This is a genomic window from Streptomyces sp. NPDC031670 (assembly GCF_055580545.1).
Map to the genome: position 1 here is coordinate 147,985 of NZ_JBVILC010000011.1, position 56,895 is coordinate 204,879.

The 56,895-nt window shown below is 72.6% G+C and carries 52 protein-coding genes and 1 tRNA gene (2 of these 53 cut by a window edge); 22 read left to right on the top strand and 31 right to left on the bottom strand.

The genetic code is table 11. From position 1 onward, the window contains the following. Positions 1-32: 32 nt before the first annotated feature. The 13 genes from galK to rsmI all read right to left on the bottom strand — a co-directional run bounded on the left by galK (position 33) and on the right by rsmI (position 16,026). The gene (gene galK / locus ACZ5ID_RS21660) at positions 33-1,178 is read right to left on the bottom strand and encodes a galactokinase (protein ID WP_468900297.1); all 1,146 of its coding nucleotides are present in this window, start codon (positions 1,176-1,178) and stop codon (positions 33-35) included. Next, a complete protein-coding gene (gene galE, locus ACZ5ID_RS21665) occupies positions 1,171-2,151 on the bottom strand; it encodes a UDP-glucose 4-epimerase GalE (protein ID WP_468900300.1) in 981 nt (326 codons plus the stop codon). The genes galK and galE overlap by 8 nt, the downstream gene beginning before the upstream one ends. Then, entirely contained in the window at positions 2,148-3,197 is a 1,050-nt protein-coding gene (gene galT / locus ACZ5ID_RS21670; protein ID WP_468900303.1) for a galactose-1-phosphate uridylyltransferase, read from the bottom strand. The genes galE and galT overlap by 4 nt, the downstream gene beginning before the upstream one ends. A 215-nt stretch (positions 3,198-3,412) precedes the next feature. Next, on the bottom strand, positions 3,413-4,087 hold the full coding sequence (locus tag ACZ5ID_RS21675) for a helix-turn-helix transcriptional regulator (RefSeq protein ID WP_406556140.1): 675 nt from the start codon (positions 4,085-4,087) through the stop codon (positions 3,413-3,415). A 263-nt stretch (positions 4,088-4,350) separates the two neighbouring features. Next, positions 4,351-6,192, bottom strand: coding sequence for an outer membrane protein assembly factor BamB family protein (locus ACZ5ID_RS21680; protein ID WP_468900308.1), 1,842 nt, complete (start codon positions 6,190-6,192; stop codon positions 4,351-4,353). Between the two features lie 49 nt (positions 6,193-6,241). Continuing rightward, entirely contained in the window at positions 6,242-8,035 is a 1,794-nt protein-coding gene (locus tag ACZ5ID_RS21685) for an outer membrane protein assembly factor BamB family protein (RefSeq protein WP_468900311.1), read from the bottom strand. A gap of 257 nt (positions 8,036-8,292) precedes the next feature. Then, positions 8,293-10,098: an ABC-F family ATP-binding cassette domain-containing protein gene (locus ACZ5ID_RS21690; protein ID WP_468900314.1), complete on the bottom strand. Its 1,806-nt coding sequence runs from the start codon at positions 10,096-10,098 to the stop codon at positions 8,293-8,295. Positions 10,099-10,386: 288 nt separating this feature from the next. Further along, positions 10,387-11,307, bottom strand: a complete 921-nt coding sequence (locus ACZ5ID_RS21695) for a 4-(cytidine 5'-diphospho)-2-C-methyl-D-erythritol kinase (RefSeq protein WP_468900317.1) — start codon at positions 11,305-11,307, stop codon at positions 10,387-10,389. Then, positions 11,304-12,164, bottom strand: coding sequence for a 16S rRNA (adenine(1518)-N(6)/adenine(1519)-N(6))-dimethyltransferase RsmA (gene rsmA / locus ACZ5ID_RS21700; protein ID WP_468900320.1), 861 nt, complete (start codon positions 12,162-12,164; stop codon positions 11,304-11,306). Before rsmA ends, ACZ5ID_RS21695 begins: the two co-directional genes overlap by 4 nt. Beyond that, complete coding sequence (locus ACZ5ID_RS21705; RefSeq protein ID WP_468900323.1) at positions 12,161-13,495, bottom strand: ubiquitin-like domain-containing protein; 1,335 nt, start codon at positions 13,493-13,495, stop codon at positions 12,161-12,163. Before ACZ5ID_RS21705 ends, rsmA begins: the two co-directional genes overlap by 4 nt. 139 nt (positions 13,496-13,634) lie before the next feature. After that, complete coding sequence (locus tag ACZ5ID_RS21710; RefSeq protein WP_468900326.1) at positions 13,635-14,507, bottom strand: TatD family hydrolase; 873 nt, start codon at positions 14,505-14,507, stop codon at positions 13,635-13,637. A 30-nt stretch (positions 14,508-14,537) separates the two neighbouring features. Further along, positions 14,538-14,966: a hypothetical protein gene (locus ACZ5ID_RS21715; protein WP_468900329.1), complete on the bottom strand. Its 429-nt coding sequence runs from the start codon at positions 14,964-14,966 to the stop codon at positions 14,538-14,540. Between the two features lie 181 nt (positions 14,967-15,147). Continuing rightward, a complete protein-coding gene (gene rsmI / locus ACZ5ID_RS21720) occupies positions 15,148-16,026 on the bottom strand; it encodes a 16S rRNA (cytidine(1402)-2'-O)-methyltransferase (protein ID WP_406553923.1) in 879 nt (292 codons plus the stop codon). Positions 16,027-16,122: 96 nt separating this feature from the next. Here rsmI and ACZ5ID_RS21725 point away from each other — a divergent pair, with 96 nt between their 5' ends. The 5 genes from ACZ5ID_RS21725 (at position 16,123) to ACZ5ID_RS21745 (ending at position 22,573) form a co-directional block, all read left to right on the top strand. Beyond that, on the top strand, positions 16,123-17,895 hold the full coding sequence (locus tag ACZ5ID_RS21725; protein WP_468900333.1) for a dolichyl-phosphate-mannose--protein mannosyltransferase: 1,773 nt from the start codon (positions 16,123-16,125) through the stop codon (positions 17,893-17,895). A 119-nt stretch (positions 17,896-18,014) separates the two neighbouring features. Continuing rightward, entirely contained in the window at positions 18,015-19,655 is a 1,641-nt protein-coding gene (locus tag ACZ5ID_RS21730; protein ID WP_468900336.1) for a penicillin-binding transpeptidase domain-containing protein, read from the top strand. 98 nt (positions 19,656-19,753) lie between these two features. Further along, a complete protein-coding gene (locus ACZ5ID_RS21735; RefSeq protein ID WP_468900339.1) occupies positions 19,754-20,242 on the top strand; it encodes a YbaK/EbsC family protein in 489 nt (162 codons plus the stop codon). A gap of 59 nt (positions 20,243-20,301) precedes the next feature. Beyond that, positions 20,302-21,090 (top strand): EamA family transporter, encoded by a 789-nt coding sequence (locus ACZ5ID_RS21740; RefSeq protein ID WP_468900563.1) that lies wholly within the window; start codon positions 20,302-20,304, stop codon positions 21,088-21,090. A gap of 271 nt (positions 21,091-21,361) precedes the next feature. Then, entirely contained in the window at positions 21,362-22,573 is a 1,212-nt protein-coding gene (locus ACZ5ID_RS21745; RefSeq protein ID WP_468900342.1) for a serine hydrolase domain-containing protein, read from the top strand. Positions 22,574-22,576: 3 nt separating this feature from the next. On the opposite strand, the gene ACZ5ID_RS21750 is transcribed toward ACZ5ID_RS21745, so the two are convergent. The 3 genes from ACZ5ID_RS21750 to ACZ5ID_RS21760 are packed head-to-tail and all read right to left on the bottom strand — an operon-like array spanning position 22,577 to position 25,183. Next, positions 22,577-23,383, bottom strand: a complete 807-nt coding sequence (locus ACZ5ID_RS21750; protein ID WP_468900566.1) for an energy-coupling factor ABC transporter ATP-binding protein — start codon at positions 23,381-23,383, stop codon at positions 22,577-22,579. Beyond that, positions 23,359-24,120 carry a cobalt ECF transporter T component CbiQ gene (gene cbiQ / locus ACZ5ID_RS21755; protein WP_406553313.1) on the bottom strand — a complete coding sequence of 254 codons (762 nt, stop codon included), beginning with the start codon at positions 24,118-24,120 and terminating at the stop codon, positions 23,359-23,361. The genes ACZ5ID_RS21750 and cbiQ overlap by 25 nt, the downstream gene beginning before the upstream one ends. Position 24,121: 1 nt before the next feature. After that, complete coding sequence (locus tag ACZ5ID_RS21760) at positions 24,122-25,183, bottom strand: energy-coupling factor ABC transporter permease (RefSeq protein WP_468900347.1); 1,062 nt, start codon at positions 25,181-25,183, stop codon at positions 24,122-24,124. A gap of 200 nt (positions 25,184-25,383) precedes the next feature. On the opposite strand from ACZ5ID_RS21760, the gene ACZ5ID_RS21765 reads away from it, so the two are divergent. Next, positions 25,384-25,734 (top strand): SsgA family sporulation/cell division regulator, encoded by a 351-nt coding sequence (locus tag ACZ5ID_RS21765; protein WP_468900350.1) that lies wholly within the window; start codon positions 25,384-25,386, stop codon positions 25,732-25,734. A gap of 95 nt (positions 25,735-25,829) precedes the next feature. Here the strand turns inward: ACZ5ID_RS21765 and ACZ5ID_RS21770 are convergent, their stop codons facing one another. Both ACZ5ID_RS21770 and ACZ5ID_RS21775 read right to left on the bottom strand, forming a co-directional pair. Further along, on the bottom strand, positions 25,830-28,052 hold the full coding sequence (locus ACZ5ID_RS21770) for an MMPL family transporter (protein WP_468900353.1): 2,223 nt from the start codon (positions 28,050-28,052) through the stop codon (positions 25,830-25,832). Between the two features lie 97 nt (positions 28,053-28,149). Next, positions 28,150-28,725, bottom strand: coding sequence for a TetR/AcrR family transcriptional regulator (locus tag ACZ5ID_RS21775; protein ID WP_468900356.1), 576 nt, complete (start codon positions 28,723-28,725; stop codon positions 28,150-28,152). A 154-nt stretch (positions 28,726-28,879) separates the two neighbouring features. Here ACZ5ID_RS21775 and ACZ5ID_RS21780 point away from each other — a divergent pair, with 154 nt between their 5' ends. After that, complete coding sequence (locus tag ACZ5ID_RS21780) at positions 28,880-32,167, top strand: S41 family peptidase (RefSeq protein WP_468900359.1); 3,288 nt, start codon at positions 28,880-28,882, stop codon at positions 32,165-32,167. Between the two features lie 126 nt (positions 32,168-32,293). On the opposite strand, the gene ACZ5ID_RS21785 is transcribed toward ACZ5ID_RS21780, so the two are convergent. After that, positions 32,294-32,914, bottom strand: coding sequence for a MerR family transcriptional regulator (locus ACZ5ID_RS21785; protein WP_468900569.1), 621 nt, complete (start codon positions 32,912-32,914; stop codon positions 32,294-32,296). Between the two features lie 223 nt (positions 32,915-33,137). On the opposite strand from ACZ5ID_RS21785, the gene ACZ5ID_RS21790 reads away from it, so the two are divergent. The 4 genes from ACZ5ID_RS21790 to ACZ5ID_RS21805 all read left to right on the top strand — a co-directional run bounded on the left by ACZ5ID_RS21790 (position 33,138) and on the right by ACZ5ID_RS21805 (position 36,812). Beyond that, the gene (locus tag ACZ5ID_RS21790) at positions 33,138-34,706 is read left to right on the top strand and encodes a flavin-containing monooxygenase (RefSeq protein ID WP_468900362.1); all 1,569 of its coding nucleotides are present in this window, start codon (positions 33,138-33,140) and stop codon (positions 34,704-34,706) included. Further along, a complete protein-coding gene (locus ACZ5ID_RS21795) occupies positions 34,703-35,623 on the top strand; it encodes an alpha/beta fold hydrolase (RefSeq protein WP_468900365.1) in 921 nt (306 codons plus the stop codon). The genes ACZ5ID_RS21790 and ACZ5ID_RS21795 overlap by 4 nt, the downstream gene beginning before the upstream one ends. Continuing rightward, positions 35,620-36,507 carry an SDR family oxidoreductase gene (locus tag ACZ5ID_RS21800; protein ID WP_468900368.1) on the top strand — a complete coding sequence of 296 codons (888 nt, stop codon included), beginning with the start codon at positions 35,620-35,622 and terminating at the stop codon, positions 36,505-36,507. The genes ACZ5ID_RS21795 and ACZ5ID_RS21800 overlap by 4 nt, the downstream gene beginning before the upstream one ends. 110 nt (positions 36,508-36,617) lie before the next feature. Further along, positions 36,618-36,812, top strand: a complete 195-nt coding sequence (locus ACZ5ID_RS21805; RefSeq protein ID WP_468900371.1) for a hypothetical protein — start codon at positions 36,618-36,620, stop codon at positions 36,810-36,812. A gap of 74 nt (positions 36,813-36,886) precedes the next feature. Here ACZ5ID_RS21805 and xth read toward each other — a convergent pair whose 3' ends face one another. Further along, a complete protein-coding gene (gene xth / locus ACZ5ID_RS21810) occupies positions 36,887-37,690 on the bottom strand; it encodes an exodeoxyribonuclease III (protein ID WP_468900374.1) in 804 nt (267 codons plus the stop codon). 58 nt (positions 37,691-37,748) lie between these two features. Here xth and ACZ5ID_RS21815 point away from each other — a divergent pair, with 58 nt between their 5' ends. The 4 genes from ACZ5ID_RS21815 to ACZ5ID_RS21830 all read left to right on the top strand — a co-directional run bounded on the left by ACZ5ID_RS21815 (position 37,749) and on the right by ACZ5ID_RS21830 (position 40,581). Further along, positions 37,749-38,231 carry a GNAT family N-acetyltransferase gene (locus tag ACZ5ID_RS21815; RefSeq protein ID WP_468900377.1) on the top strand — a complete coding sequence of 161 codons (483 nt, stop codon included), beginning with the start codon at positions 37,749-37,751 and terminating at the stop codon, positions 38,229-38,231. Between the two features lie 123 nt (positions 38,232-38,354). Further along, positions 38,355-38,963, top strand: coding sequence for a WXG100 family type VII secretion target (locus tag ACZ5ID_RS21820; protein ID WP_468900380.1), 609 nt, complete (start codon positions 38,355-38,357; stop codon positions 38,961-38,963). Beyond that, on the top strand, positions 38,963-40,102 hold the full coding sequence (locus ACZ5ID_RS21825) for a hypothetical protein (RefSeq protein WP_468900383.1): 1,140 nt from the start codon (positions 38,963-38,965) through the stop codon (positions 40,100-40,102). Before ACZ5ID_RS21820 ends, ACZ5ID_RS21825 begins: the two co-directional genes overlap by 1 nt. A gap of 5 nt (positions 40,103-40,107) precedes the next feature. Continuing rightward, complete coding sequence (locus ACZ5ID_RS21830) at positions 40,108-40,581, top strand: hypothetical protein (RefSeq protein WP_468900386.1); 474 nt, start codon at positions 40,108-40,110, stop codon at positions 40,579-40,581. 151 nt (positions 40,582-40,732) lie between these two features. Here ACZ5ID_RS21830 and ACZ5ID_RS21835 read toward each other — a convergent pair. The 7 genes from ACZ5ID_RS21835 to galU form a co-directional block, all read right to left on the bottom strand. Continuing rightward, positions 40,733-40,806, bottom strand: a tRNA-Ala gene (locus tag ACZ5ID_RS21835). Positions 40,807-40,881: 75 nt separating this feature from the next. Next, the gene (sepX, locus tag ACZ5ID_RS21840) at positions 40,882-42,072 is read right to left on the bottom strand and encodes a divisome protein SepX/GlpR (protein ID WP_468900389.1); all 1,191 of its coding nucleotides are present in this window, start codon (positions 42,070-42,072) and stop codon (positions 40,882-40,884) included. Positions 42,073-42,214: 142 nt separating this feature from the next. Then, entirely contained in the window at positions 42,215-42,841 is a 627-nt protein-coding gene (locus tag ACZ5ID_RS21845; protein WP_406553470.1) for a GNAT family N-acetyltransferase, read from the bottom strand. Beyond that, positions 42,838-43,344, bottom strand: coding sequence for a MogA/MoaB family molybdenum cofactor biosynthesis protein (locus ACZ5ID_RS21850; RefSeq protein WP_468900573.1), 507 nt, complete (start codon positions 43,342-43,344; stop codon positions 42,838-42,840). Before ACZ5ID_RS21850 ends, ACZ5ID_RS21845 begins: the two co-directional genes overlap by 4 nt. 116 nt (positions 43,345-43,460) lie before the next feature. Next, entirely contained in the window at positions 43,461-43,961 is a 501-nt protein-coding gene (gene moaC / locus ACZ5ID_RS21855; protein WP_468900392.1) for a cyclic pyranopterin monophosphate synthase MoaC, read from the bottom strand. A 59-nt stretch (positions 43,962-44,020) separates the two neighbouring features. Continuing rightward, the gene (gene glp / locus ACZ5ID_RS21860; RefSeq protein WP_468900395.1) at positions 44,021-45,322 is read right to left on the bottom strand and encodes a molybdotransferase-like divisome protein Glp; all 1,302 of its coding nucleotides are present in this window, start codon (positions 45,320-45,322) and stop codon (positions 44,021-44,023) included. Beyond that, positions 45,319-46,230 (bottom strand): UTP--glucose-1-phosphate uridylyltransferase GalU, encoded by a 912-nt coding sequence (gene galU, locus ACZ5ID_RS21865; RefSeq protein WP_468900398.1) that lies wholly within the window; start codon positions 46,228-46,230, stop codon positions 45,319-45,321. Before galU ends, glp begins: the two co-directional genes overlap by 4 nt. Before the next feature lie 93 nt (positions 46,231-46,323). Here galU and ACZ5ID_RS21870 point away from each other — a divergent pair, with 93 nt between their 5' ends. After that, positions 46,324-46,917, top strand: coding sequence for a 5-formyltetrahydrofolate cyclo-ligase (locus ACZ5ID_RS21870; RefSeq protein WP_468900401.1), 594 nt, complete (start codon positions 46,324-46,326; stop codon positions 46,915-46,917). A 30-nt stretch (positions 46,918-46,947) separates the two neighbouring features. Here ACZ5ID_RS21870 and ACZ5ID_RS21875 read toward each other — a convergent pair whose 3' ends face one another. Continuing rightward, entirely contained in the window at positions 46,948-49,467 is a 2,520-nt protein-coding gene (locus ACZ5ID_RS21875) for a penicillin acylase family protein (protein WP_468900404.1), read from the bottom strand. 460 nt (positions 49,468-49,927) lie between these two features. Here ACZ5ID_RS21875 and ACZ5ID_RS21880 point away from each other — a divergent pair, with 460 nt between their 5' ends. The 6 genes from ACZ5ID_RS21880 (at position 49,928) to mscL (ending at position 56,143) form a co-directional block, all read left to right on the top strand. After that, positions 49,928-51,490 carry a potassium/proton antiporter gene (locus ACZ5ID_RS21880; RefSeq protein WP_468900576.1) on the top strand — a complete coding sequence of 521 codons (1,563 nt, stop codon included), beginning with the start codon at positions 49,928-49,930 and terminating at the stop codon, positions 51,488-51,490. 366 nt (positions 51,491-51,856) lie between these two features. Next, entirely contained in the window at positions 51,857-53,134 is a 1,278-nt protein-coding gene (locus tag ACZ5ID_RS21885) for an MFS transporter (protein ID WP_468900407.1), read from the top strand. Between the two features lie 68 nt (positions 53,135-53,202). Beyond that, the gene (locus tag ACZ5ID_RS21890) at positions 53,203-53,520 is read left to right on the top strand and encodes an FmdB family zinc ribbon protein (RefSeq protein ID WP_468900410.1); all 318 of its coding nucleotides are present in this window, start codon (positions 53,203-53,205) and stop codon (positions 53,518-53,520) included. A gap of 112 nt (positions 53,521-53,632) precedes the next feature. Further along, positions 53,633-54,607 carry an S-methyl-5'-thioadenosine phosphorylase gene (locus tag ACZ5ID_RS21895; RefSeq protein ID WP_468900413.1) on the top strand — a complete coding sequence of 325 codons (975 nt, stop codon included), beginning with the start codon at positions 53,633-53,635 and terminating at the stop codon, positions 54,605-54,607. A 270-nt stretch (positions 54,608-54,877) separates the two neighbouring features. Beyond that, complete coding sequence (locus tag ACZ5ID_RS21900; RefSeq protein ID WP_468900416.1) at positions 54,878-55,537, top strand: hypothetical protein; 660 nt, start codon at positions 54,878-54,880, stop codon at positions 55,535-55,537. Positions 55,538-55,660: 123 nt separating this feature from the next. Beyond that, the gene (gene mscL, locus ACZ5ID_RS21905; protein WP_468900418.1) at positions 55,661-56,143 is read left to right on the top strand and encodes a large conductance mechanosensitive channel protein MscL; all 483 of its coding nucleotides are present in this window, start codon (positions 55,661-55,663) and stop codon (positions 56,141-56,143) included. A gap of 30 nt (positions 56,144-56,173) precedes the next feature. Here the strand turns inward: mscL and ACZ5ID_RS21910 are convergent, their stop codons facing one another. Beyond that, positions 56,174-56,377, bottom strand: a complete 204-nt coding sequence (locus ACZ5ID_RS21910) for a hypothetical protein (RefSeq protein ID WP_468900421.1) — start codon at positions 56,375-56,377, stop codon at positions 56,174-56,176. Between the two features lie 123 nt (positions 56,378-56,500). Further along, positions 56,501-56,895 carry the 3' portion of a hypothetical protein gene (locus tag ACZ5ID_RS21915; protein ID WP_468900424.1) on the bottom strand. The gene runs 1 nt beyond the window's last position, so the window shows 395 of its 396 coding nt (coding positions 2-396); the start codon is cut by the window's right edge — 2 of its three bases fall inside, at positions 56,894-56,895; its stop codon occupies positions 56,501-56,503. Then, positions 56,893-56,895, bottom strand: the 3' end of a protein-coding gene (locus tag ACZ5ID_RS21920; protein WP_468900427.1) for a QcrA and Rieske domain-containing protein. Its footprint extends 666 nt past the window's final position; only the last 3 of its 669 coding nucleotides appear in the window; its start codon lies off the right edge, out of view — the gene reads right to left on this strand; it ends in the stop codon at positions 56,893-56,895. Before ACZ5ID_RS21920 ends, ACZ5ID_RS21915 begins: the two co-directional genes overlap by 4 nt.

Here is a 56,895-nt window from a genome sequence, read left to right on the forward strand (position 1 = left end):
ACGACTGTGACCCGGGCCGCGCCCCCGCCCCCTCAGCTCCTGCGGCGCGCCCCCGCCGACGGGAGCGCCTCGAAGACCCGGGGCGCGGTGTACCCGGCCGCCGCGAAGGCCTCCTGGACCGACTTGGTGACCGTGTCGGCCGACGCCGCCTCGACCAGGACGACCGCGGAACCGCCGAAGCCGCCGCCCGTCATCCGCGCGCCCAGCGCCCCGGCCGCCACCGACGCGGTCACCACCAGGTCCAACTCCGCGCAGGAGACCCGCAGATCGTCGCGGAGCGAGGCATGCCCCTCGGTGAGGACCGGGCCGGCCGCGCGCGGATCGCCCGCCGCGAGATGCGCCGCGACCCGCTCCACGCGCTCGTTGTCGCTCACCACATGGCGTACGCACCGGCGGACGGTTTCGGAGTCGATCCTGGCCAGCGCCGTCGGCAGATGCGCGGGGGAGATCTCGCGCAGGGTCCGTACGCCGAGCGCCCGCGCACCCGCTTCGCAGGAGGCGCGCCGGTCGGCGTACGCGCCGTCCCCGAGCGCGTGCTTCACCCGGGTGTCCACGACGAGGAGCGCCAGTCCGTGTGCGGCGAGGTCGAAGGGGACCTGGCGCAGCGAGAGGTCCCTGGTGTCCAGGTGGAGCACATGGCCCTCGACGCAGCAGGCGGACGCGGTCTGGTCCATGATGCCGCAGGGCACCCCGACGAAGGCGTTCTCCGCGCGCTGGGCGATCCGCGCCAGGCCGGCCCGGTCGAGCCCCAGGTCGTACAGGTCGTTCAGGGCGAGGGCGGTGACGACCTCCAGGGCCGCCGAGGAGGAGAGCCCCGCTCCGGTCGGGACCGCCGAGGAGAGGTGGATGTCGGCGCCGGTGACCCGGTGGCCCGCCTCGCGCAGCGCCCAGACCACGCCCGCCGGGTACGCGGCCCAACCGCCGCCCCCCAGGGGCTCCAGGGCGTCCGTGTCGAGCCGGACGACCCCGCCGTCCACATCGGCCGAGTGCAGCCTGAGCACCCCGTCGGTGCGCCGCGAGACCGCCGCGACGGCCGTGTGCGGCAGCGCCAGCGGCATCACGAAGCCGTCGTTGAAGTCCGTGTACTCCCCGATCAGGTTGACCCGCCCGGGCGCCTCCCAGACCCCCTCGGGCTCCGTCCCGTACAGCGCGCGGAACTGCTCCGCCACATCAGTCATCGACGCTCTCCACTCCCTTGAGCCGCCGGGCGAAGTCCCAGGCGTCCGCGACGATTCCGGCCAGGTCCGCGCGGGAGGGCTGCCAGCCCAGCCGCTCGTGGGCGCGGGCGGCGGAGGCCACCAGGACCGCCGGGTCGCCCGGCCGGCGACCGGCCGTGACCTCGGGCACCGGGTGCCCGGTGACCTTCCGTACGGTCTCGATGACCTCGCGGACGGAGAAGCCGTTGCCGTTGCCGAGGTTGCAGATCAGGTGCTCGCCCGGGGCCGCCGCCGCCAGCGCGAGCAGATGCGCCTCGGCGAGGTCGGCGACGTGGATGTAGTCGCGCACGCAGGTGCCGTCCGGCGTCGGGTAGTCGTCCCCGAACACCGAGATCGACTCCCGCTCACCGAGGGCGACCTGGAGCAGCAGCGGGATCAGATGCGACTCGGGGTCGTGGCGCTCGCCCGAGCCGCCGTGGGCCCCGGCCACGTTGAAGTACCGCAGCGAGACGGCCGCGAGGCCGTGGGCGGCGGCCTCCCCGCCGATCATGTGGTCGACGGCGAGCTTGGAGGCGCCGTACGGGCTGGTGGGGGCGGTGGGGTCGGCCTCGGTGAGCGGGGCCGAGGCCGGTTCGCCGTAGGTGGCGGCGGTGGAGGAGAACACCAGCGTGCGCACGCCCGCCGTCCGCATGGCGTCCAGCAGGGCCATGGTGCCGCCCACGTTGTTCGACCAGTACTTCTCGGGGTGCGTCACCGACTCCCCGACCTGGGAGAACGCCGCGAAGTGCAGCACGGCGTCATAGGAGGCGTCGAGCCACCGGGACGCCTCCTGGACGCGCCCCTCGACGAACTCCGCGCCCGCCGGGACGGCCTCCCGGAAGCCCGTGGAGAGGTCGTCCAGGACGGTCACCGTGTGGCCGACCTCCACCAGGTGGCGCGCCACCACGCTGCCGACATAGCCGGCGCCACCGGTGACCAGGTACTTCCCGCTCATGTGCTCGCTACCTCTCGCAGTCGCCGGGCCGCGGCCTCCGGCGGCACGTCGTTGATGAACACGCTCATGCCCGACTCCGAACCCGCGAGGAACTTCAGCTTGCCGGAAGTACGGCGGACGGTGAAAAGCTCCAGGTGCAGCGCGAATTCCCGCCGGTCGGCGCTGTCGGAGAAGGGCGCCTGGTGCCAGGCCGAGATGTACGGGGTGGGCGGTTCCGCCTCTCCGAAGATCCGGTCGAAGCGCCTCAGCAGTTCCAGATAGACCTGGGGGAACTCGGTGCGGGCCGCCTCCCCCAGCGCCCGCAGATCGGGAACGCGGGCACGCGGATAGAGGTGCACCTCGTACGGCCAGTGCGCGGCGTACGGCACGAAGGCGACCCAGTGCTCGCCCTCCAGGACCACCCGGACGCCTTCGGCGAGCTCGCGCGCGACGACGTCGTCGAAGAGGTTGCGCCCGCCGGTGCGCTCGCGGTGCTCGGCCAGCGAGCGGAGCATCAGGGCGGTGCGGGGGGTGGTGAAGGGGTAGCCGTAGATCTGGCCGTGCGGGTGGCCGAGGGTGACGCCGATCTCGGCGCCCCGGTTCTCGAAGCAGAACACCTGCTCCACCTGGGGGAGTTCGGCGAGCTCCGCGGTCCGGTCGGTCCAGGCCTCCAGGACGAGCGCGGCCTGCTCCTCGGTGAGGTCGGCGAAGGAGGCGTCGTGGTCGGGGGTGAAGCAGACGACCTCGCAGCGGCCGGAGTCCCCGGCGAGGGAGGGGAAGCGGTTCTCGAAGACGGCCACGTCGTAGCCGGCGGCCGGGATCTCGCTGTGCCGTCCGTCGCGCGAGGGGCACAGCGGGCAGTCGTCGGCGGGCGGATGGTAGGTGCGGCCCTGGCGGTGGGAGGCGATGGCCACCGAGTCGCCGAGCAGGGGGTCGCGGCGGATCTCGGAGGCCGTGGAGACCGGATCGAGCGGCCGGGTGTCGGTCTCGTCCCGTACGACGTCGTCCCGCAAGTCGTAGTAGAGCAGCTCGCGGCCGTCGGCGAGCCGGGTCGACGTCTTCTTCACCTGCACCTCCACCTTCAAACAGAACCAAACATAAAGAACCACGAGCCAACACCATCAGTCAATGGGCGCGACAAAGACGGACCCGCCCGGCGCGGCGCGGGGCCCGGACGGACCGGCCCGGACGGACCGGCCCGGACACGGCTGTGGGCGCGACCGCCACGCGGTCGCGCCCACAGCGCCTACAGATGCCTCCGGATGCCCGCGAGAGCCCCGGCTCAGCCCGCCGGGGGCACCGCCCGGTCGAGCAGCCCGGTGCGGGCGGCCAGCGCCGCCGCCTCCAGCCGGGAGCCCACGCCCAGCTTCATCAGGACCCGCTGGACATGGGTGCGCGCGGTGGAGGGGGCGATGCCCATGCCCGCCGCGATCAGCCGGGTGTCCTCCCCGTCCGCGACCCTGACCAGCACCTCGACCTCGCGCGGGGTGAGCATCTGGAGCAGCCGCTGCCCCTCGTCGTCCGGCTGGGCGGCCGGGTTGAGCAGCTCCGCGAAGGCCCCCTGGAGCAGTTGCGGCGCCACCGCGGCCTCGCCCGCGCGCGCCTTGACCATGGCGCGCTCCACGCCCTCGATGCGCTCGTCGTGCCGTACGTAACCGGAGGCGCCCGCGGCGAACGCGGCGGCGATCCCCCGCGGGCTCGGGACCGGCCCGAGCACCACCACGGCCACCTGCGGACGCTCGCGCTTGATCCGCACGATCGGGTCGAACACCCCCGGCTCGGCCGGTGCGGCCGTGCCGAGCAGACACACCTCCGGCGCCCGCGCCACCACCAGCTCGGCCGCCCCGGCGACGGGTGCGGCGGCGGCGAGCACCCGGTGCCCGCGGAGCTTGAGTGCCGAGGCGAGCGCCTCCGCGAGCAGGCGGTGGTCGTCGACCACCATGAGCCGCACGCCCATCGAGCAACCCCCCATCCCCCGGGGCACGTTGCCAACTCCCCTGGCCCGGCCCTCCCTGCCCCGGCAAGCTACACGCTTGTTCGACGTCGCGCCCCCCTACCGGCGATAAGACGCCCGGATTGCCGAAATCCCCGGCATTCGGGACTACTTGGCGGACGAGTGTGTCCGCGCAGGTGAAAGCGGCGGCCCCGGCCGCGGAGGGTGCTCCGCGGCCGGGGCCGCCGTGGTGGAGAAGTTGACGCCGCGAGGACGGCGCCGCCGGCTCAGCCGGTACCGAGGCCGATCAGCAGGAACCTCTTCTCGTCGGTCACCGAGCTCGGCTTCATGACCGAGGTGGCCGACATGAAGAGCTTGCCCTGGTTGTAGCGGATCTCGCCGTACTCGGGGCCGAACTGCGAGAGCGCGTCGCGCACCGAGGTGTCCGCCGGGTTCTGGAGCAGGACGGTCTGCTTGAAGTCGCCGCCGTCGACGCTCACGATCTGGCTGCCCTTGTCGTACGGGGGCTTCTTGAACGCGATGACGTTGTTGCCGTCCATCCGCAGCGGGTACAGCGAGGAGCCGTCGCCCGCGTCGGCCTTGCCGGGCACCGGCTGCCCGGTCGCCAGGTCGAACGCCATGATCTCGTTGGTGCGGCCGGAGTAACCGCTGCCGGACGCGCCGTCGTGCTGCTCGGTCGGGACGTACAGCTTGCCGCCGCCCACCGCGACCGAGGTGCACTTCTCCACCATGGTGGAGTCGCAGTCGGCGGCGTACTTGTCGCCCGGCGCCGGGATGCGCGCCAGCAGCTTGCCGGTCTTGTCGTCGATCGAGAAGAAGTCCGAGATCCCGCTGCCGTCACCGGCCGTGTCACCGACGTCGGCGGCCACGACCAGCGGCTTGGACGAGACGATGTGCGCGTACTGGACACCGGCCGGCATCCGGTACGAGGCGGCCGGGGCGCCCGTCTTGGGGTTCAGCGGCTGGATGGTGACCGTGGGGGTGTCGTAGTCACCGCACTTGCGGACCGCGACCAGCGCGTCGCCGCCGCCGTAGCCGGCGTCCTTGCACTGGTCGGTGGTGACCTTCGGCTGCCACAGCAGCTTGCCGGTGGCCAGGTCCCAGGCGGCGCCGCCGGAGCTGCCACCGGTGGCGACCGTGCCGCCGCCGATGGTGACCTCCTCGTACGTCGTCTTGCGGTCGCCGTCCTTGACGGTGTTCGTCCAGGCCAGCTTGCCGGTGGTGAGGTCGAGCGCGGCGACCTCGGTGCAGCGCGCGTACTTCTCGCCGGCGGCCTTGGGGCCCTCGTAGACGATCGCCGTCTTGCTGTCGGAGGTGACGTGCGTGCTCGCCGCGCAGACCGCGCCGGGCAGCGGCAGCTTCCACAGCTGGGTGCCCTTGGCCGGGTCGTAGCCGACGACCTCGTTGACGCCCGACTTGGCGTACACCTTGTCGGTCAGCCAGGAGCCGTCGACGTGGACGAGGTCGGTCACCTTGGGCTGCGGCACCTGGAACAGCACCTTGGAGGTGGTGTCGGCCGGGGGCTTCTCCTTGCCGCCGCCACCGGTCGAGCCGCCCTCCTTGCCGCCGTTCGCGCCCTGCGTCGAGCCGGACTTGGACTCGTCCTTCTTGTCGCCGTCCTTGCTCTTGGCGTACCAGAAGCCGCCGCCGACGATCAGCGCGACCGCGACGAACGCCGAGACGATGATCGTCGTCTGGGTGCTGGGCTTCTTGCCGCCACCGGGGCCGCCCGGGGCGCCCTGCGGCGCCATGGGCTGGGTGGGGGGCTGGCCGGGATAGCCGTAGCCCTGCTGCGGCTGGCCCGGGTAGCCGTAGCCCGGCTGGCCCGGGGGCGGCGTCTGCGGATACCCGTACGCGGACGGCTGCCCCGGCGCGGGGGCCTGCGGGTAGCCGTAGGCGGGGGCCGCGGGGGCCGTCGGCGGCTGGGCGGGCGGCGCGGGCGGCATCGCCGGGGGCGGCGGCGTGGGGGCGCCGAAACCGCCCGCGGGGGGCGGGGTGGGCGCGCCGAAGCCGCCCGCCGGGGGCTCCTGCGGGGCGCCGAAACCCGGGGCCGGGGGCCGCGGCGGCTCGCCCGGCGGTTGCTGGGGCGGCTGGGGGGGCTGACTCATGACGTACGTACCTCTGCGGAAGGGAAACGGGCGGGAGCGGACGCGTTCATCAGTTGCCGAACCCCATCAGGGCCTTCTCCTTGGTGTCGCCCTTGGGGCTGGACACCCGGCCGTTGAGGATGAACAGCCGGCCGTCACGGAAGACCACGTGCTTGGAGAAGAAGCCGTTCTCGATGGAGGCGGTGGACGCCGGGTTCTGGAGCACGATCTTGGGCTGGCCCGCGCCCGCGACCTCCGCGACCGCGCCGCCCTGCTCGGTGGTGGGCGCGATGTAGGCGAGGACCTTGCCGCTCTCGGCGTTCAGGGGCAGCATCGTCCGGTCGCTGCCCGCGCTCGAACGCCACTTCTCCTTGCCGGTGTTGAGGTCGAACGCCACCACCGCGTTGGTGCGCCCGAAGCCGTCGCCGGAGCTGCGCTTGGGCTCGGTCGGCAGATACAGCGTGTTGGCGTCGGCGGCGGTGCCCAGGCAGCCCTGGAGGTCACGGTCCATGATCGCCCAGCCGCACTCCGGCTGGAAGCTGTCCTTGCTGACCAGCTCGGAGCGGAGCGAGCCGTCGGGCTTGTACGTCGAGATGTTGAACTGCTTCTTGTCCTTGTTGGTCACATAGACCACCAGCGGGTCGACGGAGAAGACCCGGGCGACCTTCCAGCCCTTGGGGTACTGCTTGGTCCACTTGGGCTTGCCGGTCGTGGCGTCCAGCTCCTGGATCTGGTCGACCGCGAGCGTGTCACCGCCGACCGTGCAGCTGCCCGCGGCGATCAGCCTGGGGCCGCCCGCGAAGGCGTCCGCCCGGCAGTTGCCGCTGCGCTCCTGGCCGAAGATCTTCTTGCCGTCGAGGACCGAGAACCCGCTGACGCCGCCCATCCGGGCCACCGCCACGGTGTTGCCGCTGATCGCGAGGTCGAAGCTGGTCATGATGTCGAAGGCGTTCTCCGACGGGACCGCCACCTTCCAGCCCGCCTTGCCGGCCGCGAGGTCGACCTGCTGGAGCTGGTTGCACTTGGCGTTCTTGGTGTTGTTCTCCTGCACACCGAGGACGATCTTGCCGTCGGCGGTGGTCTGGTGCGGGGCGCCGCACAGCGGGGCGCTCAGCGGCACGCTCCACTTCTGCTTGCCGTCGGCCACCGAATAGCCGGTGACCTCCTTGTACATCGCCTTGACGACGGTGTCGCCGACCACCCAGGGGCCGGACTGCTCGGCGCCGTTCTGGGTGAGCTGGGTGGCGTTCTCCTGGAGCCAGACCTTCGCCTCGCCGTCCTTGCGGCCCGCGTTGAGGTCGTCGTTCCCGGCCCGGCCGTCGCCCTTGCCGTCGCCCTCGTCGCTGGTGGGGGAGCCGGTGGGCTGCGCGCTCTGGCTCGTCTTCGCCACGGGCTTCTTGTCGTCGTCCCCGCCCTTGGTGGCGAAGTAGACGCCGCCGCCGACCACGAGCAGACCGGCCACGGCCGCCGCCACGATCACGGCGGGCTTGCCCTTGAAGGGGTTGCGTCCGCCGCCCGGCGGCTCCGGCATCGGGGCGCCCGGGTACTGGGGCTGCGTCGGGTAACCGCCGTACGGGCCCGCCTGCTGGCCGTAGGGGCCGGGCTGCTGGGCGTACGGACCAGGCTGGCCGGGCGCCTGCGGGTAGCCGTAACCCGGCTGCGCCGGGGGCGTCTGCGGATAGCCGTACCCGGGGGCCGGGGCGGGCGCGCCCTGCGGCGGGGCCGGCGGCATCGCGGGCGGCGGCCCGGCGGGCGGCGGCGGCATCTGCGGCGGCTGGGCGGGCGGGGTGGGCGTCCCGGCGGGCGGGTTGCTGGGTGCCCCGAAGCCCCCCTGCGGCGGCTGCTGGCTGGGCGGCTGGGTCACAGCGTGTCTCCCCCTTCGTGGGGACCGCTGCCCGAACGGACTCCCCCGCGTTTCCGGAGCGGAATCGGACATGGTCCCGCACAGTTTGCGTCAGTCGAGCGGGGCTTCTTTGTATCACCCGAACCCCCTCGAACAGGGGGCCGGTCCGTCCCTGTTCCCAAGGGCGGACCGGCCTGTGATGCGCCTGTTATGGAGTTTGCACGTGCTCTTTACGACTCGTCACCCGTCCTCACGAGCCCCACGCGTCCCACCGGCTTCTAGGCCTCCTCGGCCAGTTCAAGCCACCGCATCTCCAGCTCGTCGCGCTCGACGATGAGGGCGCGCAGCTCCGCGTCGAGCTTGGCGACCTTCTCGAAGTCGGTGGCGTTGTCGGCGATCTGGCCGTGCAGAGCGCTCTCCCGGTCGGAGATCTTGTTCAGCTGCCGCTCGATGCGCTGGAGTTCCTTCTTCGCGGCCCGGGAGTCGGCGGACGAGGCCGCGCCGGGGGACTTGGCGGCGACCGGCGCCGGTGCCGGGGCCGCCTCCTCGATCATCCGCCTGCGCCGCTCCAGGTACTCGTCGATGCCGCGCGGCAGCATCCGCAGGGCCGCGTCGCCGAGCAGCGCCCACACCCGGTCGGTGGTGCGCTCGATGAAGAACCGGTCGTGCGAGATGACGACCATCGAGCCCGGCCAGCCGTCGAGCAGGTCCTCCAGCTGGGTCAGCGTCTCGATGTCGAGGTCGTTGGTGGGCTCGTCGAGGAAGAGGACGTTCGGCTCGTCCATCAGCAGCCGCAGCAGCTGGAGCCGGCGCCGCTCACCACCGGACAGGTCCCCCACGGGCGTCCACTGCTTCTCCTTGCCGAACCCGAACTGCTCGCACAGCTGCCCGGCCGTCATCTCCCGGCCCGTGCCGAGGTCGACCCGGTCCCGGATCTGCTGCACGGCCTCCAGGACGCGCAGTTCGGCGGGGAGTTCGGTGACGTCCTGCGAGAGGTAGGCGAGCCGCACGGTCTTGCCGACCTTGATCCGCCCGGCCGCGGGCTGCGCCTCGCCGTCGGTGCGGGCCGCCTCGGCCAGCGCGCGCAGCAGCGAGGTCTTGCCGGCGCCGTTCACCCCGACCAGGCCGATGCGGTCGCCCGGACCGAGCTGCCAGGTCAGGTGCTGGAGCAGCACCTTGGACCCGGCCTGTACGGTCACGTCCTCCAGGTCGAAGACGGTCTTGCCGAGCCGCGCGCCCGCGAACTTCATCAGCTCCGAGGTGTCGCGCGGCGGCGGCACGTCCGCGATCAGCTCGTTGGCGGCCTCGATGCGGTAGCGCGGCTTGGAGGTACGGGCGGGGGCGCCGCGCCGCAGCCAGGCCAGCTCCTTGCGCATCAGGTTCTGCCGCTTGGCCTCCTCGGTCGCGGCGATCCGCTCCCGCTCGGCGCGCGCGAACACGTAGTCGCTGTAGCCGCCCTCGTACTCGTAGACGCTGCCGCGCTGGACGTCCCACATCCGGGTGCAGACCTGGTCCAGGAACCAGCGGTCGTGGGTGACGCAGACCAACGCCGAGCGCCTGGCCCGCAGATGAGCGGCCAGCCAGGCGATGCCCTCCACGTCCAGGTGGTTGGTGGGCTCGTCCAGGATGATCAGGTCCGGGTCGGCGATGAGCAGCTTGGCGAGCGCGATACGGCGGCGCTCGCCGCCGGACAGGGGGCCGATGACCGTGTCCAGGCCGCTCTCGAAGCCGGGCAGGCCGAGACCGCCGAAGAGGCCGGTGAGCACGTCGCGGATCTTGGCGTCGCCCGCCCACTCGTGGTCGGCGAGGTCGCCGATCACCTCGTGGCGGACGGTGGCCTTCGGGTCCAGCGAGTCGTGCTGGGTGAGCACGCCGAGGCGGAGCCCGCCGACGTGGGTGACGCGGCCGGTGTCGGCGTCCTCCAGCTGCGCGAGCATCCGGATGAGGGTGGTCTTGCCGTCTCCGTTGCGGCCGACCACTCCGATCCGGTCCCCCTCGGAGACGCCGAGGGAGACGCCGTCGAGCAGGGCACGGGTGCCGTATGCCTTGCTGACTGCCTCGACATTGACCAGGTTGACGGCCATTTCACTCCTGAACAGGGGACTTGGATCGTCCCCCAGGGTACTTCCCGGCGGCCCGCACTCCGTGCGGTGCGGTGGGCGCCCGGAAGGGGCGCGGGGAACTGCGCGACCGGCCCCCACCGGGCCGCGGGCGGAGAACGGCCGCTTGCGGGTGCGGACCGTGCGCGGCTGGTCGCGCAGTTCCCCGCGCCCCTCGGGGTCCGTGCCTCGGGCAGTCACGATCGTCGTCCGGGGACGGGGGGTCCTGCCGCGGCAGCCGCGACCGTCGCCCGGGGCGGGGATGCCCGGTGCTCAGCTCGGGACGATGGTCGCCCCGGGGGCCGGGGACACCGCTGTGCGGGCGGTGCGGCATGTGCCCGATGCCCGCAGCGCCTCCGCGATCTTCCCGGCGGACGCCGCGTCCTCGGCCAGGAACGCCGTGGTCGGGCCGGAGCCCGAGACCAGGGCCGCCAGGGCCCCCGCCGCCGTGCCCGCCGCCAGCGTCTCCGTCAGGGACGGGCGCAGGGACAGGGCCGCCGGCTGGAGGTCGTTGGAGAGCGCGCCCGCCAACGCGAACGGGTCGCCCGCGCGCAGCGCGGCGAGCAGCGCCGGGTCCGCCTCCGGCGGCGCCGCGTCCGGCGTGAGGCGGTCGAACTCGCGGTACACCGCCGGTGTGGACAGCCCGCCGTCCGCCGCCGCGAACACCCAGTGGAAGGTGCCGCCGACCTCCAGCACGGAAAGCCGCTCGCCCCGGCCGGTGCCCAGCGCGGCCCCGCCGACCAGGCTGAACGGCACGTCGCTGCCGAGCTCGGCGCAGATGTCGAGCAGCTCCTCGCGGGACGTGCCCGTACCCCACAGCGCGTCGCACGCCACCAGCGCCGCCGCGCCGTCCGCGCTGCCGCCCGCCATGCCGCCCGCGACGGGGATGTCCTTGTCGATGTGGAGGTGGACGTCGGGCGCCGGCCCGTACCGCGCGGCCAGCAGTTCGGCCGCCCGCGCCGCCAGGTTCGTACGGTCCAGCGGGACCTTGTCCGCGTCCGGGCCGGAGCAGGTGACGCGCAGCCCGTCGGCGGGCGTGGCCGTGACCTCGTCGTAGAGGCCGACCGCGAGGAAGACGTTGGCGAGGTCGTGGAAGCCGTCGGGGCGGGCCGGGCCCACCGCGAGCTGGACGTTGACCTTGGCGGGGACCCGGACCGTCACCCTCGGCGCCGACGGCGCCGTCCGTCCCGTCACGGCTTGGCCTCCGCGATCCGCGCGAACTCCTCCACCGTCAGCCCCTCGCCGCGCGCCTGCGGCGAGATCCCGGCCGCCACCAGCGCCTGTTCGGCGGCGGCGGCCGAGCCGGCCCAGCCCGCGAGCGCGGCCCGCAGGGTCTTGCGGCGCTGGGCGAAGGCCGCGTCGACCACCGCGAAGACCTCCGCCTTGCTGGCGGTGGTCCGCACCGGCTCGGCGCGCCGGACCAGCGCGACCAGGCCGGAGTCGACGTTCGGGGCGGGCCAGAAGACGTTGCGGCCGATGGACCCGGCGCGCTTGACCTCCGCGTACCAGTTGGCCTTCACCGACGGCACGCCGTACACCTTGTTGCCCGGCTTGGCCGCGAGCCGGTCCGCGACCTCCGCCTGGACCATGACCAGGGTGCGCTCGATCGTGGGGAAACGGTCCAGCATGTGCAGCAGCACGGGGACCGCCACGTTGTACGGGAGGTTCGCGACCAGGGCGGTCGGGGCCGGGCCGGGCAGCTCCTGGACCAGCATCGCGTCGGAGTGGACCAGCGCGAAGCGGTCCTTCTTCGCGGGCAGCCGGGCCTCGATCGTGGCGGGCAGCGCGCCCGCGAGCACCTCGTCGATCTCGACGGCCGTCACCCGGTCCGCCGCCTCCAGGAGCGCCAGGGTCAGCGAGCCGAGGCCGGGCCCGACCTCCACCACCACGTCGTCGGGCCGCACCTGCGCCGTCCGGACGATCCGGCGGACCGTATTGGCGTCGATGACGAAGTTCTGGCCGCGCTGCTTGGTGGGGCGTACGCCCAGTGCTGCGGCCAGTTCACGGATGTCGGCGGGGCCGAGGAGGGCGTCGGGCTCAGTGGTGCTCACCGATACAGCCTACGGCCGCAGTGCGGCCACGGACTCGCCCCCCGCTGCGCGAAGAGCTTCTTCGCCCGGAACGTCTGCTCGGCGGCGCTGGCGTGCTGCGGGAGGCCGCTGCCGCCGAGCGCGTGCCAGGTGCGGCCGTCGAACTGGTAGAGCCCGCCGTAGTTCCCCGTCGCGTCGACCGCGCCGGGGCGCCCGCCGGACTCGCAGTGGGCGAGGGCGTGCCAGTCGAGGCGGTCGGCGCCCTCGACCGTGGTGGGCAGCGGCTTGGTGCCGACCCGGACGGTCTGGGTGATGGGCGGGCGCACCACGTGCTCGGCCACCTTGCGCGGCTTCTGCCGCACCCCGTCGACGGTCCGCAGCGCGTAGGTGACCTTGCGGAAGCCGCGCTGGCCGGGCCGGTCGACGACCTCGGTCCCGGTGAAGAGGGAGTCGTCGCGGGTCCGGACGACCCGGTACGGGATCGGCTCCTCGCGGACCTCGCGGCTGCCGGTGATCCGCATGACGGTGATCGTCTGCCCGTCGCGGGGGAAGACGGACGGCGGCACGGAGGTGGTGTCCTGGTCCCGCAGGGAGATCCCGGCCTCCTCGACGGCCTCGGCGACCGACGCCGCGTTGGTGCGGATCGTGCGCTCGCGGCCGTCGGCGAGGAAGGTGACCTGGCGTTCGGTGCGCACGTCCAGGCCCATGCCGGTGCGCCCGATCTCCGAGGAGCGCGAGGCCGACAGATACGCGCCCTCGGCGCGCACCCCGAGCTGGCGCAGGGCCCCGTCCACGGTCTGGGCGGTGGTCCACACCTGGTGGCGCCGGCCGTCGAGGGTGAGGGCGACCGGGCGGCCGTAGCGGACGACGACCTCGTCGCCGCCGGCCAGCGCCTGGTGGCGGCCGGGCGCGACGATGTCGTGGTCCCCGACGCCGACGTGCTGGTCCGCGAGGAGTTCGTCGACGTCGTCCGCGAAGGTGTGCAGGGTGCGCGGGACGCCGTCGACGGTGAGCCGTACGGCCTTGTCGTTGACGAGGAACGCGGTGGTCCCGCCCGCGAGGAAGGCGACCACCAGGGCCTGCGGGATGAGCCGGCGCAGGGCGTCGGGCCCGGCGCCGAAGAGCGCTCCCCGGCGGCGTCCGGCCCGCCGCGCCCGGGCCCGGGTGCCCTGCTGCGCCGCCCCGCCGCCCCGGCGCGGCCGGGGCACCTCCGCGGGCGAGGTCTCCCGGGCGTCGTACGGGGGCGGCCCGGCGGGCGGCGGCGCGTCCTGCGCGTACCGCGGCCCGGCCGTTCTCGTCGCCGCGCGTCGGCCGCCGCGTGCGGCACGGTGACTGCCCTGCGAATTGCTCACGGCGCTCCAGATTTCCGGCCTCGTCCCGTCGAGGGCGGGACATTAGCGAAACCTTCGTCACCGTCCAAAGCGATTCGACTACGGAGCGTCGCCGCGCTACCCTGCACTCGCCCACCCGGGGCACCCGGGCCGTTATCCGTCAGTAATCGAAGGCGCGCGCGGTGTTCTCCGCGAGGGCCGCGGCCAGCACGTCCTCATGGACCGACTTGACCGCCGCCATGGCGCGCACCGTAATAGGAATGAGATACGGCGCATTGGGCCGTCCGCGGTACGGCGCCGGTGTGAGGAAGGGCGCGTCCGTCTCCACGAGGACGAGTTCGAGGGGGGCGACGGCGAGCGCGTCGCGCAGCGGCTGGGCGTTCTTGAACGTCATGTTTCCGGCGAAGGACATGAAGTACCCGGAACGCGCGCAGAGTTCCGCCATTTCCGCGTCACCGGAATAGCAGTGGAAGATGGTCCGCTCCGGGGCGCCCTCTTCCCGCAGAATGCGCAGCACGTCCGCGTGCGCGTCGCGATCGTGGATGACGAGCGCCTTGCCGTGCCGTTTGGCGATCTCGATGTGCGCGCGGAAGGACCGCTCCTGGGCGGCCATGCCGTCGGCGCCGGTGCGGAAGTGGTCGAGGCCGGTCTCGCCGACGGCCTTGACGTGCGGGAGGGCGGCGAGCCGGTCGATCTCGGCGAGCGCCTCGTCGAGGGCCGCGTCGCCGCCCGCCTGCCGCGCCTCCTGGCGGGACCAGCCGTCGGGGTCGCCCAGGACGATCCTGGGGGCCTCGTTCGGGTGCAGAGCCACCGCGGCCCACACGTTCTCCCAGTCGGCAGCGGTCTGGGCCGCCCAGCGCGAGCCCTTGAGGTCGCACCCCACCTGGACCACCGTGGTCACCCCGACGGCCGCGGCCCTGGCCAGGGCCTCCTCGACCGTCGTGGACTGCATGTCCAGGTGGGTGTGCGAGTCGGCCACCGCCACACCGAGCGGTTCGGGCAGGGGCGGCGGGGCATCCTTGGCGGCACTCATGGGGCCGATCCTATGAAAGGCCCCGGCGCGTCACTTCTTGTGGTGGTGCTGGAAGGGGTGCAGAAGGTCCGAGAGGTGCCAGTGGTGCTCGGCGTCGGCCTCGGCCGCGGGCGTGGCGCCCGGCCCGCCCGCCGCCGCCGGGGTGTCCGGCTCCGGGTCGCCCCCGGACCCCACGGGCCCGGCGGGCGCCTGGTGGGTCGACTGGTGGGCGAGCCACTGCTGCACGCTGGAGACCCGGCCGGCGCGCAGGGTGCGCACCACGTGCCCGCCGCAGTTCGTGCAGGTGGGCTGGGACAGAGGAGAGGGGACCCGCTCCCCGTCGGCCTTGTAGACCACGAACGGCTGCCCCTTGCCGTCCACGTGGTGCTCTATCTCGTACGCCTGCTCCCAGCCATATCCACACCTCATGCACGCGAAGGCGTAAGCCTCGTGCGCCGTGGTCTCAGCGATCTCACTCATGTGCCGGCTCCCTTGTCCGCTGGACAAGCTCTTGCGAGCGCTCCTTGCGAGCGGAGGCGGAAAGCGCCCCCGATCCATGGGACGCCTTTCGCCGCCGAAACGCATCAGGGGCTGTCGAGTGTTGGTGCCGATTTGGCCTTTCCTAGGCAAAAGCCCCGGTGCGCGGCCTGCGCTTTACTTTTCACGATAGTCCTTTGCCGTCCGCGGGTGCCTGTCGTGCCGCGTTCTTTGCCGCCACGACCGCGTCGAACACCTCGCGCTTGGGCAGGCCCGCGTCGAGGGCCACGGCGGCGATGGCCTCCTTGCGCCGCTCGCCCGCCTCCTCGCGCACCCGCACCCTGCGCACCAGCTCCTCGGCGTCCAGCTCGGCCGGTCCGGTCTCGGCCGCGCCCTCCACCACCACGGTGATCTCGCCGCGCACCCCCTCGGCGGCCCAGGCGGCGAGGTCGCCCAGGCTGCCGCGCTTGACCTCCTCGTACGTCTTGGTCAGCTCGCGGCAGACGGCGGCGCGGCGCTCCGCGCCGAAGACCTCGGCCATCGCGGCGAGCGTGTCGTCGAGGCGGTGCGGGGCCTCGAAGTAGACGAGGGTGCGGCGCTCGCCGGCGACCTCGCGCAGCCGGCCGAGCCGCTCGCCCGCCTTGCGCGGCAGGAAGCCCTCGAAGCAGAACCGGTCGACGGGCAGCCCGGACAGGGCGAGCGCGGTGAGCACCGCCGAGGGCCCGGGCACGGCCGTGACCTTGATGTCCTTCTCCACGGCCGCCGCCACGAGCCGGTAGCCGGGGTCGGAGACCGACGGCATCCCCGCGTCGGTGACGAGCAGCACGCGCGCGCCGCCCTCCAGCGCCTCGACGAGCTCGGGCGTCCGGGCGGACTCGTTGCCCTCGAAGTAGGAGACGACCCGCCCCGAGGTGTGGATGCCGAGCGCCCGGGTCAGGCCGCGCAGCCGCCGGGTGTCCTCGGCGGCGACGACGTCGGCCCGCTCCAGCTCGGCGGCGAGGCGCGGCGGCGCGTCCGCGATGTCGCCGATGGGGGTGCCTGCGAGTACGAGTGTTCCGGTCACCCCGCCATCCTCCCAGCCCCGGGACGGCGCCGTTCGCCCGGACCGGATCGGGCCCGGCCACGGGACTCGCACAGACCCTTTCCCTACGATGGCGCGGTGACCAGTACTGCGCCGCAGACCCTTGAGGGCCATGACGCCGAAGATCCGCCGCCCGGCTGGCCGGACCGGCTGCGCCGCTTCGGCTACACGGCCGGGCCGAGAACCGGCCTGCGCGAGCGGCTGGTGCCGCCCTACACCCGGCCGTCCGGTCAGCTCTGGGCGGTCCTGAGAGTCTCCCCGGCGACCGCCGAGCGCCTGGTGCGCTGGTCGGCCTGGGGCGGCCCGCTGCTGGTCACTCTGGTGGCGGGGGTGCTGCGGTTCTGGCGTCTGGGCAGCCCGGACTCGGTGATATTCGACGAGACGTACTACGCCAAGGACGCCTGGGCGCTGATCAACCGCGGCTACGAGGGCGCCTGGCCCAAGGACGTCGACAAGGCGATCATCAAGGACCCCTCGTCGGTGCCGATCCCCACCGACCCGGGCTATGTGGTGCATCCGCCGGTCGGCAAGTACCTCATCGGCATCGGTGAGAAGTGGTTCGACTTCACCCCGTTCGGCTGGCGCTTCATGATGGCGGTGCTCGGCACGCTCTCGGTGCTGATGCTCTGCCGGATCGGGCGGCGGCTGTTCCGCTCGACGTTCCTGGGCTGTCTGGCGGGCGCGCTGCTCGCGGTGGACGGGCTGCACTTCGTGATGAGCCGGATGGCCCTGCTCGACCTGGTGGTCATGTTCTTCGTGCTCGCCGCCTTCGGCTGTCTGCTGATCGACCGGGACCGGGCGCGCGCCCGGCTCGCGGCGGCGCTCCCCGAGGGGGAGTCGGGCGACCTGCGCCCGGACGCGGCCGTGGCGGAGGGCCTGCGCCTGGGGTGGCGCCCGTGGCGGATCGCGGCCGGGGTGATGCTGGGCCTGGCCTGCGGCACCAAGTGGAACGGCCTGTACGTCCTGGTCTTCTTCTGCGTCATGGCGGTCCTGTGGGACGCGGGCGCCCGCCGGACGGCCGGCGCGGTGCGCCCCTACCGCGCGGTGCTCCGCAGGGACGCCTTCTGGGCCTTTCTCTCCACGGTCCCGGTGGCGGTGGTGACGTATCTGGCCTCCTGGACCGGCTGGTTCATGACCGACAAGGGCTACTTCCGGGACTGGGCGCACGGCCGCGACGGCCTCTCCCCCGACCACGTCAAGCTGCCGCTGCTGGGCAGGGTGAGCCTGCCGCAGTTCGACATGGGCTGGATGCCGGAGTCGCTGCGCAGCCTGTGGCACTACGAGTCCGAGGTCTACAGCTTCCACGTCAACCTCACGGACCAGCACACCTACCAGTCCAACCCGTGGAGCTGGATCGTCCTGGGCCGCCCGGTCTCGTACTTCTACGAGAGCCCCTCCCCCGGCACCGACGGCTGCCCCTCCTCCACCACCGGCAAGTGCGCCCGCGAGGTCCTGGCGCTCGGCACACCGCTGCTGTGGTGGGCGGCGTGCTTCGCGCTCCTGTACGTGCTGTGGCGCTGGGCGTTCCGGCGCGACTGGCGGGCGGGCGCGATCGTCTGCGGCGTCGCGGCGGGCTATCTGCCCTGGTTCCTCTACCAGGAGCGGACGATCTTCTTCTTCTACGCGGTCGTCTTCGTGCCGTTCCTCTGTCTGGCGGTGGCGATGATGATCGGCGCGATCCTCGGCCCACCGGGCTCGGACGAGCGCCGCCGGGCGGTGGGCGCGATCGGCGCGGGCGTGCTGGTGCTGATGATCGTCTGGAACTTCATCTACTTCTGGCCGCTGTACACGGGCACGTCGATTCCGCTGGATTCGTGGAGGAATCGGATGTGGCTGGATACGTGGGTATGAGCCGCTGAGCGGTGTCCCGGTCCGGTAACGGCTGGGGCCGGTGTCACTGCTGTCACGTAATGTTCCTCCCAAGCAAGCTCTTGAACACGTTCAAGAGACTCCTGGGGAGGGGCTGCGAGATGCGCAGTGGAGCGAAGGCCGCCGTCGTCGGCGGTGTGTTCGTGGTCGTCGGCACCGGTGTGGTGTACGGCGGCTACCAGATGGTGGCCGGGGACGGCTCGTCCTCCGGTTCGCATACGCGGGCGGCGCCGGTACGGACCGGCCCGCCCGGCACCGACGAGATCACCAAGACCGCCCAGGCGTTCTTCGACGCCTGGGCCAAGGGGGACGCGGCGGCGGCCTCGGTCCTGACCAACAACAACGCCGCCGCCCAGACCGCGCTCACCGCCTTCCACGACGAGGCGCACGTGGGCAAGGTGACGATCACGCCGGGGGCGGCCACGGGGGCGACCGTTCCGTACACGGTGAAGGCCGAGGTCTCCTACGAGGGCAGGACCGCGCCGCTCGACTACAGCTCGCGGCTCACGGTCGTGCGGGGCGTGAGCACCGGCAAGGCGCTGGTGGACTGGCAGCCGGCCGTCGTCCACCCGAAGCTGAAGCCGGGCGGGAAGCTGGTGACGGGGGCCGCCAAGCACCCCGAGATCGAGGCCGTGGACCACCGGGGGCGGGTGCTGACCAAGGAGAAGTACCCCTCGCTCGGGTTCGTCCTGGACGCGCTGCGGCAGAAGTACGGCGACAAGGTCAACGGCACGCCGGGCGTGGAGACCTGGATCGAGGGCGGCGCCGAGGGCGCCCCGAACCAGACGCTGCTCACCCTGGCCAAGGGCAGGCCCGGCAAGCTGACGACGACGCTCGACGCGGACGTACAGGCGGCGGCCGAGCAGGCCGTGAAGCAGTTCGCCGAGTCGTCGGTGGTGGCGATCGAGCCGACGAGCGGGGAGATCCGGGCCGTCGCGGACAACCGCAAGGACGGGTTCCCCGCCTCCCTCCAGGCGTCCGTGGCGCCCGGCTCCACGATGAAGATCGTCACCGGCGCGATGATCATCGCGAACGGCGAGGGCGGGGCGGACCAGCCCGCCGAGTGCCCGGCGACGGTCCCGTGGGAGGGCTACACCTTCCACAACCTGAACGACTTCACCATCGCGCACGGCACCCTGACCGACGCGTTCGCGCGGTCCTGCAACACCGCCTTCATCAAGCCGGTCAAGCCCCTCACCCGCAAGGGCGTCGCCGGCACCGCGCTCGGCCGGACCGCCCGGGACTACTTCGGGCTCGGCCAGAACAACTGGAAGCTCGGCGGTGTGAAGTCCTTCGACGGCCGCGTCCCGGACTCCTCCGGCGTGGAGACCGCCGCCTCCTACATAGGCCAGGGCAAGGTCCAGATGAGCCCGCTCGACATGGCGTCCATCTCGGCCACCGTCGTCGCCGGCGGGTTCCACCAGCCGGTGATCGTGCCGCAGTCCCTGGACGACCGGGAACTGGCCACCGCCAAGCCGCTGCCCGACTCGGTCGCCTCGCAGCTGAAGCAGATGATGCACGCGGCGACCACCGGCAGCGGGACGGCCGTGAAGGCGATGGCCGGGGTGCCCGGACCCAAGGGCGCCAAGACCGGCTCGGCCGAGGTGGACCGGCAGGGCACGTCCAACAGCTGGTTCACCGGGTACGGCAACGGGCTCGCCGCGGCGGCCCTCGTCCAGTCCGGCGGCCACGGCGGGGACGCCGCGGGACCGGTCGTGGCGCGGGTGCTGCGGGCGGGGTGAACCGGGGCACGAGGCCCGGGTGCGGGCGGGGGGCGCGGGGCCGGGGCGGCGGAATTCGTCTCGCGCGGGGCGTACGGCTGCCACTAGCCTGCGGGGGCATGAGCGCTCAAGAATCCCCCGCCCACCCCCGGTTCGCCGAGGCGCTGCGCGCCCTCGGGCTCGATGTGGAGGTACGCCGCTTCCCGGACGCGACCAGGACCGCCGCCGAGGCCGCCGCCGCGATCGGCTGCGACGTCAGCGAGATCGTGAAGTCGCTGGTCTTCGAGGCGGACGGGGTCCCGGTGATCGTCCTGCTGGACGGCTCGTCGCGGGTGGACGTGGAGCTCGTACGGCGTGAGCTGGGCGCGGAGACGGTGAAGCGGGCGGGGGCCGCACTCGTACGGGAGACGACCGGGTACGCGATCGGGGGCGTCCCGCCCTTCGGCCATGTGCGCCGCACCCGGGTCCTCGCCGACCGCGCGCTCCTCGACCACGAGACCGTCTGGGCGGCGGCGGGCACGCCCCACACCGTCTTCCCGCTCGACCCCAAGACGCTGATCGGGTACGCGGGCGGGGTGCCGGCCGACGTCCGCGAGCGCACGGCGTGAGCCTGGGGGTCGCGTTGGCCGTCCTGCTCGCGGCCGTCACCCACGCGTCCTGGAACGCGATGGCGCACGCGATCAGGGACCAGCTGGTGGCGTTCACGCTCATCGGCGGCGGGGCGACGGTGCTCGGCGCGCTGCTCGCGGTGCTGGCGCCGCTGCCCGCGTCCGGCGCCTGGCCGTACCTCGCCGCCTCGGCGGCCCTGCACACCGGCTATCAGGCCCTGCTCATGCGGTCGTTCAGCCTGGGCGACTTCGGCCAGATGTACCCGATCGCCCGGGGTACGGCGCCGCTGGTGGTGACCGTGCTGGCGGTGGTGTTCGTCGGCGAGAGCCTGAACGCCTGGCAGGCGGCCGGGGTGGCGGTCGCCTCGGCGGGCCTGGTCGGGGTCGCCCTGTGGGGCATCCGGGGCTCGGGCGCGCGACCGCACTGGCCGGCGCTGCTGGCCGCGCTGGCGACGGGCCTGGCCATCGCGTCGTACACGGTGGTGGACGGGGTCGGCGTCCGCGCGTCCGGTACGCCGCTCGGCTATATCGCGTGGCTGATGATCCTGGAGGGGCTGCTGATTCCCCTGTACGCGCTGTACCGCCGCCGGGGCGAACTGCCCGGCCAGCTGCGGCCGTACGCGGCGCGGGGGCTGCTGGGGGCGGCCCTGTCCATGGCGGCGTACGGCCTGGTCCTGTGGGCCCAGACCCACGCGCCCCTGGCGCCGGTGGCGGCCCTGCGCGAGTCGAGCATCATCGTGGGGGCGGCGATCGGGGCGCTGTTCTTCAAGGAACGGTTCGGGGGGGTGCGGATCGCTGCGGCGGGGGTGTTGGTGGTGGGGATCGGGCTGATGCTGCGGGCGGGCTGAGCCCCGGGATGCCCCCCATGGCGGGGCCTGCACCCCCCGCACCCCGCGTCTTTTCGGCTGCGGACCGTGGAGGGTCACCCGCGCAGTTCCCCGCGCCCCTAACCACCCAGGGGCGCGGGGAACTGCGCGAGCAACCACCCACCGACCCGCAGACAACCCCCGGGCAGATCAGGGGCGCGGGGAACTGCGCGACCAGCCCACCACCCACCCGCACACGAACCCCCGGCCAAAACAGGGACCCGGGGAACACGTTCCCCCGCCACCACGTTCAATGGACCGACACGCGTCGACCCCCCGGCGCCGGCACGAACAGGAGCGGATCGTGGACGCGCAGGGATCGACGGACCCGGGGTACGAACCCGTCCGGGACGCCTTCCTCCGGAACTTCACCCACCGCGGCGACCACGGCGCGGCCGTGGCCGTCTACCGGCACGGCCGGAAGGTCGTCGACCTGTGGGGCGGGACCAAGGACGTCGACGGGCACGCCCCGTGGGCCGTCGACACCGCCCAGATCGTCCGGTCCGCCACCAAGGGCGTCGCCGCCGCCGTCCCCCTCCTCCTCCACCAGCGGGGCCAGCTGGACCTGGACGCGCCCGTCGCCACGTACTGGCCCGAGTTCAAGGCGGGCGGCAAGGACCGCGCCCTCGTCCGCCACCTCCTCTCCCACCGCGCCGGCGTCCCCGCCCTCGACCGGCCCCTCACCCCGGCCGAGGCCGCCGACGGCGAGTCGGGGGCGGTCGCGGTCGCCGCGCAGGCGCCGTTCTGGGAGCCGGGGACGGAACACGGGTACCACGCCCAGACGTACAGCTGGCTGCTCGGCGAACTCGTCCGCCGCGTCACCGGACGCACCATCGGCCGCTGGGTCGCCGAGGAGATCGCCCGGCCGCTGGGCGCCGACTTCTGGATCGGGCTGCCGGCTCAGGAGACACCGCGGGTCGGGCGCGTGGGTCCCGTGCAGGCACCCGACGCTCCCGCCGGCATCACCCTGCGCCCCAAGCCCGCCGTCGCCGCCGCCTACGCCGACCCCGGCTCGCTGACCCGCCGCGCCTTCGGCGCCATCGACCCGCTCCCGGACGAGAACGACCCGGCCTACCGCGCCGCCGAACTCCCCGCCTCGGCGGGCATCTCGACCGCCCGCGGCCTCGCCCGCTTCTACGCCGCCACCATCGGGGACGTCGACGGACGGCGGCTCTTCGCGCCCGCCACCGTCGCCCTCGCCCGTACCGAGGAGTCGAGCGGCCCGGACCGGGTCCTCGTCGTCAACACCCGCTTCGGACTGGGGTACATGCTCCACGGCCCCGCGTCCCCGCTCCTGGGCCCCGGCTCCTTCGGGCACCCGGGCCGCGGCGGCTCCCTCGGGTTCGCCGACCCGGAGTCCGGCATCGCCTTCGGCTACGTCACCAACGGCCACCAGAAGGGCGTCACCGCCGACCCGCGCGCCCAGGCCCTGGTGCGCGCGGTCCGGGAGGCCATCACCCCGTAGCGGTTACGCCTTCGCCGCCGCCGCCCTGGGATCGAAGCCGAACGGCAGCTCCAGACGGTGGGTGCGCATCAGCTCCTCGTCCGCCAGGACGTCGGCCGTCTTCCCGTCCGCCGCGATCGTGCCCCCGCTGAGGATCACCGAACGGCCGCACAGCTCAAGGGCGTACGGGAGGTCGTGCGTGACCATCAGCACGGTGACGTCCAGCGCCCGCAGGATGTCGGCCAGTTCGCGCCTCGACGCCGGGTCCAGGTTGGACGAGGGCTCGTCCAGGACCAGGATCTCCGGCTCCATCGCGAGCACCGTCGCCACCGCGACCCGGCGGCGCTGGCCGAAGGAGAGGTGGTGCGGGGGGCGGTCGGCGTACTCCGCCATCCCCACCCGCTCCAGCGCGGTACGCACCCGCGCCTCAAGCTCCGCCCCGCGCATCCCGGACGCCGCCGGGCCGAACGCAACGTCCTCGCGGACGGTCGGCATGAACAGCTGGTCGTCGGGGTCCTGGAAGACGATGCCGACCCGGCGGCGGATCTCGGCGAGGTTGCGCTTCTCCACGGGCAGCCCGGCCACCTTCACCGAGCCCGCGCCGCCGACGAGAATGCCGTTGAGGTGCAGGACCAGGGTCGTCTTGCCCGCGCCGTTGGGGCCGAGCAGCGCGACCCGCTCACCGCGCGCCACCGTCAGGTCGACCCCGAACAGGGCCTGGTGGCCGTCCGGGTAGGCGAAGGCCAGCCCGCTCACCTCAAGGGAGGCGGGAGGAACGGAAGGACCGGAAGAGGTCACCGACGTGTTCACAGAGTCCACCCCAACAGACAGATCACCAGAGCCGACGCGGGGAGCACCGCCGCGTAACGCCATTGCGCACCGGTCGCCGTCACATCGTCGATGACCGGCATGGAACCCGCGTACCCGCGGCTGACCATGGCCAGATGTACGCGCTCACCGCGCTCGTAGGAGCGGATGAAGAGCGCGCCCGCCGACTTGGCGAGGACGCCCCACGCCTTCAGCCCTCTCGCCTCGAAGCCGCGTGAGCGGCGGGCGATCGACATCCGGCGCATCTCGTCGGTGATCACGTCACCGTAGCGGATCATGAACGAAGCGATCTGGACCAGGAGGGACGGGAGCCGGAGCCGCTGGAGGCCGAGCAGCAGGGCCCGCAGGTCCGTGGTGGACGCCAGGATCACCGAGGCGGCGACCCCGAGCGTGCCCTTGGCCAGGACGTTCCACGCGCCCCACAGCCCGTTCACGCTCATCGACACACCCAGCACGTGCACCTGCTCGCCCGGCACCACGAACGGCATCAGCACCGCGAACGTCACGAACGGGATCTCGATCAGCAGGCGCTTGAGCAGGAAGAGCGCGGGGATCCGGGCGGTGGCCGCGACCGAGGCGAGCAGCACCGCGTAGAGCCCGAAGGCCCAGACGGCCTCGCGGGGGGTCGAGACGACCACGATGACGAAGAGGAAGACGGCCGCGATCTTGCAGTGCGGGGGCAGGTCGTGGACCGGTGAGGCGTCCTGCCGGTAGAGCTTGTGCGCGTGGCCCGCACCCATGTCAGACCTTCTCCGTTTCGGGGACGGAGGTGGGCGTGGCCTCGGCGGCGGTGCCGCGGCGGCGGCGCACCGCCCAGAAGATCCCGCTGCCGACGCCGATCGTCACACCGACGCCGATCATGCCCGCGAGGCCGGTGGCCACCCGGTCGTCGCCGATGTCCTTGACCGAGTAGCCCGCGAGCGGCGAGTCCTCGGTGGCGTGCTTCTTCTCCTGGGTGTCGATGCCCTTGTCGTGGGCGACCTTCTCCAGGCCGTCGGGCGAGGCGGAGGCGTAGAAGGAGAAGAAACCGGCCAGCAGCAGGGCGGCGACCACGAAGGCGGCGCGGACCTTGTGCGTGGACCGGGCGCCGGTGGGTACGGGCTCGGGAGCGGGGGCGTCGACCAGTTCGCCGCCGATCCGCAGCTTCAGCGGGGCGTGCAGGCCGCGGGCCCCGTGGACGAGGTCGGGCCGTACGGCGATGACCGCGCCCACGGTGAGCGCGGTGATGGCCGCCTCGCCGATGCCGATGAGGACGTGCACGCCGACCATCGCGGTGAGCACCTTGCCGAGCGGAACGTCGGTGGTGCCGCCGACCGCGTAGATCGCGGTGAAGGCGAGGGCGGCGGCCGGGACGGAGAGGAGGGCGGCGACGAAGGTGGCCGCGGTGACGGAGCTCCGCCTGCGGGGCAGCACCTTCACCAGGCCGCGGAAGACGGTGTACGCCACGACCGTCGTCACGATCGCCATGTCGGTGATGTTGACGCCGAGCGCGGTCAGGCCGCCGTCGGCGAAGAGGATGCCCTGCATGAGGAGCACGACGGAGACACAGAGGACGCCGGTGTACGGGCCGACGAGTATCGCCGCGAGCGCGCCGCCGAGCAGATGGCCGCTGGTGCCGGCGGCCACGGGGAAGTTCAGCATCTGCACGGCGAAGATGAACGCCGCGACCAGACCCGCGAGCGGGGCCGTCTTCTCGTCGAGTTCACGTCGGGCCCCGCGCAGGCTGACCGCGATGGCGGTCGCCGCGCCGACTCCGGCTACCGCGGAGACGGGGGCGTTGATGAATCCGTCCGGGACATGCATGGGTGCTCTCCGCTGGGGCCTGGATGGCTGGAACCATTCGAATGAACCGCTCGATGATAGTCGTGCACCTGCGAATGAGTCGCAAGAGCGCATGCCGGAGATTTACCAACGGTTCTCGCGCCCCGCACGCCCCGGAAATATGGGACATTTAACGTCAAAGCGCACGAAGGACTGCGCAGAGTGAGTGTGAGGAGCGACTGATGTCCCCCGCCGTCGAGGAACACGCCCGCGCGAGGATCGTCTCGGACGCGCCGCACCACCGCCCGGTTCCGGTCGCCCTGCGCTACGACCCCGCCGCGGACCCCCTGACCGTGTGCTTCACCTTCCCCGGGGGCAACGAGTGGGTCCTTCCGCGGTCGCTCCTGGAGGCCGGCCTGCGCGGGCCGACCCGGCGCGGCGACATCGTGGTCTGGCCCTGCGGACGGGCCCAGACCGTTCTGGAGTTCCACTCCCCGGACGGAGTAGCGGTGGTCCAGTTCGACAGCGCGCCCCTGGTCCGCTTCCTGCGGCGCACCTACAGCGCCACCCCCACGCCGAGCGGACGGCCCTAGTCGTCCGGCGTAGCCGGAGGTACGCAACGAAAGAGCCGGCCCCTACGCGTGATGCGTAGGGGCCGGCTCACCGCGTCAGCGGGGGGTTCCGCGGGTCAGACGCGCGTGAGCTCGCGGTCGTCGTCGCCGTCGGACGCCTTCGCCGCGTGGGCCTTGAGGCCCTCACCCTCGACGTCGACGTTGGGCAGGATCTTGTTGAGCCAGCCCGGCAGCCACCAGGCCTTCGCACCGAGCAGCGCGAGCACCGCCGGGACGATGGCCATCCGGACCACGAAGGCGTCGAAGAAGACCGCGATCGCCAGGGCGAAACCGATCATCTTGATCATCTGGTCGCTGGCCCCGATGAAGCCGGAGAAGACCGCGATCATGATCACCGCGGCGGCCGTGACCACCCGGGCACCGTGCCGGAAACCGGTCACGATCGCCTGGCCGGGACGCTCGCCGTGGACGAACGCCTCGCGCATCCGGGTGACGAGGAAGACCTCGTAGTCCATGGCCAGACCGAAGACCACGCCCACCATGAAGATCGGCATCATCGACATGATCGGGCCGGGGTTCTCCACCCCGAAGAGCCCGCCGAGCCAGCCCCACTGGAAGACCGCGACGACCGCGCCGAGGGCGGCGACCACCGAGAGCAGGAAGCCCAGGGCCGCCTTGAGCGGGACCAGGACCGAGCGGAAGACCACCATCAGGAGCAGGAAGGCCAGGCCCACTACGAGCGCCAGATAGGGCAGCAGCGCGTCGTTCATGCGCTTGGAGAAGTCGATGTTCATCGCGGTCGCGCCGGTGACCAGGACCTCGGCCTTGGTCTCGGACCGGATGTCCTTGCCCGCGTCCCGGATCGACTGGACCAGGTCCTCGGTCTCCGTGGAGGACGGCTTGGACTTCGGGATGACCGTGATGGTCGCGGTGTCGCCGGCCTTGTTCAGGGCGGGCGCCATGACCTCGGCGACGTCGGGCAGCTTCTTGATGGTGTCGGAGGTGCGGTCGGCCGCAGCCTTGGCACCGCCGGACGCCCCGGCGCCGTCCACGACGATCATCAGCGGGCCGTTGAAGCCCGGGCCGAAGCCGTCGGAGAGCGTGTCGTAGGCGCGGCGCTGGGTCGTCGAGGTCGGCTGCGAGCCGTCGTCGGGCAGACCCATCTCCAGGGAGGCGGCCGGGATGGCGACCGCGCCGAGCCCGATCACACCTGCGAGCAGCACCCAGATCGGCCTGCGCAGTACGAAGCTGGACCAGCGGGTGCCCATGTTCGGCTTGGTCTCGCCGGGCGTCCCGGCCGTGCCCGCTTCCATCTTCCTGCGGGTGCGGCGGCCGAAGACGCGCTTGCCCGCGAAGCCGAGCACCGCGGGGATGAGGGTGAGGGCGATCAGGACCGCGATCACGACCGTACCGGCCGCGGCCACACCCATCTTGGTGAGCATCGGGATGTTGACGACCGCGAGGCCGCACAGCGCGATGACGACGGTCAGACCGGCGAAGACGACCGCGGAACCGGCCGTTCCGACGGCCCGGCCTATCGCTTCCTCGCGCTCGCGGCCCTCGCGGAGCTCGGCCCGGTAGCGCGAGACGATGAAGAGCGCGTAGTCGATGCCGACCGCGAGGCCGATCATCGAGGCCAGCGTGGAGGTGGTGTTGCCGAGGTCCAGGACGTTGGCGAGCGCGGTGATCGTGGAGACACCTATCCCGACGCCGATGATGGCGGTGATCAGCGGAAGGCCGGCCGCGATCAGCGAGCCGAAGGTGATCATCAGCACGATGCCGGCGATCACCACACCGATGATCTCGCCGGAGCCCGTCTCGGGCTTGGCCTGGAGCGCGTCACCGCCGATCTCGACGGTGAGCCCGGCCTTCTGCGCGGCCTTGCCGGAGTCCTCCAGCGCCTTGCGGTCGCTGTCCTCCAGGGCCATGCCGTTGACCTTGTACTTCACGGATATGTACGCGGTCGAGCCGTCCTTGGAGACGGCGTTCGCCTGGTACGGGTCGGTCACCGAGGCGACCTGCTTCGAGCCCTTGGGCAGCTCGGCGACGACCTTGTTCACCTCGGCCTTGCCGGCCGGGTCGTTCATGCTCTTGCCGGCCGGGGCCTTGAAGACGATACGGGCGGTGGCGCCGTCGGCGCTGCCTCCCGGGAAGCGCTCTTCCAGCAGGTCGAAGGCCTTCTGGGCCTCGGTGCCGGGCATCGAGAAGGAGCTGGCGGAAGGAGTGGAGGCGGACGCGGCGCCGAATCCTGCGAGGAACAGCAGCGCCACCCACACCAGGGCGACATAGCGGCGGCGCCGGAAGGCGAACCTGCCGAGTCGGTAGAGGAACGTGGCCACGAGGGCGTACTCCCGGTCGGTCGTTGGCTTACAGGGCGTGGATAACCAGCCCGACGACGAGAGCGGCGTACGTCAGGTGGGGCAGGTTGGTGGGGAGCTAGACGGGATCGCCGAGGGCGGGGAGGACCACGGCGTCGATGTAGTTTCCGAGGAAGGCCTTGTCGACCGGCCGGTCCTCGACGAGCTGCCGGGCGACGAAGGCGCCGACCAGCATGTGTACGACAAAGGGGAGCGCGGGGCAGTCCGCGCGGACCTCGCCGCGGTCCACCGCGCGCCGCAGCACCTGGTCGAGACCGGTGATCTCCGGCTCGATCAGCACCTCGCGCAGCGCCTGGTGGAGGTCGGGGTTGTCGTGGACGGCGCGCATCAGACCCCGCATCAGGGCGGAGTCCTTCTCCAGCTTGCAGTCGTCCTCGAGACCGACCAGCTCGTGGAAGTCGCGGCGCAGCGAGCCGGTGTCGATCTCGTGGAGAGCGACCGGCTTGTTGTGCCGCAGCGCCCGCGCGACCAGCTCCGGCTTGTTCCCCCACTGACGGTAGAGGGTCGCCTTGCTGGAGCGGGTACGGGCGGCGACGGCGTCCATCGTCAGGGCGTCGTAGCCGACCTCGCGCAGCAGGTCGAGCACCGACTCGTACAGCTCCGCCTCACGCTCGGCGGTGAGCCTGCCTGCCATCTTCTCGACCTCCCATCCGAACGAAACGGTTTCGTACTCCTCCGACGATATCGCCGGCGCTGATCGAAACGAAACCGTTTCGCTTGTGTTCTGTGCCACAACTGTGAGGGCTCCATAAGTTGCCGCACCCCGGTAGCGCGGAAAGCATTGACGAGTGAGCGACGCACCCGAGGACGACCAGCAGCCGGCGCCCGTCACCGACGGCGCCTACCTCCGCTTCCCCCATCTGCACGGCGACTTGCTCTGCTTCGCCGCCGAGGACGACCTGTGGGTCGCCCCGCTCGTCCCGGCCGGCCACCGCCCGTCGCGGGCCTGGCGGATCACCGTGGACCGCACCAAGGTCAGCCACCCCCGGTTCTCCCCCGACGGCTCCCGGATCGCGTACACGACCTGGCGCAGCCTGGACCCGGAGATCCATCTGGCCCCGGTCGACGGCGGCCCGGCCCGGCGGCTGACCTACTGGGGCTCGCCCGACACCCGGGTCTGCGGCTGGACCCCGGACGGCCACATCCTGGCCGTCTCCTCGCACGGCCAGCCCTTCTCGTACTTCTCCTGGGCCTACAGCGTCCCCACCGACGGCTCCCCCGGCGGGCGGCTGCCCTGGGGCCCGGTCTCCGACATCGCCTGCGCCGACCTCGACGGCGAGCGCCGCACCCTGCTGCTCACCGGCAAGCCGCCGCACGAGCCCGCCGCCTGGAAGCGCTACCGGGGCGGCGCCATGGGCCGGCTGTGGCTGCACGGCGAGCGCCTCCTGCCGGACATCGGCGGCCACCTCGACTCGGTGATGTTCGTCGGGGACCGGATCGCCTTCCTCTCCGACCACGAGGGCGTCGGCAACCTCTACTCCTGTGCGCCCGACGGCTCCGGCCTGCGCCGCCACACCGACCACGACGAGTACTACGCCCGGCACGCCTCCTCGGACGGACGCCGGGTGGTCTACCAGTGCGCGGGCGACCTGTGGATCGTGGACGCGCTCACCCCCGACTCCGTTCCGCGCCGCCTGGACGTGCGCCTGGGCGGCCCGCGCGCCGGACGGCGTACGTACCAGGTGCCCGCCGCCAGCCATGTGGACGCGCTGTCGGTCGACACCACGGGGCGGGCCAGCGCGGTCGTGGTGCGCGGCAGCCTGTACTGGCTCACCCACCGCGACGGCCCCGCCCGCACGATCACCGACACCGCCGGGGTCCGGGTGCGCCTGCCCGAGATGCTCGGCACCGGCGGCCAGGTGGCGTACGTGACGGACGCGGACGGCGAGGACGCGGTGGAGATCGCCTACCTCCCCCGGGCCAGCGGCGACCGCGAGCCCAGGCGGCTGGCCTCCGGCGAGCTCGGCCGGGTCCAGGAGCTGATCGCGGACGCGGAGGGCGAGCGCCTGGCCATCGCCTCGCACGACGGCCGGCTGCTGCTGATCGACGTCACCGAGGAGTCCGGGGGCGAGGTCACCGAGCTGATCCGCTCGATCAACGGGCCCGTGCGCGACCTGGCGTTCTCCCCGGACGGCTGCTGGCTGACCTGGTCGCACCCGGGCATCGGCCGCTCGCTGCGCCAGATCAAGATGGCCCGGATCGCCGGTCCCGGCGCCCGGGTGATCGTGGACGTCACCAACGGCCGCTTCGAGGACGAGAACCCGGTCTTCACCCGGGACGGCCGCTATCTGGCGTTCCTGTCCTGGCGCGGCTTCGACCCGGTCTACGACGTCCACACCGGCGACCTCTCCTTCCCCCTGGGCTGCCGCCCGTATCTGGTCCCGCTCTCCTCGGCCACCCCCTCGCCCTTCGCGCTGCTGCCCGACGGGCGCCCGGCCGCGGGCGGCCTCGATCCGCTGGAGGAGTCGGGCGACGGCACGGTCACGGTGGAGGTGGAGGGCCTGGAGAGCAGGGTCACGCCGTTCCCGGTGGCGGCCTCCAAGTACTCGGCGCTGCACCCGGTCTCCGGCGGCGGTCTGGTGTGGCTGCGCTGGCCGATCTCGGGGGCGCTGGGCGAGACCTTCGCCAACCCGGCGGACACCTCGGGGCGCCCGACCCTGGAGCACTTCGACATCACCAAGGCGCGCAAGACCGAACTCGTCGACCACCTCGACTGGTTCGCGGTGAGCGGCGACGGCAGCCGGCTGGTGGTCGTCGACGAGGGCGACCTGCGGGCCGTGCCCGCCACCGAGTCCGGGGACACCGACTCCACCATCTACCTCGATCTGCGCCGGATCCTGCACGAGGTGGACCCGCCCTCGGAGTGGCGCCAGGCCTTCGACGAGGCGGGCCGGATCATCCGCGCCTACTTCTGGGAGCCGCAGATGTGCGGCATCGACTGGAAGGCGGTCCTCGACCAGTACCGCCCACTGGTCGAACGGGTCGCCTCCCCCGACGAGTTCGCCGATCTGCTGCGGGAGGTACTGGGCGAGCTGGGCACCTCGCACGCCTACGTCTCGGCCGCCCGCAGGAACGAGGGCCCGCCCCACTACCAGCGCCCCCAGGGGCTGCTCGGCGCCAACCTCGTCCACCGCGAGGAGGGCTGGATGGTCCGGCGCATCCTGCCCGGCGACTCCTCCGACTCCAAGGCCCGCTCCCCGCTGGCCGGCACCGGTATCCGCGAGGGCGCGGTGCTCACCCACGTCGACGGCCGCCCGGTGGACCCGGTGGCCGGCCCCTACCCACTGCTCGCGGGCTCGGGCGGCACCACCGTCGAACTCACCTTCCGGCCCGCCGAGGGCGGGGGCCGCTCCCGCCGGGTCGCGGTCGTCCCGCTGGTGGACGAGCGCCCGCTGCGCTACCAGGACTGGGTGGCCAAGCGCCGTGCGGTGGTACGGGAGCTGAGCGGCGGCAAGTGCGGCTATCTGCACATCCCGGACATGGGTGGCTCGGGCTGGGCCCAGTTCAACCGCGACCTGCGGCTGGAGATGTCCCGCCCGGCGCTGATCGTCGACGTACGCGGCAACGCGGGAGGCCACATCAGCGAGCTGGTCATCGAGAAGCTCACCCGCAAGATCATCGGCTGGGACCTGACCCGGGACGCGCAGCCCGTCAGTTACGCCTCGAACGCGCCCCGGGGCCCGGTGGTCGCCCTGGCCGACGAGGCGACCTCCTCCGACGGCGACATGATCACCGCCGCCTTCCGGCTGCTCGGCCTCGGCCCGGTGGTCGGCCAGCGCACCTGGGGCGGGGTGGTCGGGATGACCGGCCGCCACACGCTGGGGGACGGGACGGTGATCACCGTGCCGATGAACGCGGCCTGGTTCGACGGCTACCAGTGGTCGATCGAGAACCACGGCGTCGAGCCGGACCTGGAGATCCTGCGCACCCCGCTGGACTGGGCGGAGGGCCGGCACGCCCAGCTCGACGACGCGGTACGCCTCGCGCTCGACCTGCTGCACGGTACGCCTGCGGCCATGCCGCCCGGGTACACGGGCGCCCCGGACCGGCGCCGGCCGGAGCTGCCGCCGCGGTGACGCAGTTCCCCGCGCCCCTGAATGCGCCCCTCCGGGGCGCCCAGGGGATGCCGCGCAGCGGCATTTCAGGGGCGCGGGGAACTGCGCGAGCAACCCGGCACGGCCTTCAGACGAAGAACGCGCCGATCAGGACTCGTCCGCCATGCGGCGATCCATCGCCAGGGAAAGCTCCGCCTCCACCACATGCTTGGCCAGCGGGCGCAGCCGGGACACCTCCTGGTTGGAGGCGTGGGCGTGGAGCAGGTCGACGAACAGGGCGGCCAGCGCGTCCGCGTGGGCGCGGACCTCCCGGCCTGCCGCCAGGACCGCGGCCAGCGGGATGCCCTCGCGCACCAACGCGGCCGACACGTCGAGCAGCCGGCGGCTGATGTGGACGATCTCCTCGCCGTCGACCGCGAGGTAGCCGAGGTCGAGCGCCGCCGCCAGGTTCTCCGGGGTCACCTCGCCCGCGAAGTGGTCGGCGAGGGCCTCGGGCGTCAGCCGTACCGGGGTCTCCTCGGTCGGCTCGACCAGCCCGAGCGCCTCGCCCGCGTCGCGCCCGGACTCGAACGCGGTGGTCAGGTCCGCGATGCCGGAGAGGGTGTGGCCGCGCTCCAGCAGGGCGGCGATGGTGCGCAGCCGGGCGAGGTGGCGCTCGTCGTACCAGGCGATCCGGCCCTCGCGGCGCGGTGGCGGGATGAGCCCGCGCTCCCGGTAGAACCGCAGCGTACGTACGGTGATGCCGGCCTCGGCGGCCAGCTCCTCCATGCGGTACTCCCGGGGCCCGCCAGGAACGCCGCCCCCGTCCCCGCTCCCCACTCCTGCGTCTGCCACGTCCGCCAGCCTATGTTGTACCGCCGGTAACTTTCCCCGGCGGACCCCTACCGCTCGGTATGCCGCTGCTCTACTCTCCCAACTGTGCCAGTGATTACTGGCAGTGTTTCGCGTCTTTCAGACTCTCCGCACAGACGTCCTGCATGGAGGCGGTGGCATGGTCCAGCACGAGCGCGAGCCCGAGCACGTACGGGTGGCGGTGATCGGATCCGGATTCGGCGGCCTCGGGGCCGCGGTCCGGCTGCGGCGGGAGGGCGTCACCGACTTCGTCGTCCTGGAGCGGGCCGGGGCGGTCGGCGGGACCTGGCGGGACAACAGCTATCCCGGATGCGCCTGCGACGTACCGTCGCACCTGTACTCCTTCTCCTTCGCGCCCAACCCGGACTGGCCGCGCACCTTCTCCGGGCAGGAGCACATCCGGGCCTATCTGGAGCACGTCGCCGACACCTTCGGGCTGCGCCCGCACATCCGCCTCGACCACGAGGTCACGCTGATGCGCTGGGACGGCGAGCGGCTGTACTGGGTGATCGAGTGCGCGAACGGCAGCGTCCTGCACGCCGATGTCGTCGTCTCCGCGACCGGACCGCTCTCCGACCCCAAGATCCCGGACATCCCCGGGCTCGACACCTTCCCCGGCAAGGTCTTCCACTCCGCGCGCTGGGACCACGACTACGACCTGCGCGGCAAGCGCGTCGCCATGATCGGGACCGGTGCCTCCGCGATCCAGATCGTCCCGGCCGTCCAGCCACAGGTGCGCACCCTCACCCTCTTCCAGCGCACCCCGCCGTGGGTCATGCCGCGGATGGACCGGGCGATCACCGCACCCGAGCGCTGGCTGCACCGGCAGCTGCCGTTCACCGGGGCCGCGCGCCGCGGACTGCTGTGGGGCATCAGGGAGTTGCAGGTCAGCGCCTTCACCAAGCGTCCCAACGAGCTCGGCCTCGTCGAGTCGCTGGCCAAACGGAACATGGCGCGGGCCATCAAGGACCCGGCCCTGCGCGCCAAGCTGACGCCCGACTACCGCATCGGCTGCAAGCGCATCCTGCTGTCCAGCGAGTACTACCCGGCGCTGGCCCAGCCCAATGTGGACCTCGTCGCCTCCGGGCTCAGCGAGGTGCGCGGCTCCACCCTGGTCGCCGCCGACGGGACCGAGACCGAGGCCGACGCGATCATCTTCGGCACCGGGTTCCACGTCACGGACATGCCGATCGCCGACCGCGTCGTCGGCGCGGCGGGCCACACGCTCGCGGAGGCGTGGAAGGGCGGTATGGAGTCGCTGCGGGGCGCCACCGCCGCGGGCTTCCCCAACTGGATGACGATCATCGGGCCCAACACGGGCCTGGGGAACTCCTCGATGATCCTGATGATCGAGTCGCAGCTCAGCTACATGGCCGACTACCTGCGGCAGTTGGACGTGCTGGGCGGACGCGTGGCGCTCGCCGCCCGGCCCTCCGCCGTCGGCGCCTGGAACCGGCGGGTACAGGAGCGCATGAAGCGGACCGTGTGGAACACCGGCGGCTGCACCAGCTGGTACCTGGACGCCAGTGGCCGCAACACCACCATCTGGCCCGGCACGACCGGCGAGTTCCGCAGGGCGACCCGCGAGGTCGACCTCGGGGAGTACGAGGTGGTCCGCGCCGTAGCCGCCGAACCGGCCCCGGCCGCACCGCGCGGCGCCCGCGAGCCGGACGCGAACCCCACCGCCCCCGAGGCGGTGGCCTCGTGAGACGCCCCGCGCACGTCACCTCGGGCCCCTTCGCGCCGCCCGAGCCCACCCGTACGCTCACCGCGGTCTCCGCCGACGGCGCCCGGCTGCACGTCGAGGTGCACGGGCCCGAGGGCGCCCCGGCCGTCGTCCTCGCCCACGGCTGGACCTGCTCGACCGCCTTCTGGGCCGCGCAGATCCGCGCCCTGGCCGGGGACCACCGGGTCGTCGTCTACGACCAGCGCGGCCACGGCCGTACGGCGGCGAGCCCGCTGTGCTCCGCCGACGCGCTCGCCGACGACCTGGAAGCGGTGCTGGAGGCGACCCTCGCCCCGGGCGAGCGGGCGGTGCTGGCCGGGCACTCCATGGGCGGGATGACGCTGATGGCCGCGGCCGGCCGGCCCGCGCTTCGCGAGCACGCGGCGGCGGTGCTGCTCTGCTCCACCGGCAGTTCCCGGCTGGTCGCCGAGTCGCTGGTGGTGCCGCTGCGGCCGGGCCGGCTGCGCACCCGCCTCACCGCGGCCGTCCTCGGCTCCAGGGCCCCGCTCGGCCCCGTCACACCGGTGGCGAAGAAGGTCCTGCGGTACGCCACGATGGGCCCGGGGACCGCGCCGGAGCGCATAGAGGCGTGCGCCAGGATCGTGCACGGCTGCGCCCGGGGCCCCCGGTACGCCTGGTCGCAGGTGCTGGCCGGGCTGGAGATCGACGCCCGGGTACGGGAGTTGAGGGTGCCCACCGCCGTGGTGGCGGGCACGGCCGACCGGCTCACCCCGCCGGTGCACGCCCGCCGGATCGCGGCGGCGCTGCCCGACTGCGTGGGCCTCACCGAACTCACGGGCGTCGGCCATATGACGCCGCTGGAGGCCCCCGAGGTCATCACGGAACGCCTCCGTGAACTGGTCCGTACGTATGTGAGCGTCGAGGAGGACGTGGCATGAGCAGGGTGAGCCTGGAGGGGCAGGTCGCGGTCGTCACGGGCGCGGCCCGGGGCGTCGGCGAGCTGCTGGCGCGCAAGTTGTCGGCGCGCGGCGCCAGGGTGGCCCTGGTCGGCCTGGAGCCGGACGAGCTGAAGCGGGTGGCCGCGCGGCTGCACACCGAGGCCGAGTCCTGGTTCGCGGACGTCACCGACCACGAGGCCATGGCGCGGGTCGCGGGCGAGGTCAAGGAGCGGTTCGGCAAGGTCGACATCGTGGTCGCCAACGCGGGCGTCGCCTCGGGCGGCCCGTTCGTGGACTCCGACCCCGACGCCTGGCGCCGCGTCATCGAGGTGAACCTGATCGGTGGCGCGGTCACGGCCCGCGCCTTCCTGCCCGTCCTGATGGAGAGCCGGGGCTACTTCCTCCAGATCGCCTCGCTCGCGGCGATCACCCCGGCGCCGATGATGACGGCGTACTGCGCGTCGAAGTCGGGCGTGGAGGCCTTCGCGCACAGCCTGCGGGCCGAGGTGGGCCACAAGGGCGTACGGGTCGGGGTCGGGTATCTGTCCTGGACCGACACTGACATGGTGCGCGGGGCGGACCGGGACGAGGTGATGCGCGAGCTGCGGCAGCGGCTGCCGTGGCCGTCCAACCGCACCTACCCGCTGGGTCCGGCCGTCGACCGGATCGTGGCGGGCGTGGAGCGCCGCTCCTCGCATGTGTACGCCCAGTGGTGGCTGCGCGGGATGCAGTCGGTGCGCGGCTACCTGCCGGCCGTCATCGGGGCGGTGGGACAGCGCGAGATGCGCCGCTTCGAGCCCCGCCTCGGGTCGGTGAGCCGGGGTCTGGTGGGCGCGGGAGGCGCCGCCGACGAGCGGGAACGCACGCTCCGTGACCTTCCGTAACTGATCGAAATGCGCCTTGTGTCCTCGCGTGCCACGCTGGTCGAGGCCCGGCGGAGCCGAGGGAACAGCCCCGGCACCCGGCCCCTCAAAACCTCGTAGGAGTGAACTCGATGGGCATCAAGGACCAGTTCCAGGACAAGGCGCAGCAGGCCCAGCAGAAGGGCAAGCAGGCGATGAGCTCCAAGAAGGACCAGCAGCAGGAGCGCGCCCGCCAGGGCCAGCAGAAGGGCCGCGAGCTCCCGGACGAGGCCCAGCGGGCCTCGCAGGAGCAGCAGGACAAGTTCGACATGGACTACGACGCCTAGTCGCACTCCTGCGAACGGCAAGTGGCGCGTCCCGGGTCGCCCGGGACGCGCCGCTTCTCCGTGCGGGCGCCGCCCTAGTTCCCGTACACGACGGTCACCGGCGCGTGGTCGCTCCACCGCTCCTCGTGCGTCGCGGCGCGCTCCACATGGCCCTTGACCGCACGGGCCGCCAGGCCCGGCGTGGCGAGCTGGTAGTCGATGCGCCAGCCCGAGTCGTTGTCGAAGGCCCGGCCGCGGTAGGACCACCAGGAGTACGGGCCCTCCTGGTCGGGGTGGAGTCCGCGCACCACGTCCACGTAGCCGCCGTCAGCGGCGTCGAGGACGCGCGAGAGCCACTCGCGCTCCTCCGGCAGGAAGCCGGCGTTCTTCCTGTTGGCGCGCCAGTTCTTGAGGTCGGCCTCGCGGTGGGCGATGTTCCAGTCGCCGCAGACGACGACCTCGCGCCCGTCGGCCGCGGCCCGCGCGCGGAGCTCCTTGAGGTAGGGCAGGAACTCCCCCATGAACCGGTACTTCTCGTCCTGCTTGGCGGTCCCGGCCTCGCCGGAGGGCAGATAGAGGCTGGCCACGGTGGCGCCGGGCAGGTCCGCCTCCACATACCGGCCGCTGCCGTCGAACTCGGCGCTGCCGAACCCGACCCGCACCCGCTCGGGCTCGCGGCGGGTGTAGAGCGAGACCCCGGCCCGGCCCTTGGCCGCGGCGGGGGCGTGCACCACGTGCCACCCCTCGGGCTCGCGCACCTCGGCGGTGAGCTGCTGCGGCTCGGCCCGTACCTCCTGGAGGCACACGACATCGGCGTCGGAGCCGGCCAGCCACGCCAGGAACCCCTTCTTGGCGGCGGCGCGAAGCCCGTTTACATTCACAGTGGTAACAGTGAGCACCCGCGCACCCTATCCATCCGGTCACCGTGATCGCCTGCATAGAAGTACGCTCTACCGCATGCATATACGTACACGGGGGTACGACCACCCGGACGCCGTGAAGCTCAACGACCAGGTGCAGCTCGAATACGCCGAGCGCTACGAGGACGAGGGCGACGCCACGCCCCTGGACGCCTCGATGTTCCGGCCGCCCCGCGGCCTCTATCTGGTCGCGTACGACGTGCAGGACCGCCCGGTCGCCACCGGCGGCTGGCGCAGCCAGGACGAGAACGACGAGGGCTACTCGGACGGCGACGCCGAGCTGAAGCGCATGTACGTCGTACCGCAGGCCCGGGGCCTGGGCCTGGCCCGGCGCATCCTCGCCCTCCTGGAGGACGACGCCCGCGCCGCGGGCCGCACCCGGATGGTCCTGGAGACCGGTGACCGGCAGCCGGAGGCGCTCGCCCTCTACGCCTCCAGCGGCTACGCCCCCTGCCCGAAGTTCGGCTACTACCGCCACTACCCCAGCAGCATCTGTTACGCCAAGTCCCTGCTGCCGTGATGCCACCGGGCCGCCCGGACGGGCGGCCACGGGGCGGGCGGCCCCCGGCCGGCTTTGTCATGAGCCCATCCCCCACCAGCGGTTAGGCTGCTGACCGCACGCGCACCGCACGGGGGATCACGTATGAGCGACGACACACTGCCCGAGCCGTCCCAGCTGCCACTGTCGCCGGACGAGCTGAAGCGGCACCACTCCGAATGGGCCGCCGGCGTCACCAAGGCGCCGCCCGCCGACAGCTATGTGGACCCCCTCACCCCGGTCCCGCTGCGCCCGGCCCCGCCGGTCGCCGGCTCGCCCTTCCTCAAGCCGCCGCTCCAGGACCCGTCCCGAGGCCGGCCCCCGCTCGGGGCCCCGCCCGACTTCCGGCTCGGGCCCTACCCGCCGCTGTCGCCGTCCGGGCCGCCGCAGGACATGCTCCGTATCGCGCCCGGCGTCCTGACCGCGGCGGCGGCCCGCGCGGACGAGATCCACACGGCCTTCACCAAGCCCGCCGCGGCGCTGGAGGACCCCGCGCAGAAGGCGTCGGCGGCGATGGACGGCTGGGAGTCGGCCAAGGCCATCCGTACGGCCGGCACGCAGTGGGAGAAGCAGGCCGGCACCGTGGCGGGCTGGCTGGCGCGCATCGCGGAGAGCCTGCGGGTGGGCGCCCGGGACTACCACACGACGGATCACGCCGTGGACGAGTCGCTCCGCGGCATCGCACCGCGCCGCTCGAAGCTGGAGGGGCTGTAGTGCCCTCGTTCTACCAGGAGATCCTGGACACCGACCTCGGCCCGCTCCAGAAGCTCGCCGACCAGTGGCGCACGACCCACACGGACCTGGCCAAACTGCCCAAGCGCGTCCACGACGAGGTGCTCACCCCGCTGCGCGACAAGGGCTACTGGGAGGGCGCCGCCGCCCCGTACGCCTGGCGGATGATCGACGACATCGAGCGCCAGATCGAGGCGGCGGCCAAGGTCGCCCAGGCGGCGGTCGGCGTCCTCGACGACGCGCTCGGCGAACTCAAGGCCGTACAGAAGGACCTGAAGGACGCGGTGCGCCGGGCCCGCGACAAGGGGCTCTACATCGGTGCCGAAGGGGTCGTCTCCACCGATGTCGTCAACGGCGTCTGCACGGTGGTCGAGAAGGGCTCGGCGGACGCCAAGGCCATCGAGGACGCCCAGCGGGAGATCGTCGACATCGTGAAGCGGGGCGTCGTCGCGGACCGGAACCTGGCGTTCTCCCTCATGTCGGACGTGGGCCTCGGCGACTGGTTCAACACCGCCCCGCAGCACACGAACATCGACACCACCCAGACGATCAGCCAGGCGGACTACAACGCGCTCGACCTCGCGATGCGGGGCAAGGACCCGCACCCCGCACCGCAGGGCGACGACCCGTACTCGCTCGGCTGGGACTGGGTCAGCGGCAGCGGGCCGCGGGACCGCGAGTACCACGACGGCGACCGGATGACCGAGCTGATCAAGTCCAGTGTCAGCATGGAGCAGCTCCGGGCGGACACCCTCGCCAACTGGCGCAAGGACGGGAACGACCAGGGCACCGTCAACTACTCGATCTCCAAGGGCGGAAAGATCGGCGCCCTGGAGAAGCTCGTCCTCACCGACCTGCCGGCGATCGCCACCGGCGACGAGGACCACCTGGGCGAGGCGTTCGTCGGCTCGTACTCCCTGGACTACTCGGTCAAGGGCCAGGACCCCGACGGCTCCCTCGTCGTCGAGTACACGCTCAACAACAAGACCAGCAACGAGTCCTTCCTCCACTTCGTCGGCTACTACGACTGGCTGAAGAAGACGAACCGCGAAGACGGCGTCTTCTCCACCGTCGGACAGCAGATGACCTGGACCGAACGCATCCCGGCAGCAGGGAAGTAAGCACCGTGTCCCACCACTCCCGACGCGCCCTGGGGGCCGCCGCCGCCCTGGCGCTCCTCGCGGCCCCGCTCAACGCCTGCGGTTCCGACGCCCTGGAACGCTGCGTCCCGGTCGCCGCCGAGTCCGCCACACCGGGCGAGCTCATCGGCCGCTACGAGGGGGCGCACGAGGCCGACGGGGTGCGCCTGACCCTGTCCGAGGGCGGTGCCATGCGGGCGGAGAAGTGGCCCACCGGCGACTACCACCGCGCGAAGCTGGGCAGCACGTTCACCGGCTCGGGCACCTGGGAGATCGAACCGGCCACGGCGTCCACCGACCGCGCGCTGCTGCGGCTGCACTTCACCCGGCCGACCCTGTTCCTCCAGGGCGACACCCTCGACAAGCTCACGATCGGCACCGACTCGACCCGTACGGACCTCTACCAGGACATCGACCCCGACGTCTGCCCCGACTTCCGCCTGCGCCGCGACAAGCCGTGACGGACGGCCCGTCAGGGGGCGGGCGGCGGGCGCCCCCCGGGGGGCGGGATGCCGGGGGGGGGCGGAAACGACGAAATCCCGGCCGGACGGTGACCGTCTGACCGGGATCTCGTGCACCCTTCGCGGGTGAACCCGCGGTGGGTTGTTGTTGTGGACCTGAGGGGATTCGAACCCCTGACCCCCTCGATGCGAACGAGGTGCGCTACCGGACTGCGCCACAGGCCCTTGCAACGGGTGAAACATTAGCACCCCGACGGGGGTGCTTGGAAATCCGGTCCCCGCTGGTCAGCGAGACGGGCCTCACTCGTTGGCCGCGCGGGGGCGCTCGTCGTCCGCGTACTGGTCGAAGAGCGGCGTCCGGCCGCTCCCCGGCGCTGTGCGGCGGCGGGGCGCGGGCGGGGCCGGAGTCGTCGGGTCCGCCGTGGAGGAGCGGGCCGAGGACCAGGTGTCGGGGGCGCCCAGGTCGATGCTGCCGGTGGCGCGCGGGGCGACCGGGGCGGTCACGTACGTGGGGAGCGGCACCGGGACCGGCTCCCAGCTGTCGCCGCGCTCGGGGCCGTGCTCGCGCTGCTGGTCGACCCACTCGGCGTGGTCGGTCTGCTCCACCAGCGCGCGCCGGCCGGCCTCCTGCGGGGAGACGACGGGCTCGGGCTCGGGGGCCGGGTGCGGTTCCGGCTCGTCGTCGGGCTCGGAGGCGGCGGCGGGGGCGGCGCTCTGACGGCGCGGCTGGCGCTCGCGCAGCCGCTGCGCGGCGGCCTCGGCACGGCGCCGGTCCATGACGAACGCGAACCTCCGCCGCTCCTGGGCGCGCAGATGCATGATGTACGCGCTGAGCAGGACGGCCGGGACCGCGGGCGCCCACAGGAAGCCGAGGCCGCCCACCGCCGCCACGATCGCGCCCAGGGTGAAGCCCAGGAAGAGAAGCACGGTCGTACGCCGTCGGCGCGCCAGGACCGCGCTGCGCCGGGCGCGCCGGGCCCGCTCGGCGGCGTCCGCGGAACGGCCCACGCCCCGGCGCCCGTCGCTCTGGCGCGCGCCCCCGGGCCGCTCCTCACCACCGCGCCCGCTCCCGCGGCGCTCCTCGGGACGAGGGACCTCGTGGTGCGGTTCGGCCGGGTGCGGGACCTCGGGGCGGTCCTCCTCGGGACGCGGCTCCTCACGTCCGCCGCGCCGCTGCGCCCCGGTGCCCGTGGGGTGCTGTCGCGGCACGGCGAGGTCCCGGACGTCGACGCCCTGGGCGGGGTCCCCGAGGAGCGCCGTGGGCGCGTCCGGGTCGGTGTCGGGTGCGGGGTCGCCGGAACCTCGCTGCCTGAGCTCCCTGGCGTACCGGCGCTCCATGGCCGACCGTCCGGACAGCAGCCGGATGGCGGTGCTGAAACGCTCCGTCGGACGGGCCTCGTTGAGCTCGTCCTGCCTGCGGAGCCACATCGGCACCAAGTAGGCGGCCCAGGCCCCGACGATGACTGCGTAGATGAGGCCGCTGCTGCTCACACCCCACACGGTAGAGGGACGGGCGCGAGGGGATACGCCAATTGAGCCGGTGTGTCGCACGATCTGGCTGATAAGACCGGCTTTTTTTGTGATTCTTCAGATCGCTTCATGGTCATACGGCGACCAAATTCGAACGTCTATTTCATTTCTCGTGGTGCGCCCGCCTCGACTGCTTCCACCTGTGCAGCATCCCCTCCGGCACCTCTTCCGCCGTCAGCGCGTACACCAGGTGGTCCCGCCATCCGCCGTCGATGTGGAGATAGCGCGGGCGCAGGCCCTCCTCGCGGAATCCGAGTTTCTCCACCACGCGCCGGCTCGGCCCGTTCTCCGGGCGAATGCAGACCTCCATGCGGTGCAGTCCGACCGAACGGAAGCAGTGGTCGGTGGCGAGCGCGACGGCGGTGGGCATGACACCGCGGCCCGCGACCTCGCGGTCCACCCAGTAGCCGACGTGCCCCGAGCACATCGAGCCCCAGGTGATCCCGGCGACCGTGAGCTGGCCGACCAGCCGGCCCTGGTACTCGATCACGAAGGGCAGCATCCGGCCCGCGTTCGCCTCGGCGCGCAGATGCCGGACCATCTGCCGGTAGGTGGGCCGCCGGGCGGGCGGGGCGCCGGGAGCGGGCGGCGGGACGGTCGCCTCCCAGGGGCGCAGCCATTCGCGGTTGCGCCGGTTGACCTCGCGCCAGACGCGCTGGTCGCGCAGCCTTATGGGACGGAGGAGGACATCACCGTCCGTCAGCACGACCGGCCATGAGGGGACGTTCAGCTCGGGCTCCCCACGGGTCTGGGGTGGTCGCCGCCGCGCAGCTGGTCGACGGCGTGCGGCAGCAGCCGCTCCAGGACGGCCAGTCCGTCGCGGACGCCGCCGGTGGAGCCCGGCAGGTTGACGATCAGCGTGTGGCCGCCCGCCACCCCGGCCAGCCCCCGCGAGAGCGCGGCGGTGGGGACCTTCGCCAGGCCCTCGGCGCGGATCGCCTCCGGGATGCCGGGGACCTCGTAGTCCAGGACGCGGCGGGTGGCGTCGGGGGTGCGGTCGGTGGGCGAGATGCCGGTGCCGCCGGTGGTGACGATCACGTCGTATCCGGCGGCCGTGCCCGCGCGCAGCGCCTGCTCCACCGGGTCGCCGTCGGGCACGACCAACGGCCCGTCCACGGCGAAGCCGAGCCCCGCCAGGCCCTCGGCGAGGATCGGGCCGCCCCTGTCCGCGTACACACCGGCCGAGGCGCGGTTGGAGGCGGTGACGACGAGCGCCGCGTACGGGGCGAGCAGCGCGGCGCCGAGGCCCGCGCCGCCGCCGGGGAAGGGGGGCGCGTTCTCCACCCCGGGGCGGCTCGGGGCGCCGCCGGCCGGCCCGGGGGACGTCCGGCCGGTGTCGTCCGGCGCGCTCACGCCGTGGCCCCGTCCGGCCCGGGGCGAAACCAGTCGCCCGACTTGCCGCCGGTCTTCGTCTCCACCCGTACGTCGGTGATGACGGCCGCCTTGTCCACGGCCTTCACCATGTCGACGACGGTCAGCGCGGCCACCGACACGGCGGTCAGCGCCTCCATCTCGACGCCCGTGCGGTCGGTCGTCCTCACCGTGGCCACGATCTCCACCGCGTCGTCCGCGACCGTCAGGTCCAGCTTCACCCCGGACACCGCCAGCGGGTGGCAGAGCGGGATCAGGTCGGGGGTGCGCTTGGCGCCCATGATCCCGGCGATCCGGGCGGTCGCCAGGGCGTCGCCCTTGGGCACGCCCTCGCCGCGCAGCAGTTCGATCACGCGCGGCGAGACGCGCACGCGACCGCTCGCGCGCGCGGTGCGGGCCGTCACGTCCTTCTCGGAGACATCGACCATCCGGGCGGCGCCCGCCTCGTCGATGTGCGTCAGCCTGCCTTGCGTACTCATGGTGTGGCGCTCCCGGTCCGGCCTGTGTGGGCAGACACGCTACCGCCACCGGGGCCCGGTCAGCCGAGCAGGACCACCTCCACTTCGGAGCCGGGCTCCACGGAGGTGACGTCCTCGGGAATGACGATCAGGCAGTCCGCCTGGGCGAGGGCCGCGATCAGATGCGATCCGGAGCCGCCGACCGGGGTGACGCTCTCCCCGTCCGCGTCGTAGCTCCCGCGCAGGAACTGGCGGCGGGCCGCCGGGGAGGTGAGCGCCTTGTCGCTCCGGAGCGCGGCACGCGCGCGTGGCCGGTGCACGTCCGGCAGGCCCATCAGGGTGCGGATCGCCGGGCGGACGAACAGCTCGAACGAGACGTACGACGACACCGGGTTGCCCGGCAGGGCGAGCAGCGGGGTGTGGTCGGGGCCGATCGAGCCGAAGCCCTGGGGCTTGCCGGGCTGCATGGCGAGCCTGCGGAAGTCGATGCCGCTGCCCGGCTCGTCCTCGTCGCCGACCGAGGAGAGCGCCTCCTTGACGACGTCGTACGCCCCCACGCTCACGCCGCCCGTGGTCACCAGCAGATCGGCGCGGATCAGCTGGTCCTCGATGGTCGCGCGCAGGATCTCGGCGTCGTCGGTGACCGCGCCCACCCGGTACGCGATGGCTCCCGCGTCGCGCGCGGCGGCGGCGAGGGCGAAGCTGTTGGAGTCGTAGATCTGGCCCTCGGACAACTTCTCGCCGGGCTGGACCAGTTCGCTGCCGGTCGACAGGACGACCACCCGCGGGCGCGGGCGGACCTTCACCGTGCCCCGGCCGATCGCCGCGAGCAGGCCGATCTGGGGCGGGCCGAGCACGGTCCCGGCGGCCAGCGCGAGGTCGCCGGCCCGCACGTCGCTGCCGGCCGCGCGGACGTGGGCGCGGGCCCCGGCGGGCCGGTGGACCCGGACCTCGCCGCTCGCGCCCTCGGGGGCGCCGCTGGCGGCGCGCATTCCGGTGGCGGCGCCCCCGCCCGTGCCGCCGTCGGTCCACTCGACCGGGACCACGGCCTCGGCGCCGGGCGGCAGCGGGGCGCCGGTCATGATCCGGGCGGCCTCGCCGGGGCCGACGGACGGGAGCTCGCCGCTGCCCGCGGCCACGTCGCCGACCACGGTCAGCACCGCGGGGAACTCCTCGCTGGCGCCCGCCACGTCCGCGACGCGCACCGCGTACCCGTCCATCGAGCTGTTGTCGAAGGGCGGCAGCGCGAGCGGCACCGTGACGTCCTCGACCAGGACGCAGCCCTGGGCGTCGGGCAGTTGCAGCTCGATGGGTTCGAGCGGCGCCACGGCGGCGAGGACGTCCTCCAGGTGCTCGTCGACCGACCAGATCGTGTCGCTCAAGGTGTCTGCATCTCCTCGGTCACGTAACTGCGAAGCCAGGCCTTGAAGTCGGGGCCCAGGTCTTCACGTTCGCACGCGAGTCTGACAATGGCGCGCAGATAGTCGCCGCGGTCGCCGGTGTCATAGCGCCGGCCCTTGAAGACCACGCCGTGCACGGGGCCGCCGACCTTCTCGTCCGCGGCCAGTTGCTGGAGCGCGTCGGTGAGCTGGATCTCGCCGCCGCGGCCCGGCTCGGTCTGGCGCAGTATCGCGAAGACCGCGGGGTCCAGGACGTAGCGGCCGATGATGGCGAGGTTGCTGGGCGCGTCCGCCGGGTCGGGCTTCTCCACCAGGCCGGTGATCCGTACGACGTCGCCGTGGCCGGTGGGCTCCACGGCCGCGCAGCCGTAGAGGTGGATCTGGGACGGCTCGACCTCCATCAGGGCGATCACACTGCCGCCCTCGCGTTCCTGGATCTCCACCATCCGGGAGAGCAGCGGGTCGCGCGCGTCGATGAGGTCGTCGCCGAGGAGCACCGCGAAGGGCTGGTCGCCCACGTGCGGCGCGGCGCACAGCACCGCGTGGCCCAGGCCCCTGGGGTCGCCCTGGCGCACGTAGTGCATGGCGGCGAGGTCGCTGGACTCCCGGACCTTGGCGAGCCGGGCCTCGTCCCCCTTGCGGGAGAGGGCCTCCTCCAGCTCGTAGTTGCGGTCGAAGTGGTCCTCCAGGGGACGTTTGTTGCGCCCCGTGATCATCAGCACGTCCGAGAGGCCGGCGGCGACCGCCTCCTCGACCACGTACTGGATCGCGGGCTTGTCGACGACCGGCAGCATCTCCTTGGGGGTGGCCTTGGTGGCCGGCAGGAACCGGGTGCCGAGGCCTGCCGCCGGAATGACAGCCTTGGTGATCCGTGGGGGCGACTGAGTCATGCGCAGCACACTAACCGCTGCGTATGTGCGGAAGATTATCCTCCGGTTAATACAGCCTCATAAACAGGCATTTGAGGGGATTGTGAAAACACTGTGAGTGATGATGCAGCCGAAAAGGCCCTCTTGCGCGCGGAACTCCTGGGTGCCCGGCGCCTGCTGACGCCCCAGGACGTGCACCGGGCGGGCGAGGAGCTGGCCCGCCGGGCGCTGGGGCTGCCCGAGCTGGCGGCGGCGGGAACGGTCGCCGCGTATGTCTCGGTGGGGCGCGAGCCGGGGACGCGCGCGCTGCTCGACGCGCTGCGCACCCGAGGTGTGCGCGTCCTGCTGCCCGTACTGCAATCGGACAATGACCTCGACTGGGCCGAGTACGCGGGCGCGGACCGGCTCGAACCGGCCGGGCGGGGCCTCCTGGAGCCGTCGGGGACCCGGCTCGGGCCCGCCGCCGTGCTCGACGCGGACACCGTGCTGCTGCCCGGCCTCGCCGTGGACGCGCGCGGGATGCGCCTGGGCCGGGGCGGCGGCTCGTACGACCGGGTGCTCGCCCGGATCGCGGCGGCGGGGCACGACCCCGCGCGCGTGGTGCTGCTCTACGCGAACGAGGTGGTCGCGCGGGTCCCGGAGGAACCGCACGACCACCCCGTCCAGGTGGTGGTCACCCCGGAGGGCGTGACCCGCTTCCCGGCCTGAGCCTCACGGCCCGGGCCCGGTACCGAAGCCTCACGGCTTCAGCGTCAGCGTGTCGACCGTCGAGGCGCCGACCGCCCTGGCGCTGAAGGACCAGTCCAGCTGTTCGCCCCTGGCCCACTTCCCGGTCTGGTCCGAGTAGTGCGCGCTGTAGGCATGGCCGGAGGCGCCGGTGAGGTTGATCCACTTCGACTTGTCGAAGTCCTTCAGGTTCACCACCATCCGCATCGACGGCACCCAGGTGACCGAGTAGTCACCGCCGCCCGCGTTCCAGCCCGTCGCGTTGACCGCCGCCTCGCCGCCGCCGAGGTTCCACGGGCCGCGGTTGAGGAGGAACCGCACGATGCCGGGGCCGTCGGTGCCGAGGGTCTGGTTCTTCAGCGTCAGCTGGTGCAACTGCCCCCAGCTCCAGCTGCTGACATCCTTGCCGAGCTTGGCCGTCAGCTCCCAGCGGGCGTCCTTCATCGCGCGCGCCAGCAGCTGGTCCCGGGTCTTGGTGGCCGGGTCCAGACGGCTCTTGGGCGTCTGCCACCACTCGTTCTTCTCGTCGTTGAAGATCCGCCGGACCACCTCGAACCAGCGGTCGCCGCCGTCGGGCTGCGCCGAGTCCGCGTCGCGCTGGCCGCACTCGCGCACCAGGCCGTTGAGGTCGTCCACGGGGCCCGAGCTGTCCGGCGGGCGCACGTTCAGGCACTCGCCCTCGACCCGCAGCTCCTTGGGGAGCTTGTTGCCGAAGGCCAGCTTGAGGACGTTGCGCCACACCGCGTTGAAGTAGGCCGCGGCGCCGGAGTCCGACTCCTGGGTGTAGTCCCAGCCCTCCAGCAGCTTCTGCGCCTCCCGTACGGAGGGGTCGGGGACGTCGATCTTCAGCAGAGCGGGCGTCAGCAGCGCGGCGATCTCGCTGCTGTTGTCCATCTGCATCTTCTGCATGTCCTCGGTGGAGACCTTGCCGCCGTCCTTGGTCTTCGACTCGATGAGGTCGTTGATCCGCTGGCTGCGGGTGCCGTAGCCCCAGTCCTTGGTCAGCAGGTACGGGTACTTCTTCTCGTCGACCACGGCCTGGTTGGCGGTGACGATGTAGCCGCGCTTGGGGTTGAACTCGTACGGCAGCTGGTCGAAGGGGATGGGGGCCGGCTTCCAGTTGTACTTGGAGTCCCAGCCCGGAGCGGGCACGGAGCCGTCGTAGCCCTTGGCGCGGACCGGGATCTTCCCCGGTGCCTGGTAGCCGATGTTGCCCTTGGTGTCGGCGTAGATCATGTTCTGCGAGGGGACCTCGAAGTCCTTCGCCGCCGCCCGGAAGGACTTGAAGTCCTTGGCCCGGTCGAGCTCGAAGACGGCGTCCATGGACTTGCCGGGCTCCAGCGCGGTCCACCTCAGCGCCACCGCGTACCCCTCGCCCCGGTCCGGGGCGGAGGTGGCCACGGGGGCCTTCTTGCCGACCTTCTCCAGCTCGTCGTCACGGTCGGAGACCAGCGGGCCGTTGTTGGTCTCGCGCACGGTGATGGTCTTGCTCCTGCCGCCCGCGACCTTGATGACCTCCTCGCGCGTGGCGAGGGCCTTCTGCTGGTTGTCGTACAGGTAGGTGCCGCCCGGGGCGATCTTCTCCAGGTACAGGTCGGTCACGTCGGCGCCGAGGTTGGTGAACCCCCAGGAGACGTCCTGGTTGTGGCCGATGACCACACCGGGCATACCGGAGAACGTGTAGCCCGCCACGTCGAAGCCGCAGCTCGCCGAGACCGTCCGGCAGTGCAGGCCCATCTGGTACCAGAGCGAGGGCATCATCGGCGCCAGATGCGGGTCGTTGGCGAGCAGCGGCATACCGGTCGTCGTGTACTTGCCGGAGACGACCCAGGAGTTGGAGCCGATGCCGCTGCCGTTGGGGCCGAGGAACGCCGGGATCTTGTCGAGGCTCTCGGAGAGGCGCGCGAGCTGCGTCTGCGCGCCCTGCGTCGCGCCCTGGACCGACGCTCCGGCCCCGGTGCCGCTGCCCGGCTCGTGGTTCGGGTCGTACTTCCCGGTGACCTTGCTGACCGAGCCCCCGTCGACGATCGGCCGGTGGGTGGCCGTCGGATACGGCGGGTACAGGTCCTTGATCTGCTTGGGGGTGAGCCGGCTGGTCATCAGGGACCGGTCGATCTCGTCCTGCATGTTGCCGCGCAGGTCCCAGGCCATCGCCTTGAGCCAGGCCACCGAGTCGACCGGCGTCCACTTCTCGACCTTGTAGTCGTGGACGAAGTCCAGCGCCGCGTACTCGACGGAGATGTCCTTGGGGCCCTTGCCCTCCAGGTAGGCGTTGACACCGGCGGCGTACGCCTGGAGGTACTTCTTCGTCTGGGGTGACAGCTTGGTGTCGTACTCCCGCTGCGCCACCCGGCGCCAGCCGAGAGTGCGCAGGAAGGCGTCGGTCTCGACCTGGTCCTTGCCGAACATCTCCGACAGCCGGCCGGAGGTGACGTGGCGGCGGACGTCCATCTCCCAGAAGCGGTCCTGGGCCTGGACGAAGCCCTGGGCCATGAAGAGGTCGGTGTCGTTGTCCGCGTAGACCTGCGGCACCCCGTAGTCGTCGCGCTTGACCTCGACCGGGCCGCCGGTCAGGCCCTTGAGCTGGATCGACCCCGTGGTCTGCGGGAAGGAGGCGCGCACGGTGCTGATGCCCCAGTACGCGCCGTAACCGACACCCGCGACGAGCGCCAGCACCAGGACGATCAGGAACAGCCGGGCACGGCGTCCCTTCTTCCTGACCTTCGTCTTGGCGGAAGGGGCGGTTGTGTTGGAGGGCATCGCTGTCCTTCGAGGGGCAGGGTGGTCCTAGGTGCTGAAGCAACCATAGGCGCAGCGACTGACAGCCCCGGACGCGGTGTCTTGTATGAGCGTCAGGGCGTCCGGCAGACCCGTCCTTGCGTAAAGGAATCGTCAAAGATTAGGTAAGGTAACGAAGTACCGGTGTTTGAAGGAACGTTTCGGCATCGGTGCGTGAGGGCGCCTGACGGCGCGTGAGGGGAAGGATCGGCCACTGACTGTCCACCATCTCAACGAGCTCCTGCTCATCTGCTCGCTCGTCCTGCTCATCGCCGTCGCGGCCGTGCGCGTCTCCTCCCGCAGCGGGCTCCCCAGCCTGCTCCTGTACCTCGGGATCGGGATCGCCATCGGACAGGACGGAATCTTCGACGTCCAGTTCGACAACGCCGAGATGACCCAGGTCATCGGCTACGCGGCGCTGGTGGTGATCCTGGCCGAGGGCGGTCTGGGCACCAAGTGGAAAGAGATCCGCCCGGCGCTGCCCGCCGCGGTCATGCTCTCGATCGTCGGTGTCGCGGTGAGCGTGGGGGTGACCGCGGCCGGGGCGCACTACCTGGTCGGGCTCGAATGGCGGCAGTCACTGATCATCGGCGCGGTGGTGTCCTCGACGGACGCCGCGGCCGTCTTCTCCGTCCTGCGCAAGGTCCCGCTGCCGTCCCGGATCACCGGCGTCCTGGAGGCCGAGTCGGGCTTCAACGACGCCCCGGTCGTCATCCTGGTCGTCGCCTTCTCCACCCCGGGCCCCGTGGAGTCCTGGTACGCCCTGGTCGGCAAGATCGCCCTTGAGCTGGCGATCGGCGCCGCGATCGGCCTCGCGGTCGGCTGGCTCGGCTCCTGGGGCCTGCGGCACGTGGCGCTGCCCGCGTCCGGCCTCTACCCGATCGCCGTGATGGCGATCGCCGTCACCGCGTACGCGGCGGGCGCCATGGCCCACGGCTCCGGCTTCCTCGCGGTCTATCTGGCCGCGATGACCCTCGGCAACGCCAAGCTGCCGCACTGGCCCGCCACCCGCGGCTTCGCCGACGGCCTCGGCTGGATCGCCCAGATCGGCATGTTCGTGCTGCTCGGCCTGCTCGTCACGCCGCACGAGCTGCCCGACGACTTCTGGCCCGCCGTGCTCATCGGCCTGGCCCTGACGATGGTGGCCCGCCCGCTGGCGGTGCTGATCAGTGTGGCGCCGTTCCGGATGCCGTGGCGGGAGCAGGCCCTGATGTCCTGGGCGGGGCTGCGCGGCGCCGTGCCCATCATCCTGGCCACGATCCCCATGGTCTCCGGGATCGACGGCAGCGAGCGGGTCTTCAACATCGTCTTCGTCCTGGTCGTCGTCTACACCCTCGTCCAGGGTCCGACGCTGCCCTGGCTCGCCAGGAAGCTGCGCATCTCGGACGTGAAGACCGCCGCCGACCTCGGCATCGAGTCGGCGCCCCTGGAGCGGCTGCGCGGCCATCTGCTGTCGGTGGCGATCCCGCCCGGGTCGCGGATGCACGGCGTCGAGGTCCACGAGCTGCGCATGCCTCCCGGCGCGGCGGTCACCCTGGTCGTACGGGACGGCAAGAGCTTCGTACCGGGGCCGACGACCGTGCTGCGGCGCGGCGACGAGCTCCTGGTGGTGGCGACGGACCCGGTGCGCGACGCGGCCGAGGCACGGCTGCGGGCGGTCGGCCAGGGCGGCAAGCTGGCCGGATGGCTGGGGACGGGCCGGCCGGGGGCGCGCCCGGACCAGGGGACCACGGGAACCAGGGGAACCAGGGGAACCACGGGGAAAAGGTCCGGCTGATCGGCCCGGTGGCTCGGCCCGGTGGCTCGGCCGGGCGGATCGGCCGGTGGACGCCCCGGCGGATCGGCCCGGTCGATCGGCCCGGTCGATCGGCCCGGTCGATCGGCCCGGTTAATCAGAGGTGTGATCTCCGTCATCCGTGCGCTTTCACAGGCGCGGAGCCGAATCCCCCTGTACCATGAAGGCACACCACTGATCGACCAACTCTGCCTGACGCAGAGCTGGCGCGACCGTATGGCGGTCGGAGGCTCCCCTCAGGTGAGCCCCGGCATCTACCGCAGTTCCGCGCAAGAGGACAGCTCTCGGCGGCGCCCGTACCCACCCGGTACGAGGGGCGCGCTACCAGGCGGCAGAAAGGCAAGGGCCGTGGCATCCACGGTCGCTTCCGAGCGTCGCCCGGGCTACGGGCAGCTCCTGCGCACTCCCGGCGCACTGACGTTCCTGCTGCCCGGCTTCGCCGCCCGGCAGCCCTTCGCGATGCTCACCATCAGCATCGTGCTCCTCGTCCAGCACACCACCGGCTCGTACGGCAGTGCCGGTGCCGTGGCCGCCGTCACCGGCGTCTCCATGGCCCTGTTCGCCCCCCAGAGCGGCAAGCTCGCCGACCGCCTCGGTCAGCGCGCGGTGCTGCTCCCCGGCGTCCTGGTGCACGCCGCCTCGGGCTCCGTACTGATCACGCTGGCCCTGGCCGGCGCCCCCCTGTGGGCGCTGTTCCTGGCCGCCGTCCCCACCGGCGCCTCGGTGCCGCAGGTCGGACCGATGGTCCGGGCCCGCTGGGCCGCCAAGCTCGACGGCTCGCCCCTGATGTCCACGGCCGCCGCCTTCGAGTCGGTGACTGACGAGTTCACCTTCGTCATCGGCCCGGTGCTCGCGACCGCGCTGTGCACCGGCGTCCACCCGGCGGCCGGACTGATCACCGAAGCCGCGCTGACCCTGGTCGGCGGCCTGCTCTTCGCCTCCCAGCACCGCACCCAGCCGCAGCCCAGCCGCGCCGGCGGCGACGACGCGCGCGTGGAGCACGTCTCCGCGCTCTCCATCCCCGGTGTGCGTGTCCTCGCCGTGTCGTTCCTCGGCATCGGCGCCGTCTTCGGCGGGATGCAGGTCTCGCTGACCGCGTTCTCCGAGGAGATCGGCAACCCCGGCGCCAACGGCCTGCTGTACGGGATCTTCGCCGCGGGCAACATGCTGGCGGGCATCGCGTGCGGCGCCATCGCCTGGAAGTCCGCTCCCCGGACGCGGCTGATCGCCGGCTACACCGGCCTGACGCTGGCCGCCTCGGGCCTGTGGGCCATGCACTCCGCGGTGCTGCTCGGCGGCCTCGGGCTGATCGTCGGCCTCTTCATCGCCCCGGCCCTGATCACCGGCTACACCCTGGTCGAGTCGCTGGTCCCGTCCTCCGCCCGGACCGAGGCCTTCACCTGGCTGACCGGCGCGGTGGCCCTGGGCCAGGCCGGCGCGGTCACCGTGGCCGGCCGGCTGGCCGACGCCCACGGCTCCAGCGCGGGCTTCCTGGTACCCATGGCGGGCACCGCGCTGGCCCTGGTCACGCTGGTCTCCCTGCGCTCGCGGCTGGCTCCGCGCTCCGCCGGACGCACCGTCGCGCGTAGTGGCGTGGGTCACCGCGTCCCCGTCACGGTGGACTGATCCAGCGGAATACGTCACTATGGACCGTCGTTAGCACTCATCGAGTGAGAGTGCCAGGAGGAAGACACGTGCCGACCTACCAGTACCAGTGCACCGAGTGCGGCGAAGGCCTCGAGGCGGTGCAGAAGTTCACCGATGACGCCCTGACCGTCTGCCCGAACTGCGACGGACGCCTCAAGAAGGTGTTCTCGGCCGTCGGCATCGTCTTCAAGGGCTCCGGCTTCTACCGCAACGACAGCCGCGGCTCCTCGTCGAGCAGCACGCCCGCGTCCTCGGCCGCCAAGCCGTCGACGTCGTCGGGCTCGGACTCGAAGCCGGCCGCGTCGTCGTCGAGCTCCTCGGCCTCCTCGGCGTCCAGCTCCACCAGCTCGTCGTCGGCCGCCTGACCGGCCGCACGAGCCCCGGAACACAGCCGGACCCCGCCGTCCCCGACGGCGGGGTCTTCGGCATGCCCGGACCACGTTCTGGCCGTGGATCACCCCGGCTAGGGTGCTGCGCATGGCTAACGCAGAGAGCACGCGAAGCGCGGACCACGCGGAGCACGCCGACCAAGGCGACCATGCCGACCACGCCGACCACGCGGTGAACGCCGAGGTGGCGGGGAGCGCCGGGAGCGCGGGGAGCGATGGCGGCGCCGGAGACGACGGGCGCGCGGAGATCGGTGTCATCGGCGGTTCCGGCTTCTACTCGTTCCTGGAGGACGTGACCGAGCTCCAGGTCGACACTCCGTACGGAAGCCCCAGCGACTCCCTGTTCCTGGGCGAGATCGCGGGCCGCCGGGTCGCCTTCCTGCCGCGGCACGGCCGCGGCCACCACCTTCCGCCGCACCGCATCAACTACCGCGCCAACCTGTGGGCCCTGCGCTCGGTGGGTGTGCGCCAGGTGCTCGGGCCCTGCGCGGTCGGCGGGCTGCGGCCCGAGTACGGGCCGGGGACGCTGCTCGTGCCGGACCAGCTGATCGACCGTACGAAGTCGCGCGTCCAGACGTACTACGACGGCCTGCCGCTGCCCGACGGCTCGGTCCCGAACGTCGTGCACGTGGCGCTGGCCGACCCGTACTGCCCCGAAGGCCGCAAGGCCGCGATCGCGGCGGCGCGCGGGCGCGACTGGGAGCCGGTGGACGGGGGCACGCTGGTCGTCATAGAGGGCCCGCGCTTCTCCACGCGCGCGGAGTCGCGGTGGCATGCCGCTATGGGCTGGTCGGTGGTGGGCATGACCGGCCACCCCGAGGCGGTGCTCGCCCGCGAACTGGGGCTCTGCTACACGACGATGACCCTGGTCACCGACCTGGACGCGGGCGCGGAGACCGGCGAGGGCGTCTCCCACGAGGAGGTGCTGCGGGTGTTCGCGGCCAATGTGGACCGCCTCCGCTCGGTGCTCTTCGACGCGGTGGCGGCCCTGCCGTCGGGAGAGCGCGACTGTCTGTGCACCCGGGCGCTGGACGGGCTGGACACGGGGATCCGGCTGCCGTAGGGGGGACGCGGGCTTGCCGTAGGGGGTGGTGGGGGGCCTGCTGTAGGGGGTGGGGACCTGCCGTAGGGGTTGGGGGCCCGGCGCGGGGACCTGCCATAGCGGGCTGCGGGGGGCTGCGGTCCGGGTGGCCCGTCTGCCCGTGCGGGTGAGGGAGTTGTCCACAACCCGGGAGTAATCCACAGGGCCGGGCGGGAAGTTGGCGCGGCGGGGATCGTGAGGAGCGTTCGAGCAGCACCCGCTCCCGCTCCTCACGATCGGTGGTGACCCGCCATGTCCTGGCCCTCTCCCCTGCCCTCCTCCCCCGCACCCGCCCCTCCCCCCACCCCCGCTCCCCCGCCTTCCCCGGCCCCCGAGCCGGTCGGCGTGCCCGTCTTCCCCCCGCTGCGGGTGCGCGGGAGCCGGCACCGGCTGCGGCGGGCGGTGCGGCGGCGGCGGCGGGCGATGGCGGCCGGGCTCGCGGTGGCCGCGGCGGCACTGGCGGCGGTGGGCGCGCGGGCCCCGGGCCGTGCGGAAGCGGGCCCCCCGGCAGCCGGCGCAGTGGCGAAGGTGAGCACGGGCGCCCGTCAGACGGCCGCGGCATCCGGCCCTGCCCCCAAGGCGGTTGACGTGGTGTCGGCGCCGGTACGGATCGCGGACGCGGAGACCGTACGGCTGCTGCGGCCCGGCGACCGGGTCGACGTGATCGCGGCACCCGACTCCTCACCGAGCGGCCCGGGCGGTACGCGCGGTACGGGCGGTTCAGGTGGCGCGGGCAATTCCGGCGCGGCCCGCCTGGTGGCCTCGGGTGCGCGGGTGACCGATGTGCCCCGGCCACGCGGTCCGTCCGCGTCCGACGAGGGGGCTTTGGTCGTCCTCTCCGTCCCCCGCGCCACCGCGACGGCGCTCGCGGGTGCCGGCGCGACCTCCCGGCTGGTGGTGACGTGGTGCTGAATCGCACTGACTTCCTGTCAAGTCACCTGTCTGCGTATGCGGATTGGACAGTGCGGTCATGCGCTGACGTAGGTTGCGGAACGATTTGCTCCACCCCCCGCACCTGCGAAGAGAGGCTCACTCGTGACCGACGAGAAGAAGAGCGGCGGCGTCATGGCGGGCTTCAAGGCCTTCCTGATGCGCGGCAATGTGATCGACCTGGCCGTCGCGGTGGTCATCGGTGCCGCGTTCACCACGATCGTGAACTCGGTCGTGAAGGGCGTCATCAACCCGCTGGTCGGTGCGTTCGGCACGAAGGACCTGAACAGCTACAGCTCGTGCCTGAAGGGACCCTGCCGGTTCGACACGAAGACGGGCGAGGCCGTCTCCGGTATCCCGATCATGTGGGGTCTGGTCCTCAGCGCGGTGCTGAGCTTCCTCATCACGGCGGCCGTCGTGTACTTCCTGATGGTCCTGCCGATGGCCAAGGTCCTGGCCATGCGCGCCCAGCGCGACAAGGCGAAGGAGGGCGTCGAGGAGACCCTGGAGATCAGCGAGCTGGAGGTGCTGAAGGAGATCCGCGACGCCCTGGTCTCCCAGCGGGGCACGGGGCACAGCACGCCGTAGCGCACGGCCGCGGGCCGGGTGGGGCCACGCTCAGATGTGGTGGGGCGGCTTCTCGTCGAGGAAGCGCGCGAGATCGGCCGCGCTGCCGGCCGAGGGGGCCCGCTCACCCCACCCGCGGTCCGTGTCGTCCGAGGACTGCTGGTCCAGCGGATCGTCGAAGACCAGCGCGGGCCTCGGCTTCGGGTCGGGCGCCGGCTTCGCATCGCGCGGTCCGGGGGCGGGGGCGGTACTCATGGATCCAGGGTACGGCGACACGGCGGCCGGGGCGGCGGGGATCCGGGTGGCGCAGGTCACCGCCACCGAAGCCATCCCCGTGGCCGATGTCCAAGCCCTCCCCGCCGCCTTCCCCTCTCCCCCTCACCGGTCCTTCGGGTCGAGCAGCCAGAGGCCGAGGACGACGAGGAACGCCAGGCCGAGGAACCCCGTGCCCCACCAGGCGGTCGCGGTGTCGCCCTTCATCCACTCGTTGACGATCACCGTCAGCCCCCAGAGCTGGCCGACGACCACGGTGATCGCCAGGACGAGGCGGGCCGTCAGCTTCGAGGACCGCTCGGGCTCCTGCTCGGTGCCCGCACCGGGGCCGGGCCCGGTGCGCCGGGTACGGGGGTCGCCGTATCCACTGGTGGCGCGGATCTGGGGGTACCGGTCGTGCACGGGACGGTTGAGGCGGGGCTGGGCGCTGCCGGGCGTATACGGGGGCGGCGCGGGCACGACGGCGTCGCCGCTCCCGCCGGGGCCGGTGTCGGCGCTCA

What these genes read in the sequence shown, in the direction of transcription:
- galK (WP_468900297.1), bottom strand. Translation starts at nt 1,178, where the DNA reads ATGACTGATGTGGCGGAGCAGTTCCGCGCGCTGTACGGGACGGAGCCC.
- galE (WP_468900300.1), bottom strand. Translation starts at nt 2,151, where the DNA reads ATGAGCGGGAAGTACCTGGTCACCGGTGGCGCCGGCTATGTCGGCAGC.
- ACZ5ID_RS21675 (WP_406556140.1), bottom strand. Translation starts at nt 4,087, where the DNA reads ATGGGCGTGCGGCTCATGGTGGTCGACGACCACCGCCTGCTCGCGGAG.
- ACZ5ID_RS21680 (WP_468900308.1), bottom strand. Translation starts at nt 6,192, where the DNA reads ATGAGTCAGCCCCCCCAGCCGCCCCAGCAACCGCCGGGCGAGCCGCCG.
- ACZ5ID_RS21690 (WP_468900314.1), bottom strand. Translation starts at nt 10,098, where the DNA reads ATGGCCGTCAACCTGGTCAATGTCGAGGCAGTCAGCAAGGCATACGGC.
- ACZ5ID_RS21710 (WP_468900326.1), bottom strand. Translation starts at nt 14,507, where the DNA reads ATGAGTGCCGCCAAGGATGCCCCGCCGCCCCTGCCCGAACCGCTCGGT.
- ACZ5ID_RS21715 (WP_468900329.1), bottom strand. Translation starts at nt 14,966, where the DNA reads ATGAGTGAGATCGCTGAGACCACGGCGCACGAGGCTTACGCCTTCGCG.
- ACZ5ID_RS21730 (WP_468900336.1), top strand. Translation starts at nt 18,015, where the DNA reads ATGCGCAGTGGAGCGAAGGCCGCCGTCGTCGGCGGTGTGTTCGTGGTC.
- ACZ5ID_RS21735 (WP_468900339.1), top strand. Translation starts at nt 19,754, where the DNA reads ATGAGCGCTCAAGAATCCCCCGCCCACCCCCGGTTCGCCGAGGCGCTG.
- ACZ5ID_RS21740 (WP_468900563.1), top strand. Translation starts at nt 20,302, where the DNA reads ATGGCGCACGCGATCAGGGACCAGCTGGTGGCGTTCACGCTCATCGGC.
- ACZ5ID_RS21745 (WP_468900342.1), top strand. Translation starts at nt 21,362, where the DNA reads ATGGACCGACACGCGTCGACCCCCCGGCGCCGGCACGAACAGGAGCGG.
- cbiQ (WP_406553313.1), bottom strand. Translation starts at nt 24,120, where the DNA reads ATGGGTGCGGGCCACGCGCACAAGCTCTACCGGCAGGACGCCTCACCG.
- ACZ5ID_RS21760 (WP_468900347.1), bottom strand. Translation starts at nt 25,183, where the DNA reads ATGCATGTCCCGGACGGATTCATCAACGCCCCCGTCTCCGCGGTAGCC.
- ACZ5ID_RS21765 (WP_468900350.1), top strand. Translation starts at nt 25,384, where the DNA reads ATGTCCCCCGCCGTCGAGGAACACGCCCGCGCGAGGATCGTCTCGGAC.
- ACZ5ID_RS21775 (WP_468900356.1), bottom strand. Translation starts at nt 28,725, where the DNA reads ATGGCAGGCAGGCTCACCGCCGAGCGTGAGGCGGAGCTGTACGAGTCG.
- ACZ5ID_RS21785 (WP_468900569.1), bottom strand. Translation starts at nt 32,914, where the DNA reads ATGGAGGAGCTGGCCGCCGAGGCCGGCATCACCGTACGTACGCTGCGG.
- ACZ5ID_RS21790 (WP_468900362.1), top strand. Translation starts at nt 33,138, where the DNA reads ATGGTCCAGCACGAGCGCGAGCCCGAGCACGTACGGGTGGCGGTGATC.
- ACZ5ID_RS21800 (WP_468900368.1), top strand. Translation starts at nt 35,620, where the DNA reads ATGAGCAGGGTGAGCCTGGAGGGGCAGGTCGCGGTCGTCACGGGCGCG.
- ACZ5ID_RS21805 (WP_468900371.1), top strand. Translation starts at nt 36,618, where the DNA reads ATGGGCATCAAGGACCAGTTCCAGGACAAGGCGCAGCAGGCCCAGCAG.
- ACZ5ID_RS21815 (WP_468900377.1), top strand. Translation starts at nt 37,749, where the DNA reads ATGCATATACGTACACGGGGGTACGACCACCCGGACGCCGTGAAGCTC.
- ACZ5ID_RS21820 (WP_468900380.1), top strand. Translation starts at nt 38,355, where the DNA reads ATGAGCGACGACACACTGCCCGAGCCGTCCCAGCTGCCACTGTCGCCG.
- moaC (WP_468900392.1), bottom strand. Translation starts at nt 43,961, where the DNA reads ATGAGTACGCAAGGCAGGCTGACGCACATCGACGAGGCGGGCGCCGCC.
- galU (WP_468900398.1), bottom strand. Translation starts at nt 46,230, where the DNA reads ATGACTCAGTCGCCCCCACGGATCACCAAGGCTGTCATTCCGGCGGCA.
- ACZ5ID_RS21895 (WP_468900413.1), top strand. Translation starts at nt 53,633, where the DNA reads ATGGCTAACGCAGAGAGCACGCGAAGCGCGGACCACGCGGAGCACGCC.
- ACZ5ID_RS21900 (WP_468900416.1), top strand. Translation starts at nt 54,878, where the DNA reads ATGTCCTGGCCCTCTCCCCTGCCCTCCTCCCCCGCACCCGCCCCTCCC.
- ACZ5ID_RS21910 (WP_468900421.1), bottom strand. Translation starts at nt 56,377, where the DNA reads ATGAGTACCGCCCCCGCCCCCGGACCGCGCGATGCGAAGCCGGCGCCC.